The sequence below is a fragment of the Aquimarina rhabdastrellae genome (assembly GCA_947387485.1).
GTDB lineage: Bacteria > Bacteroidota > Bacteroidia > Flavobacteriales > Flavobacteriaceae > Aquimarina.
In genome coordinates this window covers 1-57,671 of record CANDNT010000015.1, presented here as the reverse complement: position 1 = coordinate 57,671, position 57,671 = coordinate 1, and the positions used below count along the sequence as shown (strand labels likewise).

Annotated in this window: 52 protein-coding genes (1 of these 52 running past the window's edge); 12 read left to right on the top strand and 40 right to left on the bottom strand. The window is 33.5% G+C overall.

Annotated elements, in window-relative coordinates:
• Both ACYEKI_RS17465 and ACYEKI_RS17460 read left to right on the top strand, forming a co-directional pair.
• A protein-coding gene (locus tag ACYEKI_RS17465; protein ID WP_459212497.1) for a hypothetical protein crosses the window boundary here: on the top strand, nucleotides 1–177 show its 3' portion. It extends 3 nt beyond the left edge of the window; only the last 177 of its 180 coding nucleotides appear in the window; the start codon falls outside the window, past its left edge; the stop codon is at nucleotides 175–177.
• Nucleotides 178–329: 152 nt separating this feature from the next.
• The gene (locus ACYEKI_RS17460) at nucleotides 330–1,811 is read left to right on the top strand and encodes a P-loop NTPase fold protein (RefSeq protein WP_459212496.1); all 1,482 of its coding nucleotides are present in this window, start codon (nucleotides 330–332) and stop codon (nucleotides 1,809–1,811) included.
• Between the two features lie 43 nt (nucleotides 1,812–1,854).
• On the opposite strand, the gene ACYEKI_RS17455 is transcribed toward ACYEKI_RS17460, so the two are convergent.
• Entirely contained in the window at nucleotides 1,855–3,207 is a 1,353-nt protein-coding gene (locus tag ACYEKI_RS17455) for a serine hydrolase domain-containing protein (protein WP_459212495.1), read from the bottom strand.
• Between the two features lie 190 nt (nucleotides 3,208–3,397).
• Here ACYEKI_RS17455 and ACYEKI_RS17450 point away from each other — a divergent pair, with 190 nt between their 5' ends.
• Entirely contained in the window at nucleotides 3,398–3,676 is a 279-nt protein-coding gene (locus tag ACYEKI_RS17450) for a hypothetical protein (protein WP_459212494.1), read from the top strand.
• A gap of 90 nt (nucleotides 3,677–3,766) precedes the next feature.
• Here ACYEKI_RS17450 and ACYEKI_RS17445 read toward each other — a convergent pair whose 3' ends face one another.
• From ACYEKI_RS17445 to ACYEKI_RS17360, 18 genes are all read right to left on the bottom strand, one after another.
• Nucleotides 3,767–5,830, bottom strand: a complete 2,064-nt coding sequence (locus ACYEKI_RS17445; protein ID WP_459212493.1) for an alpha-ketoacid dehydrogenase subunit alpha/beta — start codon at nucleotides 5,828–5,830, stop codon at nucleotides 3,767–3,769.
• 24 nt (nucleotides 5,831–5,854) lie between these two features.
• Nucleotides 5,855–6,913 carry a branched-chain amino acid aminotransferase gene (locus ACYEKI_RS17440; RefSeq protein WP_459212492.1) on the bottom strand — a complete coding sequence of 353 codons (1,059 nt, stop codon included), beginning with the start codon at nucleotides 6,911–6,913 and terminating at the stop codon, nucleotides 5,855–5,857.
• A 71-nt stretch (nucleotides 6,914–6,984) separates the two neighbouring features.
• A complete protein-coding gene (locus ACYEKI_RS17435) occupies nucleotides 6,985–8,277 on the bottom strand; it encodes a dihydrolipoamide acetyltransferase family protein (protein ID WP_459212491.1) in 1,293 nt (430 codons plus the stop codon).
• Between the two features lie 103 nt (nucleotides 8,278–8,380).
• A complete protein-coding gene (locus tag ACYEKI_RS17430; RefSeq protein WP_459212490.1) occupies nucleotides 8,381–8,977 on the bottom strand; it encodes an acyltransferase in 597 nt (198 codons plus the stop codon).
• 61 nt (nucleotides 8,978–9,038) lie between these two features.
• Nucleotides 9,039–9,791, bottom strand: a complete 753-nt coding sequence (locus ACYEKI_RS17425) for an enoyl-CoA hydratase/isomerase family protein (protein ID WP_459212489.1) — start codon at nucleotides 9,789–9,791, stop codon at nucleotides 9,039–9,041.
• Between the two features lie 14 nt (nucleotides 9,792–9,805).
• Entirely contained in the window at nucleotides 9,806–10,099 is a 294-nt protein-coding gene (locus ACYEKI_RS17420) for a GIY-YIG nuclease family protein (RefSeq protein ID WP_459212488.1), read from the bottom strand.
• A gap of 56 nt (nucleotides 10,100–10,155) precedes the next feature.
• Nucleotides 10,156–12,648: a phenylacetic acid degradation bifunctional protein PaaZ gene (gene paaZ / locus ACYEKI_RS17415; protein ID WP_459212487.1), complete on the bottom strand. Its 2,493-nt coding sequence runs from the start codon at nucleotides 12,646–12,648 to the stop codon at nucleotides 10,156–10,158.
• Nucleotides 12,649–12,686: 38 nt separating this feature from the next.
• Nucleotides 12,687–13,892, bottom strand: coding sequence for a 3-oxoadipyl-CoA thiolase (pcaF, locus tag ACYEKI_RS17410; protein ID WP_459212486.1), 1,206 nt, complete (start codon nucleotides 13,890–13,892; stop codon nucleotides 12,687–12,689).
• Between the two features lie 36 nt (nucleotides 13,893–13,928).
• Nucleotides 13,929–14,291, bottom strand: coding sequence for a four helix bundle protein (locus tag ACYEKI_RS17405; protein ID WP_459212485.1), 363 nt, complete (start codon nucleotides 14,289–14,291; stop codon nucleotides 13,929–13,931).
• Between the two features lie 24 nt (nucleotides 14,292–14,315).
• Complete coding sequence (locus tag ACYEKI_RS17400) at nucleotides 14,316–14,723, bottom strand: PaaI family thioesterase (RefSeq protein ID WP_459212484.1); 408 nt, start codon at nucleotides 14,721–14,723, stop codon at nucleotides 14,316–14,318.
• A gap of 66 nt (nucleotides 14,724–14,789) precedes the next feature.
• Complete coding sequence (locus ACYEKI_RS17395) at nucleotides 14,790–15,950, bottom strand: 3-hydroxyacyl-CoA dehydrogenase NAD-binding domain-containing protein (protein ID WP_459212483.1); 1,161 nt, start codon at nucleotides 15,948–15,950, stop codon at nucleotides 14,790–14,792.
• A gap of 80 nt (nucleotides 15,951–16,030) precedes the next feature.
• A complete protein-coding gene (locus tag ACYEKI_RS17390; RefSeq protein WP_459212482.1) occupies nucleotides 16,031–16,810 on the bottom strand; it encodes an enoyl-CoA hydratase-related protein in 780 nt (259 codons plus the stop codon).
• 90 nt (nucleotides 16,811–16,900) lie between these two features.
• Nucleotides 16,901–17,383 (bottom strand): 1,2-phenylacetyl-CoA epoxidase subunit PaaD, encoded by a 483-nt coding sequence (paaD, locus tag ACYEKI_RS17385; RefSeq protein ID WP_459212481.1) that lies wholly within the window; start codon nucleotides 17,381–17,383, stop codon nucleotides 16,901–16,903.
• Nucleotides 17,384–17,442: 59 nt separating this feature from the next.
• A complete protein-coding gene (paaC, locus tag ACYEKI_RS17380) occupies nucleotides 17,443–18,198 on the bottom strand; it encodes a 1,2-phenylacetyl-CoA epoxidase subunit PaaC (protein ID WP_459212480.1) in 756 nt (251 codons plus the stop codon).
• Between the two features lie 18 nt (nucleotides 18,199–18,216).
• Nucleotides 18,217–18,501: a 1,2-phenylacetyl-CoA epoxidase subunit PaaB gene (paaB, locus tag ACYEKI_RS17375; protein WP_459212479.1), complete on the bottom strand. Its 285-nt coding sequence runs from the start codon at nucleotides 18,499–18,501 to the stop codon at nucleotides 18,217–18,219.
• A gap of 39 nt (nucleotides 18,502–18,540) precedes the next feature.
• A complete protein-coding gene (gene paaA, locus ACYEKI_RS17370; RefSeq protein WP_459212478.1) occupies nucleotides 18,541–19,497 on the bottom strand; it encodes a 1,2-phenylacetyl-CoA epoxidase subunit PaaA in 957 nt (318 codons plus the stop codon).
• A 132-nt stretch (nucleotides 19,498–19,629) separates the two neighbouring features.
• Nucleotides 19,630–20,703, bottom strand: coding sequence for a 1,2-phenylacetyl-CoA epoxidase subunit PaaE (gene paaE, locus ACYEKI_RS17365; RefSeq protein ID WP_459212477.1), 1,074 nt, complete (start codon nucleotides 20,701–20,703; stop codon nucleotides 19,630–19,632).
• A 153-nt stretch (nucleotides 20,704–20,856) separates the two neighbouring features.
• Entirely contained in the window at nucleotides 20,857–21,426 is a 570-nt protein-coding gene (locus tag ACYEKI_RS17360; RefSeq protein WP_459212476.1) for a TetR/AcrR family transcriptional regulator, read from the bottom strand.
• Nucleotides 21,427–21,511: 85 nt separating this feature from the next.
• Between ACYEKI_RS17360 and ACYEKI_RS17355 the strand changes: the two genes are divergently transcribed.
• Entirely contained in the window at nucleotides 21,512–21,919 is a 408-nt protein-coding gene (locus tag ACYEKI_RS17355; protein ID WP_459212475.1) for an META domain-containing protein, read from the top strand.
• A gap of 57 nt (nucleotides 21,920–21,976) precedes the next feature.
• Here ACYEKI_RS17355 and ACYEKI_RS17350 read toward each other — a convergent pair whose 3' ends face one another.
• Both ACYEKI_RS17350 and ACYEKI_RS17345 read right to left on the bottom strand, forming a co-directional pair.
• A complete protein-coding gene (locus ACYEKI_RS17350) occupies nucleotides 21,977–23,602 on the bottom strand; it encodes a T9SS type A sorting domain-containing protein (RefSeq protein ID WP_459212474.1) in 1,626 nt (541 codons plus the stop codon).
• A gap of 153 nt (nucleotides 23,603–23,755) precedes the next feature.
• Nucleotides 23,756–23,959, bottom strand: a complete 204-nt coding sequence (locus tag ACYEKI_RS17345) for a hypothetical protein (RefSeq protein ID WP_459212473.1) — start codon at nucleotides 23,957–23,959, stop codon at nucleotides 23,756–23,758.
• 211 nt (nucleotides 23,960–24,170) lie between these two features.
• On the opposite strand from ACYEKI_RS17345, the gene ACYEKI_RS17340 reads away from it, so the two are divergent.
• A complete protein-coding gene (locus tag ACYEKI_RS17340; protein WP_459212472.1) occupies nucleotides 24,171–25,934 on the top strand; it encodes an aromatic amino acid hydroxylase in 1,764 nt (587 codons plus the stop codon).
• Between the two features lie 64 nt (nucleotides 25,935–25,998).
• On the opposite strand, the gene ACYEKI_RS17335 is transcribed toward ACYEKI_RS17340, so the two are convergent.
• Both ACYEKI_RS17335 and lhpI read right to left on the bottom strand, forming a co-directional pair.
• Nucleotides 25,999–27,078, bottom strand: a complete 1,080-nt coding sequence (locus tag ACYEKI_RS17335) for a proline racemase family protein (protein ID WP_459212471.1) — start codon at nucleotides 27,076–27,078, stop codon at nucleotides 25,999–26,001.
• A 26-nt stretch (nucleotides 27,079–27,104) separates the two neighbouring features.
• Nucleotides 27,105–28,073, bottom strand: coding sequence for a bifunctional Delta(1)-pyrroline-2-carboxylate/Delta(1)-piperideine-2-carboxylate reductase (lhpI, locus tag ACYEKI_RS17330; protein ID WP_459212470.1), 969 nt, complete (start codon nucleotides 28,071–28,073; stop codon nucleotides 27,105–27,107).
• Nucleotides 28,074–28,293: 220 nt separating this feature from the next.
• On the opposite strand from lhpI, the gene ACYEKI_RS17325 reads away from it, so the two are divergent.
• The 3 genes from ACYEKI_RS17325 (at nucleotide 28,294) to ade (ending at nucleotide 31,928) form a co-directional block, all read left to right on the top strand.
• Entirely contained in the window at nucleotides 28,294–29,583 is a 1,290-nt protein-coding gene (locus ACYEKI_RS17325) for a S28 family serine protease (protein ID WP_459212469.1), read from the top strand.
• Between the two features lie 445 nt (nucleotides 29,584–30,028).
• Nucleotides 30,029–30,226: a hypothetical protein gene (locus ACYEKI_RS17320; RefSeq protein WP_459212468.1), complete on the top strand. Its 198-nt coding sequence runs from the start codon at nucleotides 30,029–30,031 to the stop codon at nucleotides 30,224–30,226.
• Nucleotides 30,227–30,305: 79 nt separating this feature from the next.
• The gene (ade, locus tag ACYEKI_RS17315) at nucleotides 30,306–31,928 is read left to right on the top strand and encodes an adenine deaminase (RefSeq protein WP_459212467.1); all 1,623 of its coding nucleotides are present in this window, start codon (nucleotides 30,306–30,308) and stop codon (nucleotides 31,926–31,928) included.
• Nucleotides 31,929–32,007: 79 nt separating this feature from the next.
• Here ade and ACYEKI_RS17310 read toward each other — a convergent pair whose 3' ends face one another.
• From ACYEKI_RS17310 to ACYEKI_RS17295, 4 genes are all read right to left on the bottom strand, one after another.
• The gene (locus ACYEKI_RS17310; RefSeq protein WP_459212466.1) at nucleotides 32,008–33,108 is read right to left on the bottom strand and encodes a DUF4407 domain-containing protein; all 1,101 of its coding nucleotides are present in this window, start codon (nucleotides 33,106–33,108) and stop codon (nucleotides 32,008–32,010) included.
• 182 nt (nucleotides 33,109–33,290) lie between these two features.
• A complete protein-coding gene (locus ACYEKI_RS17305; protein WP_459212465.1) occupies nucleotides 33,291–35,330 on the bottom strand; it encodes a M56 family metallopeptidase in 2,040 nt (679 codons plus the stop codon).
• The gene (locus ACYEKI_RS17300) at nucleotides 35,327–35,698 is read right to left on the bottom strand and encodes a BlaI/MecI/CopY family transcriptional regulator (RefSeq protein ID WP_459212464.1); all 372 of its coding nucleotides are present in this window, start codon (nucleotides 35,696–35,698) and stop codon (nucleotides 35,327–35,329) included. The genes ACYEKI_RS17305 and ACYEKI_RS17300 overlap by 4 nt, the downstream gene beginning before the upstream one ends.
• Nucleotides 35,699–35,842: 144 nt before the next feature.
• The gene (locus ACYEKI_RS17295; protein ID WP_459212463.1) at nucleotides 35,843–37,153 is read right to left on the bottom strand and encodes a DEAD/DEAH box helicase; all 1,311 of its coding nucleotides are present in this window, start codon (nucleotides 37,151–37,153) and stop codon (nucleotides 35,843–35,845) included.
• A gap of 90 nt (nucleotides 37,154–37,243) precedes the next feature.
• Here ACYEKI_RS17295 and rlmF point away from each other — a divergent pair, with 90 nt between their 5' ends.
• On the top strand, nucleotides 37,244–38,140 hold the full coding sequence (gene rlmF, locus ACYEKI_RS17290; protein ID WP_459212462.1) for a 23S rRNA (adenine(1618)-N(6))-methyltransferase RlmF: 897 nt from the start codon (nucleotides 37,244–37,246) through the stop codon (nucleotides 38,138–38,140).
• A gap of 8 nt (nucleotides 38,141–38,148) precedes the next feature.
• Here rlmF and ACYEKI_RS17285 read toward each other — a convergent pair whose 3' ends face one another.
• The 5 genes from ACYEKI_RS17285 to ACYEKI_RS17265 form a co-directional block, all read right to left on the bottom strand.
• Entirely contained in the window at nucleotides 38,149–38,583 is a 435-nt protein-coding gene (locus ACYEKI_RS17285) for a c-type cytochrome (protein WP_459212461.1), read from the bottom strand.
• Nucleotides 38,584–38,589: 6 nt separating this feature from the next.
• Nucleotides 38,590–39,153, bottom strand: coding sequence for a Crp/Fnr family transcriptional regulator (locus ACYEKI_RS17280; protein WP_459212460.1), 564 nt, complete (start codon nucleotides 39,151–39,153; stop codon nucleotides 38,590–38,592).
• Between the two features lie 100 nt (nucleotides 39,154–39,253).
• Nucleotides 39,254–39,457, bottom strand: coding sequence for a hypothetical protein (locus tag ACYEKI_RS17275; protein ID WP_459212459.1), 204 nt, complete (start codon nucleotides 39,455–39,457; stop codon nucleotides 39,254–39,256).
• 24 nt (nucleotides 39,458–39,481) lie between these two features.
• Nucleotides 39,482–39,730 carry a hypothetical protein gene (locus ACYEKI_RS17270; protein ID WP_459212458.1) on the bottom strand — a complete coding sequence of 83 codons (249 nt, stop codon included), beginning with the start codon at nucleotides 39,728–39,730 and terminating at the stop codon, nucleotides 39,482–39,484.
• Nucleotides 39,731–39,773: 43 nt separating this feature from the next.
• Entirely contained in the window at nucleotides 39,774–39,998 is a 225-nt protein-coding gene (locus ACYEKI_RS17265; RefSeq protein WP_459212457.1) for a hypothetical protein, read from the bottom strand.
• Between the two features lie 84 nt (nucleotides 39,999–40,082).
• Between ACYEKI_RS17265 and ACYEKI_RS17260 the strand changes: the two genes are divergently transcribed.
• Together ACYEKI_RS17260 and ACYEKI_RS17255 are read left to right on the top strand one after the other, a co-directional pair.
• The gene (locus ACYEKI_RS17260; protein ID WP_459212456.1) at nucleotides 40,083–40,508 is read left to right on the top strand and encodes a hypothetical protein; all 426 of its coding nucleotides are present in this window, start codon (nucleotides 40,083–40,085) and stop codon (nucleotides 40,506–40,508) included.
• A 147-nt stretch (nucleotides 40,509–40,655) separates the two neighbouring features.
• Nucleotides 40,656–41,090, top strand: a complete 435-nt coding sequence (locus ACYEKI_RS17255) for a helix-turn-helix domain-containing protein (RefSeq protein WP_459212455.1) — start codon at nucleotides 40,656–40,658, stop codon at nucleotides 41,088–41,090.
• Nucleotides 41,091–41,144: 54 nt separating this feature from the next.
• Here the strand turns inward: ACYEKI_RS17255 and ACYEKI_RS17250 are convergent, their stop codons facing one another.
• Nucleotides 41,145–41,306 carry a hypothetical protein gene (locus tag ACYEKI_RS17250; protein WP_459212454.1) on the bottom strand — a complete coding sequence of 54 codons (162 nt, stop codon included), beginning with the start codon at nucleotides 41,304–41,306 and terminating at the stop codon, nucleotides 41,145–41,147.
• A gap of 328 nt (nucleotides 41,307–41,634) precedes the next feature.
• On the opposite strand from ACYEKI_RS17250, the gene ACYEKI_RS17245 reads away from it, so the two are divergent.
• Nucleotides 41,635–42,093: a DinB family protein gene (locus tag ACYEKI_RS17245; protein WP_459212453.1), complete on the top strand. Its 459-nt coding sequence runs from the start codon at nucleotides 41,635–41,637 to the stop codon at nucleotides 42,091–42,093.
• Nucleotides 42,094–42,105: 12 nt separating this feature from the next.
• Here the strand turns inward: ACYEKI_RS17245 and ACYEKI_RS17240 are convergent, their stop codons facing one another.
• From ACYEKI_RS17240 to ACYEKI_RS17210, 7 genes are all read right to left on the bottom strand, one after another.
• A complete protein-coding gene (locus ACYEKI_RS17240; RefSeq protein ID WP_459212452.1) occupies nucleotides 42,106–42,570 on the bottom strand; it encodes an RNA methyltransferase in 465 nt (154 codons plus the stop codon).
• An 80-nt stretch (nucleotides 42,571–42,650) separates the two neighbouring features.
• Nucleotides 42,651–43,988: a hypothetical protein gene (locus ACYEKI_RS17235; protein WP_459212451.1), complete on the bottom strand. Its 1,338-nt coding sequence runs from the start codon at nucleotides 43,986–43,988 to the stop codon at nucleotides 42,651–42,653.
• Nucleotides 43,989–44,296: 308 nt separating this feature from the next.
• Nucleotides 44,297–47,689 carry a M36 family metallopeptidase gene (locus ACYEKI_RS17230; protein WP_459212450.1) on the bottom strand — a complete coding sequence of 1,131 codons (3,393 nt, stop codon included), beginning with the start codon at nucleotides 47,687–47,689 and terminating at the stop codon, nucleotides 44,297–44,299.
• A 454-nt stretch (nucleotides 47,690–48,143) separates the two neighbouring features.
• A complete protein-coding gene (locus ACYEKI_RS17225) occupies nucleotides 48,144–49,247 on the bottom strand; it encodes an OmpA family protein (protein WP_459212449.1) in 1,104 nt (367 codons plus the stop codon).
• A gap of 36 nt (nucleotides 49,248–49,283) precedes the next feature.
• Entirely contained in the window at nucleotides 49,284–51,233 is a 1,950-nt protein-coding gene (locus ACYEKI_RS17220) for an OmpA family protein (protein WP_459212448.1), read from the bottom strand.
• An 18-nt stretch (nucleotides 51,234–51,251) separates the two neighbouring features.
• A complete protein-coding gene (locus ACYEKI_RS17215; protein ID WP_459212447.1) occupies nucleotides 51,252–52,211 on the bottom strand; it encodes a PorP/SprF family type IX secretion system membrane protein in 960 nt (319 codons plus the stop codon).
• Between the two features lie 60 nt (nucleotides 52,212–52,271).
• Nucleotides 52,272–57,671, bottom strand: a 5,400-nt coding sequence (locus ACYEKI_RS17210; protein ID WP_459212446.1) for a DUF7507 domain-containing protein, incomplete at its 5' end; no start/stop codon positions are given.

Here is a 57,671-nt window from a genome sequence, read left to right as displayed (position 1 = left end):
AAAAACATCAAATCATTAAAAGGAATTCAAATCTTATCAAAAAACGATCAAAAAAGTCTTAACGGAGCTGCAGGTCGCGAAGGTTGTATTCAACGCGGGCCTATGTGTTGTACTTCTCCAGATCCTAGAGACTGTGACTACGGAAGATGTAACGGAAGATTTTGCTTATGGTTTTAATTAAAATCGAAGTCTTAGTACTTCTTTTTTAGTTTATACATAAATTTATCATGCCTTTCTTATTGAGTTAAGAAAGGCATTTGTTTTACGACTATCCGTAAAATCATTCTAGTATTTATCGTTAATTTTAGCAAAACTTTGAATACTACATTATGCAATTAGATATTACTGTTGAAGCAGAGCGTTTTAATGAACATCTCCTTATTGAGGGTAACGACCATATTATTTTCTCTGGAATTTTTGGAATTGGCAAAACTTATTTTCTTAAAGATTTTTTTAAAGACCGTGATGAGTACGAAGTCTTTACAATCTCACCTGTTAATTACTCTATATCTTCTAATGATGATGTTATTAACTATATCAAATATGACCTTGCCTTTCAACTCTTAGGAAAAGATATCGACTTTGAAAAATTAGATATTTCCAAAATTGTTGCCACTGAATATTATATAAAAAATAATGCTCTTGAAGCTATATCTATCTTAGCTAAAGGTTTAGGTAAAATAGGAAAATCAATTGCAACGATAGCCGAATCTACCAAAGAGTTTAAAGAAAAGGTAGAGGCTTATCAAAACGAGCAGTCAATAAACGACGAAAAGAAAATTATTGAATTTCTAGAACAAATTAAAGATCAAAACGGTTCTATTTATGAAGAAGATATGATAACTCAATTAGTTGGTCAATTAATAAATGCTTCTAAAAACATTGATAATGAAGAAAAAATAACTAAACAAACGGTATTGATAATCGATGATCTAGATCGTTTGGATCCTGATCATATTTTTAGGATTCTTAATATTTTTGCTTGCCATTTTGATTTAGATACTAACGATGATAATAAATTTAACTTAGATAAAATCATTTTGGTCTGTGATATGGATAATATTCGCAAAATCTTTCACCATCGCTATGGAGTTGGTGTAGATTTTAATGGATATCTGGATAAATTTTATAATCATGAAATCTTTTATTACAACAATAAAGCTATTATTAAACGGAATGTTGAAGAGATATTAAAAAAAATTAAGCTTTCTCATGATTTTAATAATTTAGATAAGATTCTTAATCTTAAACAGAAAAATCCTTTATCAAAAATAATCACTAATCTTTTAGTAATTTTCATACAAAAGGATTTATTGAATCTTCGTTCCTTATTAAAATTTAATACCAATAATCATTATCCTATTGACAACTATTTTTTTGTTATTGATACTAAGGATATACCTCATTATGCTTTTCCAATAGTACTCATTTTTGATTTTTTATCTATTCTTTTAGGTTCTTCTATAAACTTAAAAATACTCTTAAATAAATTACCCGAAAACGACATATCTATTCAACAATTAGATTTCTTTATAATATCCTTTCTAAATCATCATAAACATTTATCTCACTCTAACTTAAATCAACCTAGTTATATTCATACATTTTCAATTCATCTTAATAAGCAAACCTTTAATGTTGAATATCGTATTGATAGCAAAGGATCAACAAATGAACAGTTTTTCGGTACTATTTTACGTGTTAATGGCAACAGTTATGATTCAGTTATAAAACAACTCCCAACTCATCTTTTTATACAAAAAGCTTTTGATCAATATCTAAATCTAGAAAAAGAGAGAGTTTATAATTAAATCTAAAATCCCTCAATAAATCAATTATTGAGGGATTCATCTTTTACTGTTTTATATGCTTAAAAATCTGTGTATATAATTCATCAAAGTCAAAATCATCGGCTTTTCCGCTCATTACAGTAATCACTAAATCTTTAGACGGAATAATTAAAATGCGTTGTCCTCCAAATCCATTTTCAAAAAAAGCATCCTTAGGTGCCGATGGAATTCTTTTTTGAGTAGCATTTAACCATATTTGTGCTCCATACAATCCATCCGAGTCTGCTACTGGAGTGGTACTATAATCTACCCATTCTTCAGTAAAAATCTGTTTCCCAAACCAGTTTCCTTTATACAAATACAACAATCCAAAACGCGTCCAATCTCTTGCAGTAGCCCAACAATAAGATGACAATACATAATTAGACACATTATCCGTTTCGATTACTGCACTTTTCATTCCTATAGGATCAAACAATCGTTGTTTCGGAAATGCATTATAGTTTTCAAATCCTGTCACACTATTTCTCATTACTTTTGATAACAAATTTGAGGTTCCTGAGGAGTATAACCATTTCGTTCCCGGAGCTTCCGCTAAAGGTGATTGCTTTGCAAAAGCAGGAAAATCTTTTTCTAAATATAACATACGAGTCACATCGGATAAACTTCCGTAATTCTCGCTCCATTTTAATCCGCTATTCATACGTAAAAGATCACTCACTGTAATGGTTTTTCGATCATCATTTGCCCATGTAGAAAACCTTGTAACATCTTTAATATTTACTTTTTGGTCTTTTTCCATAATACCAAAAAATGCATTCCCTACACTTTTGGTCATAGACCATCCTAAGATTCTAGAATCTTGTTGTACTCCTTCTTGGTATTCTTCGGCTACCAACCAGTTTTTATAAGCTACTAAAATTGCATAAGCCCCTTTATTGGCTTCTAATGTGCTTTTTAAAACCTCATCAATTGCAATTGCATTGATATACTCAGGTATTGAATCTCTTAAAACATCTCCTTCTGGCCAAATTTGGGTTGTATTAGGTGCTGGAACTTTTTGAAAGCTTGTTCGCTTGTCTAATTTATCTCCTTTATAATCGCCTAAAACACATCCACAAGAATCTCCATTGCGATAAAAATTAGCAGTCTGTTTTGCTAAAAATCCAAAAAATGAAACTTCCACTTTTTTATTCGCTTCATCTATTTTTCTTGTCGCCAAGTTCGTTGGAAAAAAATCCAAAGAGGCGTCTACATTGGCTTTGGATATATTACTCAAAAATTGATGCGAACATGCATATTTTGCAGCATATCCAGTAGCTACTTTGAGCGTAGGTAATAAATAGGTCTGCCATGCAATGACAATTCCCAGCACGATAAGCAACGTTATGATTCGTTTGCGAGTTAAGATTTTCATAGGTACTATTTTGATTTATTTTTTACGAAAATAGAAGTATCCCAATAGCTTTACTATACGTAAAATCACTTGTTTGTTTTCTATAAAAAGGTACGGAAAATTACCAAAAGAAACTTCTCATTATGGTTTCCCGTAAAAAAAAATCATTAAGAACGTCTATTTTTAAACCCTAATTTCTAAAAACTTTTTTATGTTACAGATTTCAATTGACAATTTAACTCTAGATTATTCTTGGTCTGCCTATGGAGGTGATGATCCAAAAGTTACAGGAAAAATTGATAGTACTCTATTAAATCGAAATGAAGGATACGAAATACTTTATTTCATCAACTCCTTTTTAAAAAAACATACTTTTTTATCATCTTTAACTGATGTTAAAAAATTAGAAGATTTAATTCAAAAAGCTCCTACTAATATAAGAAGTCAAGAAAATATACGGAATTGGATCGAACAAGAATGGCCTCTTTAAAACAAAATCCAACTACAGTATTTGTAGTTGGACTTTATGTTTGTTCATCAAAAGCTATTTTAAATCTTCATCGATCTACTTCATTTTTTATTAATACGCCAAAAGCGCTTCTATTTTTGCTTTTACTTTTTCTGCCGAAGGAATCATTGTTTGTTCTAATGTACTGTTTAATGGTATTGCAGGTACATTTTCTGATCCTATAGTCATTACAGGAGCATCTAAATACCTGAAGCATTCTTCCTGAATTCTTCCGCTTAAACTTCTTGCAAATGAGTTATTCGTAGGTTCTTCAGTTACTACTAAACATTTTTTATGCTTCTTCACCGATTCCATAATGGTTGCTTCATCTAGAGGATATAAGGTACGTAGATCAATAATTTCTACCGTATCCTTCATGTCTTTGGTAGCATTTAATGCCCAATGAACTCCCATTCCGTAAGTAACAATAGTTAAGGTTTCTTTATCGTCTTGCTGCCAGATTTTTTGAACTACATTCGCTTTCCCGAAAGGCAATGCATAATCCTCTGACGGTTCTATAGTACGAGCAGTTTCTGTCCCTTTTACTTTTGACCAATACAATCCTTTATGCTCAAAAATTACTACTGGATTAGGATCGTGATATGCTGCTTTCATCAATCCCTTTAAATCTGCTCCATTACTTGGATATGCAATTTTAACCCCTCGTATATTTGTCACCACAGATTCTACCGAAGACGAATGATATGGACCTCCGCTTCCGTAAGCACCTATAGGTACACGTAAAATCATCGAAACTGGCCATTTACCATTTGATAAATAACAAGATCTACTTACTTCTGTAAATAATTGATTCAGTCCTGGCCAGATATAATCTGCAAATTGAACTTCGACTATTGGTTTTAATCCCACTGCCGACATTCCCACTGTAGATCCTATAATAAAAGCTTCTTGAATCGGTGTATTGAATACACGTTCGTCTCCAAATTTCTGCGCTAAGGTTGCTGCTTCTCTAAATACACCTCCTAATCGTCCACCAACATCTTGCCCATATAACAAACATTCCTTATTGGTTCTCATTAACTCTTCTACTGCAAATAAGGCACAGTCTACCATCACCACCTCATCTTTATCAGCTGGAGCTCGCTCTCCTACTTCTGTTGTAATGGGTGTAGGTGCAAAATCGTGTGTATATAAATCTTCTGGTGAAGGATCTTCTTGTTGTAAAGCTTCTTCTAAATCTGCAGCAACTTGTTTTCTTGCTGCTGCTTCTATAGTTTCAATTTCTTCTGTCGTGAATCCATTATCTAATAATTGCTGACGCAATACTGGATATGGATCTCTAGTACGTGCTTCTTCTAGATCATCTCGATACCATTCCATACGCACACCAGAAGTATGGTGATTCAATAATGGAACTTTAGCATGTACTAATACCGGTCTACGCTCTTCTCGTATGATTCGGATTGCTTTTTGTACTGCTAAATAACTTTCTATAAAATTAGCGCCATCAATGCTTATCGCTTCTAATCCATTAAATCCTCGTGCATATTCTGCTGCATTTTGTGCTCTGGTTTCTGCTGCATTTGCCGATATATCCCATCCGTTATCCTGAATTAAATACAAAACTGGTAATTGCTTTAAGGCTGCCATCTGGAACGCTTCTGCGACTTCTCCTTCTGTTACAGAGGCATCTCCTAACGAACAAACCACTAGTGGTTTCTCTTGTAACGAAGCATCATCTAAGCCTACCAATTCTTTGTATTGTAATCCCATGGCAACTCCTGTAGACGGAATGGCTTGCATTCCTGTTGCAGATGATTGATGTGGAATTTTAGGTTTATCATCATCTTTTAAACTCGGATGAGAATAATAAGTTCTTCCTCCAGAGAATGGATCATTCTTTTTGGCCAACAATTGCAACATTAGATCATAAGGTCGCATTCCGATTCCGAGTAACATGGCGTCATCTCGATAGTACGGAAAAGCAAAATCCTGTGGCAATAATTGCATTGCGGTTGCGATCTGAATTGCTTCATGACCTCTTGATGTTGCATGTACGTATTTGGATACTACTTTAAAATTTTCTTCATACAACTCTGCCATAGATTTTGCAGTACAAAGTGTTGTAAAAGCTTGTTGTAGTAGTTCTTTTGTTATCGTTTTTTCTTCAATCATCTTCTTATTCTTTATCTATAAGAATTATCCTTTTACAGGAACTATCCATCCGAATGGGTCTTCTTGTTTTTGTGTTTTGATCTCGTTGATCGTTTGCATCACATCTTGACTTACTGGATTTGCCTCTGGCAATTCTATAGTGATGTCTTTATATCCAATAGATTCTATCATAGCTATGGCTACCGCTGTTCCTGTACCAAAAGCTTCTTCAAGTTTTCCTTCTTTCGAAAATTGAATAATTTCATCTATAGTAATCGGTCTTTCTTCTACTTCAAAACCTTTACTTTTTAATAAAGTTATCACACTATCTCTAGTGATTCCTTTTAAGATAGCTCCATCTGTTTTTGGTGTAATGAATTTCCCATCAATTTTGAAGAAAATATTCATCGTTCCTACTTCCTGGATATATTTAAATTCATTGGCATCTAGCCATAATACTTGATCAAATCCTTTTGCTTTTGCTTTTTCAGTTGGTAAGATCGCTGCGGCATAATTCCCTGCTGCTTTTGCTTCTCCTGTTCCTCCATGTGCGGCTCTAATATATTCTGTCTCTGCATATAGACGTATCTTTTTTGTAAAGAAGGGCCCTGCAGGTGAGCAAATCACAATAAATTTATAATGTGTCGCAGCACGCATTCCTATAAAAGGCTCATCTGCATACATAAATGGACGCAAGTATAATGCGCTTCCTTCTTGTGGCGGAATCCATCCTTTTTCTGTTGCTACAATTTTATCCAAAGCTTCTAAGAACAATTCTTCTGGCACTGTAGGCATTCCCATACGTACTGCACTTTCATTTAATCTTCTTGCATTTTGTTCTGGCCTGAATAATAATGGTGATCCATCTTTGCCTACAGTAGCTTTCATTCCTTCAAAAATAGCTTGTCCGTAATGCAACGCCATTGCTGCTGGATGCGTAGGAATTAATTCTAAAGGTTCGATTCTTGGGTTCGTCCATTCTCCATTTTCGTAGTCACATACAAACATGTGATCTGTAAAGGTTTTTCCTAACGGTATGTTGTTAAAATCTAAACTGTCTACTTTAGATTTTTCTGTTGTATTTATAGTGATTGCGTATGCCATGTTGTTTAGTTTATTTGCCTTCTCTTTCTTTTTTATAATTCGAAAACTCGAACTAAATTCACTAGATAGACTTATATTTTTCTATTAGGATCAAAAGCTTCTAACTCGTCTCCTATTTTTCTTAAAAATGATCCTCCTAAAAATCCATCTACTACTCTATGATCAAAGGATAATGATAGATACATCATACTACGAATGGCTATTTCATCTCCTTGATCTGTTGTGATGACTTCTGGGCGTTTCTTGATAATTCCTAAGGCTAGAATTGCAACTTCTGGTTGATTAATGATTGGGGTTCCCATCAAACTCCCAAAAGTTCCTACATTAGAAATGGTAAATGTACTCCCTTGAATTTCGTCTGGCTTTAATTTGTTATCTCTAGCATGTTGTGCTAAGTGATTTACATTTTTTGCCAAGCCTAATAAATTCTTTTCATCTGCATTCTTTACCACGGGTACAATTAAGTTTCCACTTGGTAAAGCTGTTGCCATTCCTATATTAATGTCTTTATGTACCACAATTTTACTATCATCTACAGAAACATTAATCATTGGATATTCTTGAATTGCCTTGGCTACTGCTTCTACAAAAATTGGCGTAAAGGTTAATTTCTCTCCGTATTTTTCTAGAAAATCTGCTTTAACACTATTCCTCCAGTTCACCATATTCGTTACATCTACTTCGATATAACTAGTTACGTGAGGCGAAGTATGTTTTGAATACACCATATGATCTGCAATCATCTTGCGCATTCTATCCATTTCTACTATGCGATCTTTTCCTTCTACAAAAGCAATTGGAGGTGCATTATAGGTGAACTTTGATGTATTCGCTACTGTATTAGGTTTGCTTTGTAATGGATATTTTCTATGTTTTAAATAGTGCATTACATCACTTTTGCGTATGCGCCCGTCTGTTCCTGAACCTGGTATACTCTGTACTTCTTCTATAGAAAGGTTTTCTTTTTTTGCTATACTAATAACTAATGGTGATAAAAAAGCATCTGGATTTGGTGAATTCTGTAATTTGAATTCCTTTACTACCGTTTCTTCTTTTACCGCTACTGTATTGCTTTCTTCTTTGACAACTGCTTCATTTTTTACTATCGAGACTGTAGTCCCTTCTGAAGCTTCTATCAATGCCATTACAGTTCCTACAGCAACCACCTCATTGGGTTGACATAGTATTTTTGTTATTACTCCATCACATGGGGCTGGCACTTCACTATCTACTTTATCTGTGGCTACTTCTAAAATAGTTTCGTCTAGTGATACTACATCTCCTTCTTGCTTTAACCAATTGATGATGGTAGCCTCTGAAATACTTTCTCCCATTTTGGGCATTTTCAATTCTATTGCTGCCATTGATTCTTAATCTATTCTATTTATTTTCAAAAACTTATACCAAGTTAACAAATGTTTGTTAGTTTTAAAACCATAAAACATTGATTACTAGATTTTATCTTTGTTATTTCTTTCTAAATTCTTCTAAAGTCTTGTAAAACGCTTCTTGAGTAGGTCTATCTTTTGGGATTGTTCTCAAAGGTTCTACAGCTCTCATCGTTTCGTGACAATCTGCTGGTAACTGTTGGTACAATTGTGTTCCTTTGGTTTTCCAAGCGATCATTTCGTCTGTTACTTCTTTTACTATTTTGGCTGGGTTTCCCACTACCAAACTTCGGTTAGGAATTATTGTATTTGCTTTGACAAATGCCATAGCACCAACGATACTTTCATCTCCGATCACAGCATCATCCATAATGACACTATTCATTCCTATCAAGCAATTTCTACCCAAATTAGCTCCATGAATCACTGCTCCATGCCCTACATGTGCACTTTCTTTAAGTACTATAGATTTCCCTGGAAACATATGTACTGTACAGTTTTCTTGTACGTTAACACCATCTTCAAGTATGATTTCTCCCCAATCACCTCTAATAGCCGCTCCAGGTCCTATATAACAGTTTTTACCTATGATTACATTTCCTGTAACCGCTGCTAAGGGATGTACATAGCTGCTTTCATGCACTACGGGAATAAAACCTTTAAAACTGTATATCATGTGTTATTATATTTACAATCATAAAAATGTAGCCTTCGATATACTCAGGCTACACTATATTTTATTTAAATCGTTTTAGCGTTTCTTTTGTGAATTCTGATAAGACTAACCTTCCACTAATTTCTGCTCTTTCTGTTAGCAATGTATCCCAGTGGTCTGTTCCTTCCCAAAAGATCTTTTTCATTTCTGCCATAGCTTCTGGATTATAGGTACATAGGTTTTCTGCAAATGCCTGAACAGCCTCATCTAATGCTTCTGTACTTTCGTATACTTGTGTATATAGTCCTTTGGCTTGCGCCCATTCTGCACTATAAAATGTATTCGCATCAATTGCGATCTGAGACATTCCTGTTAATCCTAATTTACGTTGTACTGCTGGCCCCACAACAAAAGGTCCTATTCCTACATTTAATTCACTCAATTTGATAGCCGCAAATTTTGTTGCCATACAATAATCTGTAGCAGATGCAAGACCAACTCCACCTCCTACTGTTTTACCTTGTACGCGTCCAATGATAAACTTTGGACATTTACGCATAGCGTTGATTACATTAGCAAATCCAGAAAAGAATACTTTTCCTGTTGCTGCATCATTGATATTTATAAGCTCCTTAAAACTTGCTCCTGCACAAAAAGTTCGATCTCCTCCACTCTTTAATACAATCACTTTAATATCCTCATTTATTCCTGCTGCAGTAATTGTATCTGCTAACTGTGCCAAGATATCTCCTGGTAATGAGTTATGTGCTGGATGAAAAAACTCTATGGTTCCTACTCCATTTTCTATATGTTGTTTTACGTATGGTGCTGTCATTTTCTTTTATTGATTTAAGAATCCTTGTCTAAATTAATTTCTTCCCAAGACGGATTCTCTTTTTCTATTAACTCTATTTTCCAACTTCTCTTCCATTTTTTCATTTGCCTTTCTCTCAAATACGCTTCTTCCTTTGTTGAATATCTTTCAAAATATATCAACTTGTTTAAGTTATACCTTGCTGAAAAAGTTGTTGGATGCACTTTTCTTTTATGTTGTTGTATTCTTCTTTTTAAATCTTTTGTTACACCTATATACAAGACTCCTTGCTTTTTATTTGTTATCATATAAACTGACCAATATATCATTGTAGCGTCTTGTTATAGACTCCTACTTTCGTAGGAGTTTCAAACAGTTTATTCTATTACAATAGATTAAACTGTTTGAAGTGATGATTCAGATGTTTAACACTTAATAAATCCCATTCGAATTTGCTTAACATTCCGAATACTGTATTTTTAGTTGCTGTATCTGGGTTTTCTTTAAAGTAAGCTTCATATGCATCATAAGCTTCTAATAATTTTGCTTTAGCTTCTTCAAGATTTGTATGTACTAGTTCTTCTACCTCATCTGTTTTTAATAACGGATGCTTGTGTTCTTTTGGCATTGGTTTATGGTTGTATAATATTTCAACCACTTTCTCGATATACTCTTCTGGCGTTGTGATTTCGAAATCATTGATTTCTCCAGTTGCCATTCTAAATTGCATTTCGATATGTTCTACCATATGTTGTGCCGTCATGATTCCCCAGCTTGGCTTAGTATCTTCCTTTAGCTTATATAAGTAGTTTTGGATATTATTTCGATTGATCTGAACGAATGGATTCTTTTTTTGAACCATCGTTAAAATTGTTGCTACTGCCACTAATTCATCTTCTTGATCGAAAACTTCTACAAACCACTTTACGATTCCGCTTGGTAACTCTCGACCTCTTGAATCACGCTCTACTTTTTCTTTGCATGTTAATCGTACATAAATAGTATCATTATGATATATCGGTCTTAGGAACCTGCATTCTTCTAGTCCATAATTTGCTGCTACTGGTCCTTTGTTTGGATATACAAATAACCCTGCTGCTGCCGAAATGATAAAGTACCCATGTGCTGTTCTCTTTTCAAAAATACTTCCGTCTAAAGAAGTGATATCTGTATGCGCATAGAAATGATCCCAAGTTAAATTTCCGAAATTGATAATATCGGTATCTGTTATGGTACGCTTATGGGTTTTGATTGACATTCCTGCTTCTATATCTTCCCAATGATATGCAAATGGATGTTTTTCTGCTTCTTTATATTTTGCATTAGGCTGATAAATCCCCGTAACTTCTGTAATTGTTGTTGGAGTTCCTTGAATCGCACATCGTTGCATATAGTGCTTGATACCACGCATTCCTCCCATTTCTTCTCCTCCACCAGCTCTACCCGGTCCTCCATGTACTAATAATGGTAATGGAGATCCATGTCCTGTACTTTGTCTTGCATTTTCACGGTTTCCTACCAAGATTCTTCCATGATGTGATGCTGCTCCTACGATATATTCTTTCGCTATAGCATCATCATACGTGAAGATCGAAGATACTAACGACCCTTTACCCATTTGAGATAATTGAATAGCTTCATTCATATCTTTGTATGGTAAAATTGTACTTACTGGTCCAAAAGCTTCTATCTCATGTACTGCTGTATTTGTAAAAGGATTATCTTCTCTCAACAAGATAGGACTCATAAAAGCTCCTTTTTCTGCATCTGCACCTATAGTTTCTATGGTGTCTAAACTTCCGTAAACAATTTGCGCCGTTTGCGCTAACTTGCTTACTTGGTTTTTCACCGTTTCAACTTGTGTTTTATTGATCAAAGCTCCCATTCTCACCTCTTTTAATCGAGGGTCTCCAACAGTTACTTTTGCCAATTGTTTTCCTAAAGCAATTTGTACATCTTCTACTAAGTTTTCTGGTACAATAATTCTACGTATAGCCGTACATTTCTGCCCCGTCTTCACCGTCATTTCTTTTCTTACCTCTTTGATAAACAAATCAAATTCTGGTGTTCCTGGTACTGCATCTTTTCCTAAAACCGAACAGTTCAAAGAATCTGCCTCCATCGTAAATGGTACTGCTTCTTGTGTCAATCTAGGATGTGCTTTTAACAATCTCCCTGTATGTGCTGATCCTGTAAATGTCACCACATCTTGTGATGTTACCGTATCCAAGATAGTCTTTGTCATACCACTTAGCAGTTGTATAGCTCCTTCTGGAAGAATCCCTGAGTTTACAATCTCACGTACAACCGCTTCTGTTAAATATGCTGTTTGTGGTGCAGGTAAAACAACTGCTGACATTCCTGCCATCCAGTTTACTGCACATTTTTCTAGCATTCCCCATACTGGGAAATTAAAAGCATTAATATGTACTGCAACTCCTTGCTTTGGCACTAAAATATGGTGTGCCATAAAACGTCCTCCTCTTGATAAATCAATTGGATCTCCTTCTACATGGTACGGTTGATTAGGAAATAATTTTCTTAAGGATGCATTGGCAAATAAATTCCCGAAACCTCCTTCTATATCAATCCAACTATCGATACGTGTTGCTCCTGTGCGGTAGCTTATTTCATAAAATTGCTCTTTTCTTTTGTTAAGGTACAAGGCTAATTTTTTGATCATATTACCTCGTTCCTGAAATGTCATTTTACGTAACTTCTCGCCACCTTTGGTTCTTCCGTAAGCTAATGCAGCAGGAATATCTAATCCTTCGGTAGTTGCATATCCGATAGTTTCTCCGGTTACAGCATCAAACATTGGAGTTCCTTCTCCTGTTCCTGCTACCCATTTACCGTTGATATAGCTTTCTAATTTCATTTCGGTTTTTATTTTTTTCTATTCTATATTTATTTTCTTTAAACTCGCTCTATTACAGCCGCATATCCTTGTCCTACTCCTATACACATTGTTACTAATGCATATCGTTTTCCTGTTTCTTGTAATTCTAAAGCTGCTGAATAGGCTATACGAGTTCCTGTCATTCCTAGTGGATGTCCTATAGCTATCGCTCCTCCATTAGGATTAATTCTTGGGTCATCATCTGCTAATCCCCATTCTCTTATACATGCTAGACTTTGCGCTGCAAAAGCTTCGTTGAGTTCGATCACATCTATATCATTCATTGTTAATCCTGCTTTTTCTAAAGCTTTATTAGATGCCTTAACAGGTCCAATTCCCATGATACGCGGTTCTACTCCTACTACTGCCGAGCTAACAATTCTAGCCATTGGTTTTAGGTTGTATTTTTTTACTGCATCTTCTGAGGCTATAATTGTTGCAGCCGCTCCATCATTTAATCCTGAAGCATTTCCAGCAGTTACACTTCCGTCTGCTTTGAATGCTGCTCTTAATTTTCCTAAGATTTCTGGAGTAGTTGTTGGTTTTATAAACTCATCTTGATTGAATTGTATTGGATCTTTTTTGCGTTGTGGAATTTCGACTGTCACCAATTCTTTTGCTAATCGTCCTGATTCTTGTGCCTTGGTTGCTTTCATTTGACTACGGTATGCAAAAGCATCTTGATCTTCGCGAGAGATATTGTATTTTTCTACCAAATTCTCTGCAGTCATTCCCATTCCGTCTGTTCCATACATTTCATGCATTTTTGGATTCACAAAACGCCATCCAAAACTTGTATCATACATTTTTGCATCCGTTCCAAAAGCACTTGACGGTTTTGCTATAGCATATGGTCCACGAGTCATATTTTCTACTCCTCCAGCAATAAATACATCTCCGTCTCCTGCTTTGATCGCACGATTGGCATGAATAATAGCCGATAACCCAGAGCTACACAATCTATTGACTGTTTCTCCTGGTACACTGTATGGTAATCCGGCTAATAAGGATGACATACGTGCTACATTGCGGTTGTCTTCTCCAGCTTGATTAGCACAACCTATAATCACATCGTCATAAGCTTCTTGAGGAATATTTGCATTACGTTCTGCTATTTCTTTTATCACTAATGCTCCTAAATCATCTGTACGCACTACAGATAAGGTCCCTTTATATTTTCCTACAGGAGTTCTTACTCCGTCTATTATGTATGACTCTTTCACAATCTAAAATTTTAAATGTAAAATGTAAATATATAATCAGCTCATTTTCTTTACACTTGCTGTAAATATTGCGATCAACTCTTTACATTCTCTTTTTATTTCTTCAAATATTCTATCTTCTTTGACTAACTCTGCCTCTTCTAAAATACTTAGATTCACTTGAGTTTCTCTAAGCTCTTTAAGGCAAAGTCTCATTTTATGCATAAAGTCTTTTTTTGATTCTGCGCCTTGTGCTTCTCCATAATTTAATGCTGAAGAAGTACTCGATCTTATCAATTGTTTTTGTAAATGTTCTGAAGCATATCCTTTTTTTAAGGAAGGAATACTTTTGATAATCCTAGCCGAAAACTTTACTAATCGTTCTTGTAAATCATATTTTTTCGACTTTTCATTTATCATTTTACATTTTGACTTTTATATTTTTTATTCTTCCCAGTCTTTTTTTGTTCTATATACTACTCCTTTAAAAAGAGCTACCAATTCGTCTCCTCTTTTTACTTCGATCACATTGAATCCTACTTTTGTTTTTACTTTTTCGATTACTGATTCTGCTGTGATATAATCTCCTTCTTCTAGAGCTTCTATATGATTAATAGAAGTTTCTATAGATACTGCATATTTGCCATGTGTATTTGCAGCAAATCCAAAGGCTGTATCTGCCAAAGAATAACTAATTCCTCCATGTGCTTTACCCATGCTATTCAACATTTCTTTGCGAATAGTCATTCCTACTTTACATCTTCCTAACTCACATTCTAAAATTTCAATTCCCAACCATGTACTGTATGGATCTAGGCTTAGCATTTTATGTGGAATTTGTTCTGGGGTCATATTTCGTTTATTAGTGTTTTAGTTAATTAGTTTTTGAGTTTTTCAATTTATATGCTCTCAATTTTTCTAAAAAAAGGTCTTATTTTCTTTATTCATTTTACGCAATAACGGACTGCATCTGTATCTATCTTCGTGATATTCATCATACAACGTATCTAACTTTTCTACACACCAGGCAATTCCTTTTTCGTCTGCCCAGCTTAAAAGTCCTTTAGGATAATTTACTCCTTTGGTCATTGCATTGTCAATATCTGCTGCTGAGGCAATGTTTAAGAATAGTGCGTCTGCAGCTTCATTGATCAACATCACCAAGACTCTATCAAATATTTGTTGCGCTAGTACTTTATCTTCTGTTGGAGTTGGCTTTTCTGCGTCTTCTGTATAACTATAATATCCTTTACCAGTTTTCCTCCCTAAGTATCCTGCTTCTGATAATCTCTTTTGTGTAAATGACGGTCTGTATCTTGGATCGTAATAGAATGCCTTGAATACTGTTTCTGTCACTGTATAGTTTACATCATTTCCTATAAAATCCATTAACTCAAATGGTCCCATACGGAAACCTCCTATTGTTTTTAAACTCCAATCTATTGTTGCAAAATCAGCGACTCCTTCTTCATAGATACGTAAAGATTCTCCGTAAAACGGTCTAGCTACTCTATTGACAATAAATCCTGGTGTGTCTTTGGCTACAGCGACTACTTTTTTCCAATCTGCAATTGTTTGTACGGCTGTTTCTAAAACTTCGTTTGATGTTTGCACTGCTGGAATTACCTCAACCAACTTCATGAGTGGCGCTGGATTGAAAAAATGAATTCCGATACATCTTTCTGGTTTTTGTAAAGCGGAAGCTATAGAGGCTATGGATAATGATGATGTGTTCGAAGCTATAATCGCGTTTTCTGAAATATAGGTTTCTAACTCTTTGAAAACTTTTTGTTTTATTTCTAAGTTTTCTACTATGGCTTCTATGGTTAAGTCAGCATCGGCTAAATCTGCTAATACTTGAACGTGTGTAATATTTTCTTGAATTCTCGATTTTTCTGCTGCATCTATTCTTCCTTTTTCTATTAATCGAGTTAATATTTTTTCTAAGCTAGCTTTACTTTTTTCTAAAGCGGCTTGATTGGTGTCATATACTTTTACGGTACATCCTGCAGTTGCTGCTACTTGAGCTATTCCGCTTCCCATGGTACCTGATCCTATGATGCCTACAGTTTTTATCATATCAATTTTAAATCTAAAATGTAAAACTCAAAAGGCAAATCTTTCAATGTTTCACACTTTTATCGTCTAATCCTTATTTCCTATTTTCCTTTAAATTCTGGTTTGCGCTTTTCGATAAACGCATTTACGCCTTCTTGGTAATCTTCTGTTTCTGAAGATGCTATTTGTAATTCTGATTCTAAAGCTAATTGTTGTTCTAGATCATTGGTCAATGCTTTATTAAGAAGTCTTTTGGTATAACCTAATGCTTGCGTTGGCATTGCTCCCATTTTTGAAGCCAACTTTGTTACTTCTTCTTCAAAGTTTTCTAAAGGAATTACTTTATAGATCATACCTAAGCGTTCTGCTTCTACTGCATCTACTTTGTCTCCTAACATCATTAATGCCGATGCTTTTTGGAATCCTATTAATCTTGGCAAGAAAAAGGTTCCTGCGCTATCTGGTATCAATCCTATTTTGCTGAAAGCTTGTATAAAACTTACTTTTTCGTGTGCTACTACTATATCACAAGCCAATGCAATGTTTGCTCCTGCTCCAGCAGCTACTCCATTTACTGCTGCTATGATAGGTTTTTCGATAGCTCTAATTCGTCTTACGATTGGGTTGTAGTGTTCTTCTAAAATCTTCTTGAACCCTGGATTGTGTTCTGGAGAAGTTACTTCTTTCAGGTCTTGCCCTGCACAAAAGGCTTTTCCTGCTCCTGAAAGTACAATGGCTCTAATGTTTTCATCTGCTTCGCAAGCATCTAATCGATCTTGTAAGCTCAGCGCCATTTCTCTGGTAAAACTATTGAATGCTTCTGGTCTGTTTAAGGTTATGTATGCTACATTTCCTTCTATTCTTTCTAGTATTACACTCATTTTTATATGTGATTAGGAACTTTTTTTGACAATTAACACTTCGACAAGCTCAGTGTACATCATTAATGTATTCCTTATTATTTTTCTATTCTATTTTAAACACTTAAAATAATCAAATGGTTCTTGACATGTTTCGCATTGAAATAAGGCTTTACATGCTGTGGATCCAAACTGACTTATCATTTTTGTTTCTGTAGATCCGCATTGAGGACATTTGATTATTTTCTTATTTCCGAGTAACGCTTCTTTGTCTGCTTCTGCGTCTAAAGGTGCTGCGATTCCGTAATCTTCTAAGGCTTTGCGTCCTCTTGCTGTGATCCAATCTGTAGTCCAAGCTGGGGCTAAGACTAATTTTACTTCGGATATTATACCTTTTTCATTAAAGGCTGCTTTGATATCTTCTGCTAGTACATCCATTGCTGGGCATCCACTATAGGTAGGTGTTATAGAAACTTCTACTTTATTCTCTTTCCATTGTGCACTGCGTACTACTCCCATATCCATAATAGATAAGACGGGTATCTCTGGATCTGACACCTTTTCTAATATTGTTATGAGGGTATGGTCTATCATTTTCTATGTTATATAAAATACTCTAGCTCCTACATGAAAACTAGAGTATCGTTTATCATTTACCATTTCATATTAGGATATGTTCTCTGCATATATTGTAAATCTGCTAATAAAAATCCCATATGTTCTGAATGTATTCCTTGTTTGCCTCCTCGTTGAAACCATTGTAATTCTGGTACACTTAAAGTTGCTTCGTCTAATACATTTTTGATTTGTTCTTGGTATTTCTCTTTTAAAGTAGTCACATCTACTCCAATTCCTGCCTCTACTGCTTCTTGATCTTCTGGTAGCATATCGAATAATTCTCCTGTATATGCCCATAAATCTGTAATAGCTTCTTGGATTTTTTGATGGCTCTCTGCGGTTCCATCACCTAATCTTTTGATCCAATCTGATGAGAATCTTTTGTGATAACTCACTTCTTTGATTCCCTTTTTAGCAATAGCTGCTAATGTTTCATCTGTACTGAATTGCAATTTTTCTAAGAGCAATAAATGAAAGGTATCATAGAAAAATTGTCTCGCTATTACATATCCAAAATGTGTATTGGGTTGTTCTACTAATAAGACATTTTTGTATTCTCTCTCGGTACGTAAATAAGCGACATCATCCTCAGTTTTTCCTTCTCCTAATAATGTTGCTACATACTGATAATAGCTTCTTGTTTGTCCTAAAAGGTCCAAAGCCATATTGGTACATGCGATATCTGTTTCTAGACTTGGTCCATGCCCGCATAACTCCGACATACGTTGTCCTAGAATCAAGCTATTATCGGCAATACTGTATATGTATTGTATTAAGTTTTCTTTGTTCATTACTTCTATTTTTATCCTTTACATATGCTTTACTTCGTCTGGTAAATCATAGAAAGTAGGATGACGATACACTTTGTCTTGTGCTGGCTCAAATAATTCGCCATTATCTTTTGGGTTAGAAGCTGTGATATGTTTTGATTCTACTACCCATATACTTACACCTTCATTACGTCTCGTGTAAACGTCTCTTGCATTTTCTAATGCCATTTCTGCATCTGCTGCGTGTAGGCTTCCAAAATGACGGTGTTCTAGTCCATTCTTGCTTCTCACAAAAACTTCCCATAAAGGCCAATTTTTTTCCATATCTATATTTTTATAAAAGTTTCTTTCTTAAAAAGAATCTTATACTGCTTTTTTAGTTTTTTTATCTTGTTGTTTTTCTGCGTAGGCCATTGCTGCATCTCTTACCCATTCTCCATTATTCCACGCATTGACTCTAGCGCTTAGACGTTGTTTGTTGCATGGTCCGTGACCTTTGACTACTCTCCAGAATTCATCCCAATCTATAGGTCCAAAATCATACGATTTACGTTCTTCATTCCATTTTAAATCTGGATCAGGAACTGTTAGTCCTATTAATTCTGCTTGTGGTATTGTTTGATCTATAAATTGTTGACGTAATTCATCATTTGTTTTACGTTTTAATTTCCATTTCATGGATTGTGCAGTGTGCACAGACTCTGCATCTGTAGGTCCAAACATCATTAAGGATGGCCACCACCAACGGTTTAAGGCATCTTGTGCCATGGCTTTTTGTTCTGGTGTTCCCTTGGCTAGTTTAAGCATGATTTCGTATCCTTGTCTCTGGTGGAAACTTTCTTCTTTACACACTCTAACCATGGCTCTTGCATAAGGTCCATAAGAAGTATTACACAGCGGCACTTGGTTAATAATAGCTGCTCCATCTACTAACCAACCTATAGCTCCTATATCTGCCCATGTTAAGGTTGGGTAATTGAATATACTTGAATATTTTGCTTTCCCAGTATGTAATTGTTCATACAATTCGTCTCTAGAAATCCCTAAAGTCTCGCAAGCACTGTATAGGTATAACCCATGTCCTGCTTCGTCTTGTACTTTGGCTAACAACGCAACTTTACGCCTTAATGAAGGAGCTCTAGTTATCCAATTTCCTTCTGGTAGCATTCCTACAATTTCGGAATGGGCATGCTGTGATATTTGCCTGATATGCGTTTTGCGATACTTTTCTGGCATCCAGTCTTTGGGCTCGATTTTCTCATCGCGTGCGATTCGCTGCTCAAAGATTTCCTCTAAACTTTTGATTTCTTTCTCGCTCATCGTTTTCTATTTTGTTATGCTTTGCAGCATAGGTTTTATTCTTATTGAATTGTTTTGCGTTAAGGATTGAGGCTTTGTTGAAGCTCCTCGTTAGAGAGCGACTGCCGAAAGCCTGACCCGAAGGGAAACGTCCTAAATATCAAAATCTACCACCACTTTTTCTGTCGTTGGTACGGCTTGACACGAGAGTACAATTCCTTTTGTAAGTTCGTCTTCTTCTAACGCATAATTAATTTTCATCTCTACTTTTCCTTCGACCACCTTGCACTTACAGGTACTACACACACCACCTTTGCAAGCATACGGTAAATCTGCTCCTGCTGCTAAGGCCCCATCAAGAATATTATCATAATCATCTTCCATTCCGAAATGAAACTCCTTTCCTCCATCGATAATAGTTACTTCTGTTCCATCAAACTTATGTTCTATGGCCAAAGCAGCTCGTTTTTTATCTTCTTCGGATTGTCCTGAGAAGAAGAGTTCATAATGAATTTTCTCTTTGGATAATCCAGCAGTTTCTAGTTCGTCTCTGATTAAAAAGATCATTTCTTCTGGACCGCAAATGAAACATTCGCTCACAGAAGGAATGTGAATTATTTTTTGGGTTAGTTCTTGTATTTTTTCTGCAGTAAATCGTCCGTTTAATAACGGAATATCTCTTTGTTCTTTGGTTAAGAAATAAAATATCTCGAATCTACCAAAATAGGTATTACGCAGTGCTTCTATTTCTTCTTTAAAGATAATGGATTTTGCGTTGCGATTCAAGTAAAACAGCTTGAATCTACTGTTAGGCTCTAGCGCTAGATGCGTTTTTATAATAGAAAGAATCGGTGTAATTCCGCTTCCTGCTGCAAATACTATATATTCTTTGGCTTGTGTAGTTTCTACTTCTGTATAGAAATTTCCGCTTGGAGGCATTATATCTAATACATCTCCTACTTTGAGTTCTGTATTGGCATAGGTAGAAAATTTTCCGCCTTCGATTTGCTTAATTGCAACTTGCCATTTGTTTTCTACAGGACTAGAGCACAGCGAATAGGATCTTCTTACATCTTCTCCGTCAATTGCTGTTTTAAGCGTGAGATATTGTCCTTGTTTATATGAAAATGTTTCTTGTAATTCTTGTGGAATATCAAAAGTTACCGAGGAGCATGTCTTTGTCTCCTTTTGGATTTGGCTAACTTTTATAGGATAAAAATCGTTCATTTATGCAAAACTATAACGTTATAGTTTTGCTAAACTAACGATTGTTAGTTTTATTTGCAAATAAAGATTTGTTAAAGTACTTATGAAGAACTTTGGATTATTTTAAAAAGACCGTTTCTATTTATCTTTTCTCCTTATATGTATTATGTGGCTTTAAATAATTCCTTTTAACAGGACAGAAATCATATCTTTCTTTAGGATTTCGGCATCTATTTTTTCTTTTTTAGGATACCATAAATACAAGGTTCTTAAGGTAGATAATGTAGAAAACACCATGATCTCAATATTGTAGGGTTTGATTTCTTTTAATTCTACTCCTTGACGAACAATCTTTTTAAAGTTTTCTTCGTAATCGATTCGCATTCTTTCAAAATACTGTAGATTTTTTTCTTCCAGATGCATCCAATCATTATTCAACGCCGCCAAACCGTCTGCATTACGTAATGTTACATCTATGTGTAAATCGATAATACGTTCTAGTTTCTGGATGGTATCTAGTCGTGTTTTTACGATTTCATTCATTCCGTTTGTAAACTCTTCGGCTAGACTGATAATGATCGTTGATAGAATCTCTTGTTTGGATTGTATATGATTGTATAGACTTGCTGCTTTGATCCCCATAGCTTTGGCTAAATCTCTCATGGTTACAGCACTATATCCTCTTTCTTTAAAAAGAATTGCCGCTTCTTTTATGATTTCTTCTCTTCTGTTTTCTACTCTCATTAATTGTTTTCTATAAGCTTTCAAAAATAGCTTTAAATTCTATTATACTGTCTTATCTTTGATTTAAATTTTAATTTTCAAAATCATGAAGTTTTATTATTCTCTGCTTTTATGCTGCATTTTAAGTTGTACAAGTACACAAAAATCAACAATTACATCTGAAAACAGTTTAAACGGTTCTTATCAGGTTATTTCTTTATTAAATGAAGATGTAACTAGCAAAAAAATCACTATTTCTTTTAATGATATAGAACATATCGCAAGTGGTAATGCCTCATGCAATTCTTATTCTTCAAAATATTCTTCGGATAAAAAAAATATTTCTTTTTCTCAGCAAACCACTACTAAAAAGTTTTGTCCTAGTGATATGAAATATGAACAACTATTTTTGAATACTTTAAATACTATTACTACCAAAGAAATACAATCTGGCAAATTATTATTATATAAAAATGATGGCGTTTTAGCTATAATTGGAAAAAAAATAAACTAATAAAAAAGAGCCTTCTAAAAATTAGAAGGCTCTTTTTTATTGCTGTTTTGAGTATTATTATTTATTCAATAATATTTTTTCTGTAATCTTTCCTCCTGTAGTTGTATCTTCTAATGATACAAAATACATTCCGTTTCTATGTGAAGACAGATCAATTTCTTCATTACCGAAAGCTAATTCTCCTTTATTAATTTCTTGTCCTAAAATACTATACACTGTATAAATTATTTTATTACCAGAAGTATTATTAATATTTAACCTTCCATTAGATGGATTTGGATACAACTGTATATTATCTGCTAAAACTCTATCTTCTACACTTAATGTTTGTGTTAACATATCTAAAGTTGTTTGCCCTGTTCCTGCTGGATCTAACCATGTTGCAAAATTATTTTCGTTCCATGAAAGTGCAAATCTTCCGTAAAAATCTCTAGCATCATTATCTACTGTTCCAGCACAAGCTGCTGCTCCTCCATATAATTGCCCAATTACATGCCCATTTTCATTAAATAATGCTGAACCAGAAGATCCTCCTTCAGTTACACCTAATTCCCATCCATCTCCAGTACTTGTGATCTCCCACGTCTCTGCTGAAGACCCACTTATTGTATTTGTTCTTTTTATTACAGCTGAATCGTCTCTACATACTTTCATGATGTCTGCAGATGGGTGATGTATACCTACTACGTATGATGGAAAATCATCTGTTCTATCCCATCCAGCCCATTCTAAATCCCAAGAATCATCTATGCTGTTTAATTGTAATAATCTAACATCAGTATTAGAATTAGTTGCTAATCTAGTTGCTCCACTTGTTGTTTGATTAACGGTTGCATCTGTACTATTAGCTGTAGTAGCACAAGATGGATTCGGACTAATCCAATTAAATCTAAATGACCATGTTGACTCAGCTCCAGCATTACAATGGTTAGCTGTTAAAAAATAAGGTGTTTTATCATTATTTGTATTGTTAACTAAAGTTCCTGTACATACAAATCCTTGCATAATAATAAAAGCAACTGAATGCTTTAATCGTTCTTTTAATGGATCAAAATCACTTCCTATTGAACAATCTACATCTAAATTACAACTCCCAGAACTATTCAAAGCTTTTTGTTGTACTTCAGCATCTGTTATTGATCTATATCCGTGCACCACTCTAGTTAAATTTAATTTCCCTTGTCCTTTTACTTTAGCTGGTTCATGATACTCTATCCATACATTTTCACCTTCAACCATCCATGTTCCTAGCATTTCATCTTCATTATTCATTACATTAGTATATGCTCCTAACAAATCACTTCTGTCATTATTATATAAGTATACTGTAGCCCCAGTTGGAACTTGATATTTATCAAAAACAAAATTCATTGTTTTTGCTCCCTTAGAGATAATATTTATTCTCCATATTCTATCTCCATTAGATAACTCATCCCATACTCCTGAATTGTTTAAACCTAGATCTACTTTATATTCATATCCAAATCTCCATGGTTTAGATTCGTCTAAATCATTAATTTCATCTTCTTTTTGTACTTCTTCTAGATTAAATTCTGGCATCATTATCGGCTGTGTATTTTTTTTCGCTGCTAATGACCAACTTTTTGGTTCTCCCTCATTCGTTATTTGGGCTTGAATACCAAAAGTAACTAGTAGTAATAATAGTAATAGTTTTATTTTCATAATTATTAAGATTTTAATGAACTAATCTACAAAACTAATAAATAACATGATTTATAGATAATTTTTTAACACATATCTAGTTAAAAAATCAAAAGACCATGATTAAACATCATAGTCTTTTGATTTTATTCTTAATAAAAGATTATTATCGAATTAAGATTCTTGTGGATTATTTGGATCGTTAGGATTTGCTACACATCTCCATCGACCATCTACACATTTAAGGATATCAAATCCTATACAAGCTAGATCTTCTGGCCCACATACTTCTTCAAAAACGAATCCTCCTTTAATTTCTTTTTGTGTTGTTTTTGCTAATGTTTTAACTCCTTCTAGTTTTGAAATTTTTGTAATCATAATTGATTTGATTTTATATTGTTTTTTTATCTCTTACAATGTACAAGGAAATACTGATAATAAATGTTAGCGTTTTACTAAAAAAGCTCTTTTCTTACATTTTATCAATTTCTTTATATCACTTTTTTAACAGTTTTGTAGTACATTCTTTAGGTTATAATTTAAATAAAACTCTTATTTTTCGCCTTTTATATTTTATCCTATTTAACTCATGTCTGATACGATCGTTACTAATCCTTTAATAGATAAATTACCTGATCATTTAAAGCAATATATCAAACCTCAAAACTATGAGGATTACACTCCTATTAATCAAGCTGTATGGCGTTATGTCATGCGTAAAAACATTGTTTGGTTGAGTAAAGTTGCCCATGAGTCTTATCTTAATGGATTGGAACAAACAGGGATTTCTATAGATCACATCCCTAGTATGTATGGTATGAATCGTATTTTACAAAAAATAGGATGGGCTGCCGTAGCAGTGGATGGGTTTATCCCACCTAATGCTTTTATGGAATTTCAAGCTTATAATATTTTAGTTATCGCATCGGATATTAGGCAGCTCGAAAATATAGAATATACTCCTGCTCCTGATATCATTCATGAAGGTGCTGGTCATGCTCCTATTATTGCTAATCCTGATTATGCTGAATACTTAAGACGTTTTGGTAAAATAGGTAGTAAAGCTATTTCGTCTAAAAAAGATTATGAAATGTATGAAGCGGTACGCCTTCTCTCTATCTTAAAAGAAGCACCTACCTCTACTCCTGAAGAAATAGCTGAGGCTGAAGCTGAGGTTGAACGTTTACAAAATGAACCTCAAGAATTTTCTGAGATGTCATTAATACGTAACCTTCATTGGTGGACTGTAGAATATGGTCTTATAGGTAGTGTCGAAGATCCAAAAATCTATGGTGCAGGTTTACTTTCTTCTATAGGCGAAAGCGAGTGGTGTATGACAGATAATGTAAAGAAATTACCGTATTCTCCAGAGGCTGCGTATCAAGATTTTGATATTACCAAACCTCAACCTCAACTTTATGTAACACCAGATTTTGCATATCTTTCTCAAGTACTTGAAGAGTTTGCAAATACTATGGCTCTGCGTACTGGAGGTCATAAAGGGTTAGCAAAACTTGTCGAATCAGAAAATCTAGGTACTATTGAATTGAGTACCGGATTACAGATTTCTGGAGTTTTTACTCGTATGATCAAGAATGAAGATAACGAGGTTATTTATTTTCAAACGACAGGTCCTACTGCTTTATCTTATAGAGAAAAAGAAATTACTGGTCACGGTATAGCTACTCATCCAGATGGTTTTGGTTCTCCTCTTGGTAAATTAAAAGGTATCAATCTCGCGATTGAAAATATGTCTCCTAGAGATCTTAAAGCATATAACTTTTATGATGGTAAACGTATTGCTTTCGAATTTGAAAGTGGTATTACTGTAGAAGGATTAAATGTTACTGGAATGCGTAATATTAAAGGTGAATTAATTATTATTCGCTTTGAAGATTGTACTATCAAATATAAAGACGAATATCTTTTCAAACCAGAATGGGGTACTTTTGATCTAGCTGTAGGTAAGCATATAGTTTCTGCTTTCTCTGGTCCAGCTGATGATACTTCTTTTGATTTGGTTAACCATATTCCTTCTTCTACTACTATCAAAGTAACACTTACTCCTGAACAACAGGAGTTAAATGATCTTTATGCTGCAGTACGAAATATTAGAGAAGGTAAAAACAGTACTTTTTCTCTCGAAGGCGTATTTGATATTTTAAAAGGCACTCATCAAGAAGATTGGCTATTAGCTCTAGAAATTTATGAATTAGTTTATGATCTTGATCTCGCTTTTACTCAACAAGTATTAAATCATCTTGAAGCCTTAAAAGTTGCTAAACCAAACATACGACACTTAATTATAAGTGGTCTTAATATTATTCAAGAAGCCCAAACGCAAGCTTCTTAAGGATATACGAGTTTTATAAAACCAAAGAGCAACTAAAAAAGTCTTAGTTGCTCTTTTCTTTTTTCTATCTTAAAATAAATCCATCTTTCATTGGATCATCCGGATCAATTACAAAGGTTTGCATTCCTGTTATATGTGCTGTTCCTTCAACTTGAGGGATTACTGCTTTAAATGGTCCAAAATCTTCTTCGGTTACTAATGAACCTTTAAAAACTGATCCTGTAATACTTTCTACTGTAAATGTTTCTCCAAAATCAACTTCTTTTCTAGCACGATGAATTGCTACTCTCCCTGATACTCCCGATCCTGTAGGGCAACGGTCTACTTCCCCTTCGGCAAAAACACAAACATTACGGCTATCTACTGGATTAGTCACTGCATCACCTATAAAAATTGTCCCGTATAAAAAACTTAGATCTTCTTCATAAGGATGTAATATTTCTTTATCTGCCTGCATTACGGCATGCTTTATATCCATTCCTTTTGCTATTATCGAACGATATGAATTTGGTGTAAGATCAAAATCAAAATTATTTTTATCCATATTTACGTATGCATAAAAAGCACCTCCATAAGCCAAATCATAGGTTACTGTTCCTAAGCCTTCTACTTCTACATTTCGATCTAATCCTACTACAAAACTTGGTACACAATGAAAACGAACTCCAGTTACTTTCCCATTTTTCACATTAGTATATGAAGTTATTCTTCCACAAGGAGCGTCTATCTTTAAAATATTATCACCTTCTTGTACTGTAATCCAATTCATTTCTACAGCTAAAGTCGAAATTGCAATTATAGCATGCCCGCACATAGTACTATATCCTTCATTATGTAAAAAAATGATTCCAAAATCTCCTTCTTCATCATTAGGTGGTAACAAAATACAACCATACATATCTGCATGTCCTCTGGGTTCAAACATCAATGCTGTACGTAAATAATCATAATTTTCTTTACAATATCTACGATACTCTAGTACAGAATTCCCTTTTAACTCTGGAAAACCATCTACGATTACTCTTAATGGTTCCCCTCCTGTATGCATATCAATAGTTTTGATTTGCAACCAATCTTTTGGTATATTAAAATCTGTGTTTTCTAATATTCGTTGATATGTATTTAATTGTGTTGTCGTCGTCATAGTTTTACTTTTATTCTTAGTAATCTTTATGCTGTTACTAAAGTTTCATGTTTTTTATAATAATACGTTGCCGCAGCCAGATCTTCAAGAGCGTGCCCTACTGATTTAAACATTGTAATTTGATCGTCGTCTATTCTTCCTTCTTTTTTTCCTTCACACAATTCAAATAGATCAGCTTTAATGTCTTCTTCTTTTAATACTCCTTCTTGAATTGGTATTACTATATCGCCACTTTCTTTTAATCCTCCTTGATATGTATCTAGATACACATTTGCTTTTTGCACTGTACCGTTATCTGCTTCTCTCATATCTTTCTTGTATGCTCCTACTAAATCTATATGTTGTCCTTTTGTAAGATATTCACCTAATATCAATGGTGTTTTAGATAATGTTGCACATGAGATAATATCTACTTTACTTATCACTTTTTCTATTGCTGTTACAGCTTTTATAGTAAATTTCTCTTTAGATAATTGGTCACAAATCACTTGTGCTTTCTCTATATTACGTCCCCAAACATACACTTCTGTAATCGGTCTTACTGCCGTATGTGCTAAAATAAGATTAATAGATAATGCTCCTGTACCTATCATTAATAAGGATGATGCATCTGTTCTTGATAAATAACTCGAAGCCAATGCTGATGTTGCTGCAGTTCGTTTTGCAGTTAACGCTTTTGCTTCTAGTATAGCTTTTATAGATCCTTTGGTAGCGTCTAAATAGATATACGTTCCTTGTATCGATGGTAAATCAAACCTTCCATTTTCTGGACTCACAGTTACTATTTTTACTCCTGCATCTTTACTAGGATTCCATGCTGGCATTAACAATAAAGTAGAATCTGCATCAACTTCTGGATTTGCAAAGTCATGATGATGTCTCATGGGTATTTGTAATTCTTTAGAAAGAAACCCTTCTTTAATTACTGTTACCAATTCATTAAAATCTGTATGTTCATTTATAAAGGTATCACTTATCTGTATAATCGGTTCCATAATTATATTATCTCTTTTTAATGGTAATAATGTTTATCGCTAATACGAGAAAATATTATCGCCTTTTCTTTATAAAAATATAAGTTTTGCTTTTTTTAAACCGATTTTAATCTCATTTAAATAAAATCATATTACATATGGATAATTTTATATCACATTAAGCTTTCCCTATTTCTCAATTTTTCAGATATTCCCTTATTAATTTTATGCTTGCGATTTTATGAAATCTATATCCTCATTATCACTCTTATTTATTTTTTTAGTTTTCTCTTCTTGTGCTTCAAAAAGAATTCAGTTTGAAGGTTTATCTTTTAAACAACAATTATCAACTTTATTTCCTAATGCTAAAATTAGTGAGATAACAATCAAAGATCACTTTACTGATTCTTACCAAGTAATACTTTCACAACCTTTAGATCATCATAATCCAAAAGCTGGTCATTTTGATCATTATATCTATATTTCTCATAGTGGTTATCAAAAACCTACTGTTTTTATTACCGAAGGTTATAGCGCTCGACCTCAAACGTATGAATTAAGCTCTAGATTATCGGCTAATCAAGTACAGGTTGAATATCGTTTTTATGGAAAATCACGTCCGACTCCTATTCCTTGGAACTATTTAACTAATGATCAAGCTATCGAAGATTATCATCAAATCATCAAAAAATTAAAGTTACTTTATTCTGGAAAGTTTATTTCTACAGGTATTAGTAAGGGTGGTGAAACTGTCCTTATTTATAAATCAAAATATCCAAAAGATATTGATATCGCTGTGCCTTATGTAGCCCCATTAATTAATACTCAAGAAGATCCGAGAACAACCACCCATATCAATACTGTAGGAACTCAAGAATGTCGTGATAAGATAAAGGCTTTTCAACGTGCTTTATTAGAGAACAGAATTGCACTATTATCTGAGATCAAAAAACATGTTACCGAAAAACAATTGTCTTTTACAGAAGTTTCTATGGAAGAAGCACTAGAATATGCTGCTTTAGAATTCTCTTTTTCATTCTGGCAATGGGGTGAAAAATGTGAAGAAATACCAGAAGCTTCTGCTACTCCAAAAGTTTTATTTGATTATATAAATAAGGTAGTAGGTATTAGTTTTTATAGTGATGCATCATATCATCGCTATCTTCCTTCTTTTTATCAACATGCTCGAGAATTAGGTTATTATGGATTTGATTTTACTCCTGTAAAAGATTTACTAAAAGCTGTAAAAAGTAGTTCTAATTTACGTTTTGCGCCAAAAGGTGTTGACCTTACTTATAATCCTAACTATATCAAAAAGGTTCGTAATTATGCTGAGCAAAAAGGTAATCAAATTCTATATATTTATGGTGAATACGACACTTGGGCTTCATGTAGACCTTCTCCTCAACCTCATCTTGATGCTTTAATGATGGTCTTACCTAAAGGTTCTCATAGTACACGAATTAAAGATTTTCCTGAAGCTGATCAACAAAAAATCATGAATACTCTAGAAAATTGGCTAAAAAATTAATATCCTATTTTAATCATTAAATAATGACTGCTTCTTCAAATATAAAGAAGTAGTCATTATTTTTTCATCATCAATTAGATTATATGTTTTTGCCCGGTCCAAGTTCTTTTCCTGCAATTTTACTTTTGTTCTTTCTTTTTATCATTTTACCTATTGGACTTCTTTCTATATTAATACATTTAATATTTAGATCTTTTTTATTTTATAAAATACACATTCTTCAAAAGAATTTATTTATCAAAATCATTTATTATACAACTCTTTTTTTTCTCTTCCTCTATTATTTTTTACTTCACTTTTCAATAGAATTCTTCCAGCTTCAATAAACAACGTATTTACAATAAAAAATGTATGTTTTTACCATATACGGTTTAATACTACTTTCACTATCTTGAAACCTCATAAACAATTAATTAACAATCATACAAATCTAAAATTTTCAATTATGTTAAAAAACATTCTAAATGTATCTGGTGTTCAAGAATTATCAAAAAATGATCAAAAAGAATTTATGGGAGGTGTACCTGTATTAATACCACGTTCTTGTGATGTTGTATGTCGTACTGCCCCTAGAGGCACTGATTGTGGGCCTTCTCATTGTCCTGGTGTTTGTGATGGTCATGGAGGTTATTACAATATTTAAAAAATATTCTTTCTTATTTTTTGAGGTTATTGTTAACAATAACCTCTTTTTTTATCCTATTTCTCCTTAATTTTACCTTATGAAAATACAAGGTCAAATTGTCGATATTCAAAATAAGAATATCTATAGTGGAGAAGTGACTGTTATTAACGGAATCATCACTTCTATTATTCCGAAAGAACATGACATACAACAATATATTTTACCCGGTTTTGTCGATGCTCATATTCATATAGAAAGTTCAATGCTTGTACCTTCTGAATTTGCGAAACTCGCAGTTTTACACGGTACAGTTGCTACTGTTTCTGATCCTCATGAAATAGCTAATGTCTTAGGGGTTCCTGGTGTCGAATTTATGATTGATAATGGTAAGAAAGTTCCTTTTAAGTTTAATTTTGGAGCTCCTTCTTGTGTTCCTGCTACATCATTTGAAAGTGCTGGGGCTATCATTAATTCTAATGATATTAAAGCTTTATTAGCTAATCCTGATATTAAATATCTTGCCGAAATGATGAATTATCCTGGAGTTCTCTTTAAGGATGAAGAAGTCATGAAAAAAATTGAATGGGCAAAACATTATAATAAACCTATAGATGGGCATGCACCTGGATTACGTGGTGATGATATCACTACCTATATTGCTGCTGGTATGTCTACAGATCATGAATGTTTTACATATGATGAAGCTTTAGAAAAGTTACAAAAAGGAATGAAAGTTATCATAAGAGAAGGTAGTGCTGCCAAAAATTTTGAAGCTCTTATCGATCTTTTACCAGATCATTATGAAAACATGATGTTTTGTTCTGATGATAAACATCCTGATGATTTATTGATCGATCATATTAATAAGTTATGTGCAAGAGCTGTTGCTAAAGGTATTGACATCTTTAAGGTACTTCTAGCAGCTTGTATAAACCCTGTACAACATTATAATCTTGATGTGGGTTTATTACAAAATGGTGATCCTGCAGATTTTATCATTTTAGAAGATTTAGTGAATTTTAAATGTTTAGCTACATACATCAATGGGGAATTAGTTGCAGAAAAAGGTATATCAAAAATTGATTCGGTTCCTTTTGAGTGCTTAAATAATTTTAATACGGATAAAAAGGTAGTCTCTGATTTTGAATTTCATTCTGCCGCAGAGCGCATTCGTGTAATTGAAGCTCTAGATGGAGAATTAGTTACTAACGAAATTGAAACTGATAGTTTGATTATTGATGGTAACCTGGTTTCTAACGTTGATAATGATGTTCTTAAAATGACTGTTGTTAATCGTTATGAAAATCAGGATCCTTCTATTGCTTTCATTAAAAATTTCGGTCTTAAAGAAGGTGCTATTGCATCGTCTGTAGGGCATGATTCTCACAATATCATTGCTGTAGGAACAACTGATGAAACTATTTGTCGCGCTGTTAATTTGTTAATAGAAAATAAAGGCGGGATCTGTGCTGTCAATGCTCATGAAGAAAAAGTTGTTGCATTACCTGTAGCAGGTATAATGAGCGATCAACCTGGGGCTATTATTGGTGAAGCGTATGCGCAATTAGATACTATGGCTAAAACAATGGGAAGCAAACTACGTGCTCCTTATATGACTTTATCTTTTATGGCGCTTCTGGTCATTCCTGCTTTAAAGTTAAGTGACAAAGGGTTATTTGATGGAGGTACATTTAAATTTACTTCTGTCGAAGTAAAATAGCGTATTTTTAATCTTATATTATAAACCATAACAGTAAAGCTGCACTTATATTCGTGCAGCTTTATTGTTTCTTCTATTTTTATAAAATATCTGTTTGCCTTTTATAAAATGCGTCTTGTTGCTTTTGCATTAATTCTCTAGCGACTTTCTTTTTATAAGCATACAATTCTTCCTCTTCGGCCATATCTTGATATACTTTATCATTTATGATATGATCGGTTTCTACAACTATATCTCTTTGTGTTTTTTGTTGCTTTGTCCAACTTTTTATTTCCTCCTCTTGAGTTTCTAATCGATAATCATATTCTCCTTTAGGAGACATTAGTTTTGATAAAATTGGAGCTGTTTCTATGGCTAAGAATAATAAGAAAATAAAAAAGGATGGCAACCACGGTAATTTGTCTAATGCATTAATCCTTGCCATTAAACCATCAAAGTTATCTATGATAGGTTGAGAGGTACTAAGCTGTTCTTCAAATCGCTCAGTTAATGCCAATTTCTCTTTTTCTAATAATGCTATTTTTTCTGTATTTATTTTTTTTAAAGCCATTAATTCTGCTTGTGCAGCATCGTGTTTTTCTCTTTTTTCTTTATATACTGGTCCTTTTCCTAACTTTTTTGTTCCAGATGTTCCTTCAGCTTCTGCGATATAAGTTAGGTATAGTGCATTAACTTCGGTTTCTTTTTCCTGAATTTCTTTTTTAAGATTTGAAATCCCACTATCTATGGTAGTAAGTTCTGGTGAATATTGCGTTGCTATTTGTTCTTTATTCGCTAATGTATAATCGTTCTTCTCTTCTAATAAGACTCTATCGATCTCTTTTTCAAATATTTTTAACTCAAGTGGTTTAGAAATTACAATTGCTATAATTACTGCTAAAACCAATCTTGGTAATGCTTGCAATACCTCTTTATATCGCTGATCTTTTTTCTTTATCGTTGCTACTATAAAACGATCTAAGTTAAAAATCAATAATCCCCAAATAAGTCCGAAAAAAATTGCCGTATAATAATTATCAAATACTGTATATAGCGCATATGATGCTGCTATAGTTGCCATCATAGCAGTAAAGAATATAGTTCCTCCTATTCCTGCATATTTATTTTGTTCTCCATTTGAGCTTTGAGCAATAAGTTCTTTATCTGCTCCAGAGCATAATATAAAAAATCGTTTAAGCATGTTCTCCCTTGTTTTTATTCCCTTTAGTATTTATAAAACGTAAGCTTTTCTTTTTTGTTACATTATTTTTTTCTCTTTAAGAAACACTATTACTTTTTATTCTCTACATGAAATTCAAAAACCTATAACAAACATTTGTCTATTATAGGTTTTCTTTTTGTACTATATTTTATCGTTGCTAATTAATGCTTATTTTTCATTTGTTCTTCTATCTCTTTCATCATTTTTTCGGCTTCCTTTTCTGCTTTTCTTTCTACTCTACGTGCCTTCTTTTCCATTTTCTTCATAGTTCTTTTCATTTCTTTCATTCGTTCTTTTTGCAACGCTTCTCTTTCTTTTTCATATTTTCTATGTATACGCTCTCGATCTTCTCGCATTTCTTCTCTCACTTTTCTCATCACCTCACGTTGTTTTTCCATTTCTTCTCTAGCAATCATTCTGGCTCTTTCTGCTTGTTCGTGAGCTTTTACTCGATGTGCCCTAGTTCTTTCTGCTTGCTCATGTGCTCTTATTTGGTGTTCTCTCGCTCTTTCAACAGCTATTTCTCTCCTTTCTTCTGCTCTTACTCTTGCAACTTCTGCTCTCTCTAGTGCTCTCCTAGCACTTTCTTCAGCCTTAACTTGAGCTCTTTCTGCTATAATTCTCGCTTGTTCTTCAGTGATATGAAGTCTTTCTTTTACCAGCATAGCTTCTTCTACTGCTCTATGAGCTGCTGCTTCTGCATCTGCAATAGCTTCTTCAATTAGTTCTTCTTCGATTTCTACTATCTCATAATGTTCTTCGATAGGTGCTATATCTTCTACAATTTCTACTTCTTCTACAGTTTCTATAGCAGCTTCTTCTGGTGCTTCATGACGATGTTCTTTGTGTAATCGAGTTTCTTTTACATGAATTTCTTCTCCATCTCTTACTACTCTTACCTTTCCTGTAAGTACATCTCTTAAAGTAGGCGCTGGAGGTGGTGGCGGTGCAAGATCTCCTTTAAGATCTTGAGCTGGAACTGGTGGCGGCGGTGGTGGTGTATCTGGTAAACTTGCAACTTGTGCAGTACTTAAATCATTATATTGTAATAATTCTACATTAGCTTTTTTAAGGTATGTCGCTACTGTTTTTTCTGCTTTTTTATGATCTATACCATTTTCGCCATAGACTATAGCTTTTACATTTTTTATTCCTTTTTTTCTATATACTTCAGCTTCTTTTTTAAGCAGCTTTGTAATATTTCCTTTGGCTAATTTTCCATTAATAAAGATTTCTTTTTCTCCTTTAACATAGATCATAATTTGATGTGCTCTTTTTTCTTGATCTAGTTCTTCTATTGCTATATTTTCTTTTAAGAAAACGAATTCTTCTTTGGCTTCTATACCATGATTAAACGCTAATGCGCTAAAGCCAATCACTGGTATTAACATTGCTAATTTTATAGCAGTGCGTTTTTTTGAAAAGTGTGTTGTCATCATATATAAACGTTTTTTTGTTAATGAATAATTAACTGCACTCGATAATGCTGTATAATTAAAATCTTGTGGATATTCTATAAGTAATTTTTGATATTTCTTTACTTCTATTTTTTGTGCTAAAACTTCTTGATCTGCGAGAAATTCATGATTGAGTTTTACCGCTTTTTTCATCAAGTACCAAAGAGGATTAAACCAGAATATAATTTGTAATAATTCAAGTAATACGATATCTAATGTATGTTTTTGTTTTACATGTGCTTGCTCATGCAATAGGACTTCTTCTGGTATTTGTTGGGTTTTATATGCCTTTTTGGGTATAAAAATGTAATTCCAAAATGAGTGCGGTACTATTGGTTTTGATAACAATACTCTTGTATGTGAAGGTTTAATTTCCTTCTCATTAGCATCAACTTCATTTTTTATTCGCCTTAAATTCAACAGAAAACGAAATAAAAACACGACCACTCCTATTCCATAAATACCCCATAATATATAGTGCCAATATGGTGTTTCATTTATTACTGTTTGTGTTATTAAAGGGTTATCTTGTGTTATTTGCTGACTTACCTCTTGTGCTGTTACTGGAATCTCTACTATTTTTGTATATGTTAAAGTTATAAGAGGTATTATTCCTGCAAAAATCAAACTTCCTAGTAAGTAAAACCTTTTGATTTTATGCATGTTTTCTTTTTCTAGAAATAGCTTATAGAATCCTAAAAATACAGCTATGCATATTGTTGATTTTATGAGATATGGTATCATTTCTTTTTCTTTTGAAGTTCTTGATCTACAATAGCTCTTAATTCTTCTAACTCTATCTCTGTTAAATTTGTTTCTGATGTAAAAAATGAAGCAAATTGTGACGCAGAATTATTAAAGAAGTTCTTAATCAATCCGTTTACATGTTTTGAAAAATAATCTGTCTTTTTAACTAACGGATAGTATTCTCTCGATTTACCATAAACATTGTATGCGATAAATCCTTTATCTGCCATTCTTTTTAACAATGTGGCTATGGTAGTCGTTGCGGGTTTAGGCTCTGGATAAGCTTCTAATAGATCTTTCATAAAGGCTTTCTCTTGTCTCCAGAGGTATTTCATCAACTGTTCTTCGGCTTTTGATAATTGCATAGTATTCTACATTTGTAAATCTTACTCTACAAATATAGAACAAAACTTTTTAATTCTACAAATGTAGAGTTGTTTTTTTTCTATAAAAAAAGTGCCACTCTTACGGAATAGCGCTAAATATCAACATCTTGAGATCTTATTTCTCTAGATCTCTCTAACTCTTACTTTTTTCTTTTTAAGTCTATTATTATCAACTTTTTGTAATAATTGAGATATTTCTGTCGTTTTCACAGCTACAAAAGCGCAGTCTTTTTTAAGTTCTATAATGCCTAAACTCTCATTATCTAATCCTCCTTGTTTACAAAATAATCCAGCTATATCTCCTTTTGATATTTTGTCTTTTCTACCTCCTGATATAAAAAGAGTTTTCCATGGTGATGGGTTTAATGGTTTATTTTCTTGTGGTTCTATAATTTCTGCTGATGTAATAAACTCTGGTGCATTTTCATTTTCCCACTGTAATACATAAGCTGTTCCTGATTTATGCATTCTAGCTGTGCGTCCATTACGATGAGTAAATTCTTCTTTATGTATGGGTAATTGATAATGGATAATAAATTGCAATTCTGGTATGTCTATTCCTCTTGCCGCAAGATCTGTTGCTAAAAGAATTTGATATGTTCCGTTTCTAAATTTAATCAGTGCTCGTTCTCTATCTTTTTGTTCTATACCTCCATAAAAACATCCATGATCAATCCCTATTGATTTTAAATACGTACTTACATATTGAATCGTATTCTTAAAATTGCAAAAAATTATTCCGGGCTTATTTCCTATATGATACAGTGTGTTCTTTAAGGCTTCTAATTTATCTTTCTCTGAAGCTATAACTGTTTTTATGGTTAAATTTTCATTTTTATCTCCTAAATAATTTACTTCTTGAGTCTCAGTTATTCCTAAAAAACTTGGAATTTCAACTCCCTGAGTTGCCGAAGTCAAGACTTTTTTATTTATAGCAGGTAATGCTTGAACAATTTCTTTCATTTCTTTTTCAAAACCTACCTCTAAGGATTTATCAAATTCGTCAAGTACCAAAATCTTTACTGCACTCATATCCATTGTCTCTCTACGCATGTGGTCTGCTATACGTCCTGGTGTTCCTATCAAAAGCGCTGGAGGATGTTTTATATCTTCTTTATCTTTCGCAAAAGCTCGCCCACCATATACTGTATTAATCTTAAAACCTGTCCCCATCTCTCTTGCGACTTGTTCTATTTGTATCGCCAATTCTCTTGACGGAACAATAATCATAGCTTGCACTTGTATAAGGTCTTGTTCTAATTGCGCTAATATAGGTAACAAAAAGGCTAACGTTTTTCCTGTTCCTGTAGGTGATAATACTACAGTTTCTGGATACGCATGAATGGCATGTTGCACTTCTTCTTGCATAGGATTAAGACGTTCTATCTTTAATTTTTCTAGTATAGCTTTCTGATTCTTGATATTCTTTGTCATGAGGCAAAGATAATTCTTATTATAATGCGTTAATGTTATTTAAAAGATTTAGCTTTTTGATATTTTTGCACCTCTATACTGCTATTATTTATGTCAAAATCTTCTTTTCATCATAAGAATCTACATCAATCTGGATATGATCTAGAATTATTATGCACCCAATATCCTCCTTTGCATAAGTTTGTTTTTGTTAACCAATATGGGACAACTACAATTGATTTTGCAAACCCAAAAGCAGTTAAAAAGCTTAATAGGGCACTTTTATTTACCTATTATAATCTCAATTTTTGGGATTTTCCAGATGTTCACCTCTGCCCCCCTATCCCTAGTAGAGTTGATTATATTCATCATCTTGCGGATTTAATTAAAAAAACTCAGTCTTCGCAAACACCTCATCTTTTGGATATAGGTACTGGAGCTAGTTGTATTTATCCTCTATTAGGTAATGCTTCTTATCAATGGAATTTTACCGCTACAGATGTTGATAAAGCTTCTTTGACTCATGCAAAAAAGATTATAAAAAAGAATTCACTTCAATCCAATATTTCTTTACGACACCAAAACAATATATCACAGATTTTTAACGGCATCATTACTCCTTCTGATCGTTTTATGGCTACCTTATGTAATCCCCCTTTTTACGGTTCTGCCAAAGAAGCACAACAGGCCAATGACAGAAAACAACAAGGTTTAAAAAAAGTTACTGGGAATCGCAATTTTTCTGGTACGTCTAATGAATTATGGTATAAAGGTGGTGAAAAAGCTTTTTTACATACTTATTTATATGAGAGTTCTCTATATAAGACCAATTGTTTCTGGTTTACTATTCTTGTTTCTAAAAAAGAAAACTTAAAAAGTATGTATACTTCACTTAAAAAACTAGGTGCTACTCAAGTTCATACTATAACTATGCATCAAGGTAATAAGGTTACTCGTTTTGTGGCGTGGACATTCTTAACTCCTGCGCAACAAAAACAATGGAAATAATTTGGTTTTCAATATACTTTTCTGATATAATCAAGCATATTCCTTATCTCATCTGCAGACAATTCTTTATATTGATGTTCGGCTAAGTTCCGATTATATTCCTCATTAATTGTTACAGTAACTGGATCCTTAATTTGTAATAGAGAATCTTCTTGTCTAGTAAACGTTATAATAAAATCTACTGGATATCTTTCTAATATATCTTCAAAATGGCCATCCTTTTTAAACATTTTATGGCACATCGAGCAGTTTTCTTCATAAACTTCTTTTCCCTCTTGTTCTTCTTTTGTTAAGATTATAGGTTTCTTTACTACTATAGGAACTACATATTCTTCTGTTTTTTTTACGTTTTGCTTATTTTTATTAAGCATATATAACGTAATCCCTAATACACTTATAAGGAATAATAGAACACTATTGATGACTGTGGTAATTCCTTTCATCCTATTTTACTTCCCTCGTATTCTACTTAGTGTTTCTTGAGACATTCCTAACATAGAAGCTATATGTCCTAAATTGGCTCTTAATGTGACATCTGGAAAAAACTCTAATAATAGATCATATTTTTCTTTGGCTGTCATAAAATAATAGCCTTTATAATAATCATCAATAAGCGCCATTTGTTCTTCTAGAATAATCCTTCCAAAACGTTCTAATTCTGGATATTCTTGATACAATTCTTGCCATTGATCATAGGTTAATGACAAGACATTAGTTTGATCTTCTATAACTTCAAGATATTCTGATGAAGGTTTACGTAAAATATAACTATGCCATGAAGTTACCATTGTATGTTCTGGATAAATCCAATTGGTTATATCTTTTCCATTTTTATAATAAAAGGTACGCATGGTTCCTGAAGTGATATAATATAGTCGCTTACAGGTTTTCCCTATTTCTAGAATTTGATCACCCTTATCAAATTGCTCTTCTTTTATTAATGCAATCAAAGCTTGTTCTGCTTCTTGAGAAAGTGCTATATAGTGTTTTACGTAATTTATAAATGAATTCAAATGATGTTAGTTTCTTGTTAAGTTCTATCTATATTTTAAAGATATAAAAATCTCTTTGACGTCTATACCTCATCTTAACAAAATTCTTTTTATTTCTTTATTAAGAATTCATTCTATCTATCATAAGGTATAGTGCATCGATACGTTGATCATTAATTCTTCTATTATATTTTAAAAACTTTTGGATACTACCTTCTGCCACGCCTATTTCTCTATCAATAGCGTGAGTATTAATAATATCTCTATGCCTATGCAGCCAATTTTCTACTTTTTCTCTTCTTTCATTTGTTGTTTTAAATTTCATTTACTCTTCGTACTCTTTTAATAATTAGACATCTGTACTCATGTTACTTGATTGGATATAGTAAAAGCGTCTTGCTTTGTTGATAAGAATAAGTGCTTCTTTTTTTGGAAACTTTTTTTGATATAATTTTTGAATCCAATTATTCAACATTGTTTCATATCGCATATTATTAGCAACTCCTTTTGTAAAGCTATGCCAATCAATGTTTAATCCATTAATAACTTCTCTAGTAAATTTTTCCTTGTTTGTGCTATTTTCCTCATTCGTAGCCATAAGATTATGTTCAGCTTATTAGAGAAGATCCTCTTAGTTATCTTTAATGATTTTTAATATGATCTTCCATTAATTTATTTGCCAATTCTATAATCTCCCTTGTATTCTTTGTTTTCCTTTCTGGGTATTTGTTTCTCAATACATCTCTTACGTATGTTTTTGACAGGTTTAACTTTTGAGCAATCAATGACCCTATTCCATAGAAATAATCTTCCTTTATTTGTTTCGTTTCAGCTGGTAGCTCCTTGCTTTTTATTTGTTTACTCATAAAAAAAGCATTTACTTTGTTTGTGTACTCAAAAACAAATATAAACATTTTTATTTATTATAAACAAATCTATTTATAAAAATAATGACAGGTGAGTTTCTTAAAGAAAAAATTAAAAGCACAGGTTTTCAACAAGTAGAAGTCGCTTCTAGGTTAGGAATCACTCCTCAAAGCCTTGAAAGTAAACTTAAATCCAAGGATATTAAAGTTAGCTTTCTACTTGAGGTCGCTCGTGCTTTAAACAAAAACATTTATTTTTTTCTTGATGAACTTCAACAACAATACTATATAAAAGACTATAATAACTCTTCTGATAATAGTATGACATCTGATCCTGTTATCCCTGATACTCCTGTGAGTGAAATGGTATCTGAGGAACTTGTTAAAAAGTTAGATCTTGCAGAAAATCACATACAAGTAGTCACTCAAGCCCAAACTCGTACGCTACTTAATCAAGATGAGATATTAGAAAAGCTTGACCAAATTCTACTAGCAACTCAAAAAAAATAGCTTTAATTTTTGTCAATTTTTCCCTACTTCTTCCTCTTTATCAATTCATTTTATTTGCTTACTGCTTAAAAATGTTTTTTCTTTGTTTGCGTACTCAAAAACAAATAGCACCACAAATCTCATTATTATTCATAAAATATCAATCCCATGACCGGCGAGTTCCTTAAAGAAAAAATCAAAAGTTCGGGCTTTCAACAAGTAGAGGTAGCTGCCAAACTTGGTATTTCTCCTCAAAGCTTAGAGAGTAAACTTAAATCTAAAGACATCAAGGTTAGTTTTCTCTTAAAGGTAGCCAAAGCTATCAATCAAAGTATTTATTATTTCCTAGATGAACTTGATAATGATTTTTTTATCAAAAATTATTTAAATCCTGATGAGGATACTTCTAAAGCTTCAAAAGCTGTTACTTCTGATATTTTAGGTATGGTTTCTGAAGAAATCTTTAAAAAATTAAATTCTACAGAAGACTATATTCAAGTAATTACTGAAGCTCAAACTAGATCTCTTGTTAATCAGGATACTATTCTAGATTTATTACAACAACTTATTACCTCTCAAAAAAAATCTTCTGAAGAAAATTAATATACTGCATTTACTATATAGAAATTAAATTTCTTTAGTAAATGCTCTTGTTTTTCATTCTTCTTCTTGAGCTATTTTTACATCATTTAATATTGTTTCAATTATTACTTTGGACTCTTTTAATATTTCTTCTCTTATAATTTTTCGTTCTTCTGGGGTTAATTCTTTTCTAAAATCATTTAATAAAATGGCTTCTTTTAAACTCTTTATTCCCATAACTTTATCCGTTTTTTTATTGCTATCTTGTCTTCTCCCTACACTTACAAAACAAACAATTTCAATTATAAAATAAACTGTTTTGTTTACAACTAGCAATATCTAAAGTTTTATTTGATTTTCTTTATGGTTTTACCGTAATATTATTACGGTTGTGTGTTAAAATATTTAATCCCTTATCTTGACTATCTGGCATAGTTAACTCATTTGTCAAAAAAGTATTAACTTAAGGGGAAAGATTGCGAATTATAAAATGAGGTCAATCTTAATTATTACAGTTTATTTTAATTTCCTCATTTTATTATTAAACCTTAAAAAACTCAAATAGATGAAAAACACAATGATTATCCTTTATGATCGGGCGCTACAAAATTTAAGTAATGAAATAACTCTTTTTCCTAATGATGAATCTCTATGGGTTATAAAAGCAGATGTTACTAATTCTGCAGGAACATTATGTCTCCATCTTGTAGGTAATCTAAATCATTTTATTGGAGCTGTATTAGGTAAGACTGGATATATTAGACAGCGAGACCTTGAATTTTCTACTCGCAATCTTTCTAAAGAAGAACTTTTACGTCTGGTAAATGAGACACATTCTATAGTACATACTACCCTTAATAATCTTATCGAGAGTGAATTTTTATCTGATTATCCTCTTGAATCACCTTCGGCGTCTAATCCTGGTATTGTGTCTAATGCCTTTATGTTATCTCATTTATTGGCTCATCTCAATTATCACTTAGGGCAAATAAATTATTACCGTAGACTATCAAGTTTAATGTAGTAACTAGATTAATTATGATCTAGGTTTTGCTATACCTCTATCATACATTACTATACTTCCTGCTACAGCTACATTGAGACTTAATGTAGATTGAAATTTAATAAGATGATGTGATTTTTCTATTGCTTTTTTAGAAAGTCCGTGATCTTCTGCGCCTAATAAATAAACACATCTTCGTGGATGATGAAATGTTTCTAACGGTACTGCATCCTCTGTTAATTCTACTCCTACTAACATAGCTCCTTTGGGTAGGTGTTCATAGAAGTCTTCAAAAGTGGCATAATGAAAATACGGCATTGCTCCTACAGCTTTATGTGTATCACATGCTTGTTTTGCATATCTATTTCCTATCGTAAAAATAAAGCTAGCTCCCATATTTTGAGCTGATCTCCACAATACTCCCAAGTTTTCTGGGGTTTTACCATTTTGTATTCCTATACCAAAAAAACCTTGTTCTAGCGTATCTACTAATGACATTATCTTTTCTTTATGATCCACCTCACAAACATATTAATTTATTTAGTATGGATCATACTAGTTGTTGTAAACTTTTTAATCTAAAAACTTTCTGGATTAGATTTAACTTCTAGATGTTTTTTAAGTTTTCTTTCTCCTCTTATAGGCATAAAATCCGTACGTAATGGCGCTATTTGTTTAAAGATATAAATATCATCTCCTCCTTTACCTCCTTTACGGTTACTAGAAAAATATCCCATTTTATCTTCTTCGTTTATGATAAATGTAAAGTCATCTTCTGAGCTATTAATAGGTTTACCTAAATTATATGGCATTAAATCTCCTTTTTGATTTGGTGCGATCATAAATACATCTAATCCTCCTAATCCTTCATGTCCATCACTTGCAAAAAACAATCTCCCTTTATCACTTATAAACGGAAATGTTTCTCTTCCTTTAGAGTTTACTTTATCTCCTAAGTTCATTGGTTCTCCATAACTTCCGTCTTCATATATCGCTACTCTATAAAGATCTGATTGGCCAAATCCTCCAGGCATATCGCTAGCAAAATAAAGGTATTTTCCATCTTTTGATAAGGATGGATGTGATATAGAATATTCGTCACTATTGAATGGCAATTCTTCTATATTCTTCCATCGTTTCCCATCAAAAGTTGCTTTGTATATTTTTAATAAGATCGTTCCTTTTTTATTTTCTTGTACTCTTCTTTTGGTATAATTATTTCTTGTAAAATATACTGTGTTTCCATCTTTTGAAAAGGTAGTCGAAGATTCATGTAGTTTTGTATTTATTCTTCCTTTAAGAGGTACAATTTTTCCTGTTGTATCTGCTTTATACAAATCTAAAAATGGTTCTTCATTCCATTGATGGATATAATTAAACCCTCCTCCTTTTTTTCTTGAAGAGGCAAATACTATTTCTCCTTTGTAAAAACTAGGTGCATATTCTGAGTAAATCGAATTAATAGACAATGTATCTATTGTAAATTTTCCTGATCGTGCATTTATATTATTTAAATATGTTTCGGTTTTTTGTAATTGAGATATAGCATCTTTCTTTTGTTGTATATCTTCTACAATTTCATCTGCTTCTTGATATTCCCCTAATCCTTTTAAACTCAATACATATTTAAACAGGTATTCTGAAGTAACTTTTGTTTTATATGTATCTATCATTTTTTTATACCAATATGCGGCTTCTTTAAATGCTGCATTTTGATAGTATGTATCCCCTATTCGCTGATAAATTTCTATAGAATGAACCCCATCTTTGATCAATTTTTTATAGATCTTTCTTGCTTTTATATATGCTAAAGATTCAAATGCTTCGTTTGCTTTCTTTAATTGTTGTTGCTGAGCATATCCTATACTCACCAGCAAAACTAGTATTATTGTATACACATACCGTTTAAAATTCATTGTTTACGTCTTTGTCAATGAATATAACCTCTATGCTTTCCTGCTCTTAATCTTGGGGAATCAAAAGCAATACTTTATCCTAATAAAGATCCCCTAAATCTTTATTACTATATAGCATTAAATTTTATACTCTTTATTTAATCTCCAAATTATAACTTACTGAATTCTAAGTCGATCATTTTTTAAATTACTTGCAAAAAGTATATGTTAAAACGTTTTTTTTATGCTAACACTCACTTTTATATAAACTTAAGAGCGGCTATTGTTTACACAATAGCCGCTCTTTTATTCATTTTATTTACTTAAAATTATTCCATTACAAATCGCTTAATCACACTTTGTTCTTGGTTTTGTATTTTAAGTATATACATTCCTGATTGTAGTTCGTTTACTTGAATAAGGTTATTCTCTACCTTACCTTTTTGCACAGTTTGTCCTACAAGGTTTACTACTTCATAAGAAGTATTTGCAGCTCCATTTAAGATACTAATATGAAGTGTTTCTCCTTTTTTAACAGGGTTAGGATATAATCTTATTTGAAGATCTTCTCCTAAACTTGCTACTTCTTCTACACCTCCAAATGAGCTTGCCAATGCAGAAGTACCACATTGTCCTAATATAGTCCATCCAGTATTTGTTCTTTCATATAGCGTACCATTATATGTTACACGATCTCCTGGTAAGTAGCTTGTTGATCCACTATAAGGATCTACTCCATCACATATATCTGTAGATTCTACAACATTACTATCTGCTATTCTTAAATCATCAATAGTAATATCTCCTTGCCAACTTGATCCTGTTACTACATTTAAGCGCAGTTGTACAGAATTTCCTACATAAGCTGCCAAATCAATATCTGCTGTGTTCCAGTTTGATCCTTGAGATCCCGAAAGACTAAAGATTGATGTCCAAGATGATCCATTATTAGTACTTGCTTCGACATTTAATGTCCCTACTGCATTACCTAACATATGATATTGGAAACTTAAACTAGCAGCACTCATCGCTGTAAGATCAAAACATGGCGAGTTTAAAATCGCTTGTTTATTAGGATATCCTGTTCCGTTTCCTGATGCTTCTACATAGATATATGAATTACCTTCTGCAGCACTGCTTGGTCCTGTTCCACTAGAAGGTGTTCCATTTGCGTCTATTGTCCAATCTAAATCATCTCCTGATCCTTGAGTCCATAATCCTAGTGTATTTTCAAATCCTTGAGCATAAGGATAACTTGATACTCCTCCAGAACAACCAGACGGTGCTCCTCCTTCTGTTATACTTAAATCATCTATAGTGATGTCTCCTTGCCAGCTTGATCCTGTCAATACATTTAATCTCAATTGTACACTTGCGTTACCTACATAAGCTCCTAAGCTAACATTGGCAGTATTCCAATCTGCACCTTGATCTCCAGAAATATTAAAGATTGATGTCCATGCTCCATCATTATCTGTTCTTGCTTCTACAGCTAATGTTCCTACAGCATTACCTTGCATATGATATTGGAAACCAAGACTTGCTGAAGATACATTACTTAAATCTAGACATGGTGAGTTTAAAATTGCACGTTTATTAGGGTATCCTGTTCCATTTCCTGATGCTTCTACATAGATATATGAATTACCTTCTGCAGCACTGCTTGGTCCTGTTCCACTAGAAGGCGTACCATTTGAATCTACTGTCCAATCTAAATCATCTCCTGCTTCTTGTGTCCAATCTCCTGTAGATCCTTCAAATCCTTCATTATATGGGAAGCTTGCTACCGTATTAGTACAACCTCCATTATTGTTACATCCATTCACAAATGAAACTGTTTGATCACTATTTGTATTTGATCCTCCGTTGTTATTTTCGTTTGCACCTAAACCTACTCCTCTTGCAGAGAATACACTCCAGATTAAACAGTTGTATTGTCCATTATATAAGTCTTGATCTGCTTGAAGAATACCATCTCTTCCTGAAACGAATCCTGGATTATTTACCGTATTCTTTAATCCTTCAATAACTAAAGCCATTGCTATGTTATTTCCTCCTGTTCCATTATAGAAATCAGAATCAAATCCTTCTTGATCTACTAATGCCCATGTTAAATCCCATAATATTGTAGCAAAAGCATATCCTACTCCATGTGGTACAGCTAATGAATTGATGTCGCTATAATCTGTTCCGTTTACCGAAGTATCTGTAGAATATGGTGTAGGACGAATTCCTCCTCCATTTGCTCCTTGTCCTAAAGCATAGCTACCAACTCCTCTAGAAGCTGTTCCTGTGTCACCAGCTTTCATCGTTAACATTAATCCAAACCAATCTGACCATCCTTCTCCCATTTGCTCTGATCCTCCTAAACCATTTGTAGAAGGTCCACCTACTAATCTAATCGAGATACCGTGACCATATTCATGTGCTATAATTACGTTATCTAAATCTCCATCTAATCTTGGATTTGCTGTTGTCCATAAGAACATTTGCATTCTTGGATTTCCTCCATCTGCTGGTGTAGAGAAATTTGCATTGTTTGTTCCTGCTCCATCTTGTGCATCTGCATTTACAGAATCACTTCCTATTCCACCATTTCCATAGTTATTTTCTTGGAAGTTTCCACTAGCTTCATTAAATCCATATTGATACCATACATCATGCATAATATTATTCCAATAGAATAAGTTTGTAGTTGCTGCATCTAAGTACGTTCCTGGTTGCTGACTAAAATCAATCGGGAAATCGAAATCTAAAGAAGTTCCTCCATCTGGAGATGATCCTGTTCCGTTATTTCCATTGATATCATCTTGCGCCCATACATTATTACCTCTTGTAATTGTGTATTCTGCTCCTGCTACACCATTTGTATCATGCCATCCATATGGAGAAGCTGTAGCATTTGCTGGATCTGTAACAATCGTTCTACTACCATGAGCAGGGCTCTCAATAGGTACTGGATATACATTATAGCTTCCTCCTCCTACTAATGCTGCTGCTGTAGGAATTGCTGGCACTTCTATAGGTTGGTTCTTAAATAGGTTAACGTTTTCTTCTTTGGCTATAGTCTCATGCTTATGATTTGCATGATCTCCACCTCCAAAATTACAGTGTAATACCCAATCTTCTGTTTCTAAAACTTTTCCTGTAGCTGCATCTACGTTTACATTCCACCAGTGTTCTCCACTTTTTTCATACAAGCTTACATTCCAAGCTAATTTTAATTCATCTCCTACTTTTTGATAAACTTTTTTTACTTCGATAGGTTCTAATGTAATTCCCGAATTTTCATAAATAAGCTTATCTCCATTCTTAGCTTTTGTTGCTACCAATCTAGGAGAGGCTAATTGATGATCTGCTACTACTTTTTGAATGGCTGCTTCTGGAGTTAACGAGGCTTTTGTTTGCGTAATTTTTGATGAAATATCATCAATAAACTTATTAATCTCCCACGTTACTTCATTATTCTTTACGGTAAGTTTATAAACCGCATCTTGTATTTCAATTCCTTGATGATATTGACTTACATATATGTGTTGAATTTCTGGATTAAGCGATGGTACTACATCTTTAATTTTCCATTCTGAGACATCTCCAGAGGTAAGTCTCGAACTTTTTTGTGTTTTGTCCAAATGATTTTGAACTACACTTCTCATGTTTTGAGCAAACATTGTCGTTCCTAAAAACATGGCTAGGAAGACCATTGTATACATTCTTTTCATATGTAAAAGTTTTGAGTTTTATGTTGTATTCAATATACAAAAAATACTGATTACCAATAAATTACACACCAAACAATATCATATTATGTTCAAAACTCATTCTTTTTACTAGAAAACCATTATTTTTTACTTTTATAAAACTTTAATTTTTTTTCTGTCATGATTTATTATTTCTATATTTCATTTTTTGCAGTATTGTTATACCATACTTATACTATTATAAAACACTACATTTTAACGATTTATTTTTTACTATTATTTTCTTCTATATCTCATTTTTTTACTACAAAACCTCTAAAAAAATGATACTATATTGTATTTCATTAACCATTTTATCACATTTTTTAACAAACTTTAACATTTTTAAATTAAAAAAGAGCAGATAAACTGCTCTTTCCTAAAGAATCCTTGCAGATTCTTTCCTCTGTTCATAATTAATCTAAAACTCTATCTTTTAATTATTTATTAATCTAAACTCTGTTCTACGGTTTACTGCATGTTCTCTTTCTGTACATGATACACCATCTGCACATCTGTTTTTTAATTGCTTTTCTCCATATCCATTAGCTACTAATCGACTATTATTGACTCCTTTTGTAATTAAATAATTAACTACAGCTTGTGCTCTTCTTTCTGAAAGTTCTTGGTTACTTGTTTTTGATCCTCTAGAATCTGTATGAGATGCAATTTCCATTTTAGTTCCTGGATTATTGGCCAATACAGGCATTAATCGAGTATCAATTAATTTTCTTGCTTGCGCTGTTAATGTTGCACTTCCTAAATTCCAATTGATCGGTAATGCCGAGTATTCTACTAGAGCACATTCTACTGCTTTCCACTCTGTCAATCCTCCTTTTTTAACTAATACCTCTTTTGATACTGTTTTATATGTTGCTGGTACAGATATTTCTTCTGTATAAGCATCTTTTACTAATACCGTTTTCTTTACAGTTGCATATTCTGCTGGAATTTCTTCTTCTACTACTCGTGCAGGTTCTTTTACTACTAGTTTTTTATAGGTAGCTTTTTTTTCGTTTATCGGATTACGTTCTGTATTTGCATCTTGTTTTAATACTCGAGTAGGAATAGAAACATATTCTGCTGGATATCCTTTATAACACCAATATCTACAATCATCTGGATTACTAGACTCACAATCTGGTGCTGGTGATCCTAATTCCCACTGTGCATATGCTGGTTTAGTCTCAACTACTTCTGATCCATTTCCTAATACTGCTGGTATTACCTTTAATGTCGATGCACTTTGCTTTTTAATATAGGTAACCGTAGTAGTTTCGTATACTGCAGGTATTACTCTTAATTTTTTTGAAGCTTCTTTTACTAATACCCTTTCTGTTACTGTTTCATATGTAGCTGGATATGTTTTTATTTTTTTATAGGCAGGTGTAACCTCTACTTGTTCTTCTTTGTTTTCGTATACATCTGGTGTTGTACAACGAATGTAACATTCTCCTGGCTTAGGATTTTGAGGTAAGTCTTGTCCTTGCATATAACTACTCATTCCTAATACAGTAGCTATTATTAATAATCTTTTCATAGTTAATGGTTTTAATGGTTAGTTAGTTTTAGTTAATTATTTCATTATGATAAATTCACTTCTACGATTTAATTGATGCTCTGCTTCACTACATTTTACTCCATCTTTACATTTATTAAGTAGTTCGTATTCTCCGTATCCTCGCCCAGTTATTCGATCTTTGGCAATACCTCCTTTTTTTATTATATATTTAATGGTACTCTGTGCTCTTCGTTCGCTTAATCTTTTATTATACCAGCGACTTGATCGGCTATCTGTATGTGATCTTACATCTATCTTAAGTTCTGGATATTGTCTTAATGCAGCTATAATTTTCTGTAGTTCTACTTCTGCATCTGCTCTGATATAATATTTATCTAAATCAAAATATATAGGTTCCAATTTCAATACCTTAAATAGGTCATCTCCTGGCCCTACTTCTTTATTAACTAAATCATCTCGTTCTAGTGCTAAAGGAACATCAAAATCATATTCAAGTATCTCGCTTGATGTCACTTGTGCTTCTGTAAAACCATAATTAATCTTACTTGCACGTACGATATATTCTTTACTACAATCTATATTGAATCTATACCTTCCTGTAGCTGTTGTTTCTATTTTTTCTAATTCTTGATTATTTTCATCTACTAAGGTGACTATAGTATTGGCTAATATTTCTCCTGAGTTTTTATCTGTGACTACCCCACTTATATATTGCTGACATTTAGTTATTAATGGTTCTGTTTGTACAAACTTATAGATATCATCACTTCCTTCTCCTCCTTTTCTATTACTTGCAAAATATCCTGTTTTTGAATCTTCATCTATAATAAATGTAAAGTCATCTTCTGGGCTATTTATTGGACGCCCTACATTAAACGGAGTTAAAAAGGTATCTTCTTCTCTTTCTGCTACAAAAACATCTAGTCCTCCTAGACCTGTATGCCCATCACTTGCAAAAAATAATTTTCCTGAAGACGTAATAAATGGAAATGTTTCTCTTCCTTCTGTATTAATTGTTTCTCCTAAGTTTTTTGGTGTTCCAAAATTTCCGTTAGGTAAAACTTCTACTACAAAAATATCTGATTGCCCTCTTGTTCCTGGCATATCACTCGCAAAGTATAACCATCTTCCATCTCTAGATAAACTAGGATGAGATACTGAATATTCATCACTATTAAATGGTAATTCTTCTATTTTTTTCCATTTGTCTCCTGAAGCTACCGCCCTATATAGTTTTAATAAAGCTGTTCCTGCTTTGTTTTCTTTTAAGACACTTTTTGTATAATTATTTCTAGTAAAATACATAGTATCTCCTGTAGCATTAAACGCAGCAGAGGATTCATGAAATTTAGTATTAATATTTCCTCTTAATCCTTCTGGTTCTTTATCTTCTCCATCAGGAGTTATCGTATATAAGTCTAAAAACGGCATTTCGTTCCATTCATGTACAATCCTCTTTGCTGTACCTCCATCTCTAGAGGATGCAAAAACAATAGCATCTTTATGAAAGCTTGGTGCATAATCTGATTGTTTTGAGTTTATATTCATTGAAGAAATATCAAATTTACCCGACTGCACATCGATAAAATGCATATAATCTCTGGTTTTCATAAAGACTTTTCCTCTATCATCAGAGTTTACAACTGCATTAAATTGCTCCATCACTTTATCTGCTTCGTTATATCTCTCTATACTCTTTAAGCATTGCGCATATCTAAAAAGGTATTCTGCTCCTACTTCATTTTCATAATCATTTATCAATTCATGATACCATTTCCCTGCTTCTTCAAAATCACTATTGAAATAATACGAGTCTCCCAGTTTTTCGTATAGAGATTGTGATTTATATCCTTTTTCGGCTACTTCTAGATATACCTTCCTAGCATCTATATATGCGTATTTTTCAAAGTTTTTATCTGCCTTGGCTAATCTTTTTTCTTGTGCTATTACTAAACAAGTAACTAAGATCATCAAGACCGTACTTATTAATCTTTTTGTTTTCATAAATCAATTTGTTTAGTATTAAAAGAATCTAGGTGTAATAATTCTATTATATGTTTTGAATAATTCGAATCGTACTAGTACTTCATAACTTCCATCATTAAAACTAGTATTACCAAGCTCTGTAGTTTCTCTATCATATGCCAAACCTATCAACATAGAATTAGATACTTGAAACCCTAACAAGCCACTAAATGCTGCATCCCATCGATATGCTCCTCCTACAATAAATCTATTATAGAACATAAAACTTGCCGATAGATCTACTTGTAATGGTGCTCCTGATACTGCTTTAACTAATACTGCTGGTTTTAGTTTTATCTCTGTACTCAAATCAAATGCATATCCTGTAATGAAATAATAATTGATTCGTTCTCTAGCAATAAAGCTCGAAGCGTTGTTTTGCCCTACAGTTGCGCTTTCGTCAAAGTGATCTGTTTCTAATAAATTAGGAGCACTTATACCTGCATAGAACTTATCTGTATGATAGTAAAATCCTATTCCTACATTAGGACTAAATTTATTTTCTATAGAGTTCTGAAAATTAGGATCATTGATATCAAACTTGGTTAATTTATCAAAGTCTACATCTAATAAATGTCCACCTGCTTTTAATCCTAAACTTAGTTTTCCTTTTCTTGATGTTCTAATCGTATATGAAAAATCAATATCAAAATAAGTTTCTTCTGTAGGTCCTATTTCATCCCTTACTATAGATACTCCTAATCCTACTTGATTTCGTTTTCCTAATGGTGTATTTCCTGATAAGGTTATTGATCGCGGTGCTCCATCTAGACCTACCCACTGACTTCTATGCAATCCTGTTATACTCATCACTCCTCTACTTCCGGCATAGGCTGGATTAATTGCTATAGTATTATACATGTACTGTGTATATTGTGCATCTTGTTGTCCATATGCCATTACCGAAAATAGACAACTCAACACGGCAACTATTTTAATTGTTTTTAATGTTTTCATAATTGGCTTTTTTTAAGTCTCACAGATGAAAAATCATCTGTGAGATTTTGTTGATGTTGTTTATCTGTTTATGTATAAGTATCCTGATCTACTTTTTCCTACTCCAGATTCGGTTTCATATTCTAAGATGTAGTAATATGTTCCTACTGGTAACATTTCGCTTTCTCGAATAGTTGTTCGTCCTTCTGAAATTCCTTCAAAATACCTAGTTCCTGCTTGTTCGTACCCTTGAGCATCAAACACTAGAACTCCCCATCTGTTATAGATTCTTAATGTATTATTAGGGAATTCTTCTAGACCTACTATTCTAAAGTTATCATTAGTTCCATCTCCATTTGGTGTTATACCATTGTAGATAACAATACCATCTTCTTCATTATTAATAATATCTGTTACTGTTTCATCTTCTCCATCTCCATCATTATCGGTATCTACATCTGTAGGATCTGTAGGATCATCTGAAACATCTGAAACATCATTTCCTCCTGGATCTTGTCCTGTTGCTGTTGCAGAGTTGCTAACACTTCCGTTAAACACATCTGTTGTTGTTAATGTGTAAATAGCTGTAAATGTTGTTTCGTCTCTCTCTCCTGGTAACAAGTCTATTGGTCCTCCGTTCATTTCTATACCTGGTAATGGATCGGTAATTATTATATTAGTAATTGCCACATTCCCTGTATTTTCTATAGTGAATGTATATTCAATAATATCTCCTGCATTAGGCAATCCATCATTATTGATATCTACATACATTCCCATTTTGGTCAACTCAAGGTTAGGTGATGCTAAGCTTGTTACTGTTGGATCATTTGTAGGATCACTGTCTGGATCTTCATCACTATCTGTAAGTTCATCTCCATCATCTGATACATCTATCACATCAACTCCATCTGGATCTTGACCTGTTACAGTAGCACTGTTTATAAATCGTTCGTTATCGATATCATCTTGTGTAATAACATAATCAACTGTAGCCGTTCCTATTTCATTAGGAGCAAGTATTGCGGGTGTTACAGCTATTCCTGTTATTCCTATTATCGGATCATCTATAGTAAGGTTATTTACAGTAAGTTCTCCTGTATTTTCTACAGTAAATGTGAATCTGATAATATCTCCTGGATTAGTACTTCCATCTCCATCTTGATCTATATATGCGCCTGTTTTGGTTAATGTTAATTCTGGAGTTGCTATAATTATAGTATCAGTAGTATCGTCTTCGGTATTACCATCACTATCATCACCATCATCACTGGTATCTGTAACTTCTGTTCCATCTGGACTATCTCCACTACTTAGCACACTATTTTGTACTCCTCCTGCATCTACATCACTCTGAGTTAACACATATGTTGCTATATATGTAGCTGTTGTTCCAACTTCTATCGTTCCTTCTACAGCTCCTGTTCCTGGATCTTGATAGGTAGGTCCTGATGTTAAAGTCAATACAGTTCCGTCATTATCTGTGAGTGTATCTGTTACATCTACATTGGTCAAGGTTACATTTCCTGTATTAGTTACTATAATTTCATAGTTAACAGTATCTCCTACTCCTAATGTCCCATCTCCATTGTCTGTGATACTACTCACTACTTTTTGACTCTCGATTCCTGGTACTCTTGTTATTTCGGTATCAGTAGTATCGTCTTCGGTATTACCATCACTATCATCACCATCATCACTGGTATCTGTAACTTCTGTTCCATCTGGACTATCTCCACTACTTAACACACTATTTTGCACTCCTCCTGCATCTACATCACTCTGAGTTAACACATACGTTGCTACATATGTAGCTGTTGTTCCAACTTCTATCGTTCCTTCTATAGCTCCTGTTCCTGGATCTTGATAGGTAAGTCCTGATGTTAAGGTTAATACATTTCCATTATTATCTAGAAGTGTATCTGTTACATCTACATTAGTCAAGGTTACATTTCCTGTATTGGTTACTGTAATTTCATAGTTAATAGTATCTCCCACTCCTAATGTTCCATCTCCATTGTCTGTGATACTACTTACTACTTTTTGACTCTCGATTCCTGGTACTCTTGTTATCTCTGTATCAGTAGTGTCATCTTCGCTATTACCATCGCTATCATCACCATCATCACTGGTATCTGTAACTGTCGTAGTTCCATCTGGTGCTGTACCTGTAACTATTACACTATTTTGAACTCCTCCTGCATCTACATCACTCTGAGTTAATACATAAGTAGCTATATACGTAGCTATTGTTCCTACTTCTACCATTCCTTCTATAGCTCCTGTTCCTGGATCTTGATAAATAGGTCCTGATGTTAAGGTTAATACATTTCCATTTGCATCTGTTAAGACATCATTCAAGTTTACATTATCTATAGTCACGTTTCCTGTATTGGTAACTGTGATTTCATAGTTAATTGTATCTCCTACTCCTAATTCTCCATCTCCTTCATCTGTAATACTACTTACTGTTTTCACTACATCTAATTCTGGATCTGGTGTTATTAAAGTATCGGTAGTATCGTCTTCGGTATTACCATCACTATCATCTCCATCGTCACTGGTATCTGTTACTGTTGTAGTACCATCTGGTGCTGTTCCGTTAGTTATCACACTATTTTGAACTCCTCTTGCATCTACATCACTCTGAGTTAACACATAAGTAGCTATATACGTAGCTATTGTTCCTACTTCTACCGTTCCTTCTACAGCTCCTGTTCCTGGATCTTGATAAGTAGGTCCTGACGTTAAGGTTAATACATTTCCATTTGCATCTATTAAGACATCATTCAAGCTTACATTATCTATAGTTACATTTCCTGTATTAGTTACTGTGATTTCATAATTGATTGTATCTCCTACTCCTAATTCTCCATCTCCTTCATCTGTAATACTACTTACTGTTTTCACTACATCTAATTCTGGATCTGGTGTTATTAAAGTATCGGTAGTATCGTCTTCGGTATTACCATCACTATCATCTCCATCGTCACTGGTATCTGTTACTGTTGTAGTACCATCTGGTGCTGTTCCGTTAGTTATCACACTATTTTGAACTCCTCTTGCATCTACATCACTCTGAGTTAACACATAAGTAGCTATATACGTAGCTATTGTTCCTACTTCTACCGTTCCTTCTACAGCTCCTGTTCCTGGATCTTGATAAGTAGGTCCTGACGTTAAGGTTAATACATTTCCATTTGCATCTATTAAGACATCATTCAAGCTTACATTATCTATAGTTACATTTCCTGTATTAGTTACTGTGATTTCATAATTGATTGTATCTCCTACTCCTAATTCTCCATCTCCTTCATCTGTAATACTACTTACTGTTTTCACTACATCTAATTCTGGATCTGGTGTTATTATAAGCTCTGTAGGATCATCTTCATTATTTCCATCAGTGTCATCGCCATCATCACTCATATCTGTTACCGCTCCTCCTGCTGGGGTTGAACCTGTTACTACTACAGTGTTATTAACACCTCCTGCATCTACATCACTTTGTGTAATAATATAGGTAGCATCATATAAAGCTGTGTCTAAAACTTCAATAGTACCTTCTATAGCACCTGTTCCTGGATCTTGATAGGTAGGTCCTGATGTTAAGGTTAATACATTTCCATTGGCATCTGTTAAAATATCATTTAAGGTTATATTATTTATTGTAACATTTCCTGTATTCGTAATTTTAATCGAATAATTAATGATATCTCCTACTCCTACTTCTCCGTCTCCATCATCTGTAATACTTGCTATTGTTTTAACAGCTTTTAATTCTGGATCTGGTACTATTACAGTCTCTGTAACATCATCTTCGGTATTACCATCACTATCATCACCATCATCACTGGTATCTGTAACTGTCGTAGTACCATCTGGTGCAGTTCCTGTTGCTATCACACTATTCTCTACTCCTCCTGCATCTACATCACTTTGAGTTAATGTATAAGTAGCTATATAAGTCGCTGTTGTCCCAACTTCTATCGTTCCCTCTACAGTACCTGTTCCTGGATCTTGATAAATAGGTCCTGACGTTAATGTTAATGGATTTCCGTTTGCATCTGTTAAGACATCATTCAAGCTTACACTACTAATTGTCACATTTCCTGTATTGGTTACTGTGATTTCATAATTGATAACATCTCCAACTCCAACAACAGCATCTCCATTATCTGTAATACTACTTACTGTTTTCACTACATCTAATTCTGGTGTTGCAGGTATTACAGTTACTGTAGGGTCATTTGTAGGATCACCATCTGTAGTTCCATCTCCATTTGCAGTCTCTACTGCTTCATCTCCTGCATCAGATACATCTGTTACAGTATCTACTCCTATAGATGAATCTCCTGTAGCTGTAGCACTATTCTCTATATATCCAGCATCTACATCTGCCTGTGTTATAGTTTGTGATACTGTCACTATTGTTGTTCCTCCTACTGCTAAATTCGCTATAGGACTACCTGTTACAATACCTCCATCTGCATTAGGATCAGTCACTTCTATATTAGTCAAAGCAACATTTCCTGTATTACGTACTTCTATATCATAGGTAATAACCTGTCCTACTTCTGTTTGAGAAGTCGTTATTGTTTTTGTAAGTTGTAATGCTACTCTATCTTCTCTCCAGTTAGGTTCTCCTCCTACTATATCTGTATCTGGGAATGGATTACCTGCTGTTTGTCCTCCATTTGTAACATCTGGATTCGCATCATCTGTATCATAATTATCATCTAATCCATCTCCATCTGCATCACTTCCTGAAGGAACCGTATCTGCAACTCCATCGTCATCGGTATCATATGCTTCAATAGCATCATCTTCTCCATCTCCATCAGAATCAGTATCTATATAATCCGGAGCTGTATCGCTATTTAAATTCGTTGCATCTGTATTCACTGGTGTTATAGGTTGCCCTGTAATCGCTCCACAAGGTATACAGTCTACATCATAGCTATCGTCCAAACCGTCTCCATCTGTATCATTTCCGCTCGGTGCTATATAACCAGTTGTACTTTGTCCTTCAATATTATCTACAATTCCGTCATCGTCTGCATCTATGTCTAAGTAGTCTACTCCTCCTGTCCCATCTGTGTTTGGTACTGCTAATGGGCTTCCGCTGGTTACTTCGCCTACGCCGCTTCCGCTATCGATATTATCTACATCATCTGATAACCCATCGCCATCTGCATCCGTAATCGCTCCTGTACCTATTACTCCGTCTCCATCTGGATCTGTCCCGCCTGCTTCGATTACATCCACGATTCCGTCATTATCACTATCTATGTCTAAGTGATTCGCTACGCCGTCTCCATCGTAATCATAGATTGATTCCACTGCATTGTTATCGTCTCCAACTCCTGCATCTCCATCGTCATCATCCAGGTATAATGGTACTCCGTCTCCGTCTGCATCTGTCGTTGGGTCTACTCCACCTGTCTCTACTGTATCTGGTATCCCGTCATTGTCATCGTC

Bases quoted from the DNA above. Each gene is read 5' to 3' on its own strand.
- ACYEKI_RS17460 (WP_459212496.1), top strand. From the start codon at position 330: ATGCAATTAGATATTACTGTTGAAGCAGAGCGTTTTAATGAACATCTC.
- ACYEKI_RS17455 (WP_459212495.1), bottom strand. From the start codon at position 3,207: ATGAAAATCTTAACTCGCAAACGAATCATAACGTTGCTTATCGTGCTG.
- ACYEKI_RS17450 (WP_459212494.1), top strand. From the start codon at position 3,398: ATGTTACAGATTTCAATTGACAATTTAACTCTAGATTATTCTTGGTCT.
- ACYEKI_RS17445 (WP_459212493.1), bottom strand. From the start codon at position 5,830: ATGATTGAAGAAAAAACGATAACAAAAGAACTACTACAACAAGCTTTT.
- ACYEKI_RS17440 (WP_459212492.1), bottom strand. From the start codon at position 6,913: ATGGCATACGCAATCACTATAAATACAACAGAAAAATCTAAAGTAGAC.
- ACYEKI_RS17435 (WP_459212491.1), bottom strand. From the start codon at position 8,277: ATGGCAGCAATAGAATTGAAAATGCCCAAAATGGGAGAAAGTATTTCA.
- ACYEKI_RS17430 (WP_459212490.1), bottom strand. From the start codon at position 8,977: ATGATATACAGTTTTAAAGGTTTTATTCCCGTAGTGCATGAAAGCAGC.
- ACYEKI_RS17425 (WP_459212489.1), bottom strand. From the start codon at position 9,791: ATGACAGCACCATACGTAAAACAACATATAGAAAATGGAGTAGGAACC.
- ACYEKI_RS17420 (WP_459212488.1), bottom strand. From the start codon at position 10,099: ATGATATATTGGTCAGTTTATATGATAACAAATAAAAAGCAAGGAGTC.
- paaZ (WP_459212487.1), bottom strand. From the start codon at position 12,648: ATGAAATTAGAAAGCTATATCAACGGTAAATGGGTAGCAGGAACAGGA.
- ACYEKI_RS17405 (WP_459212485.1), bottom strand. From the start codon at position 14,291: ATGATAAATGAAAAGTCGAAAAAATATGATTTACAAGAACGATTAGTA.
- ACYEKI_RS17400 (WP_459212484.1), bottom strand. From the start codon at position 14,723: ATGACCCCAGAACAAATTCCACATAAAATGCTAAGCCTAGATCCATAC.
- ACYEKI_RS17395 (WP_459212483.1), bottom strand. From the start codon at position 15,950: ATGATAAAAACTGTAGGCATCATAGGATCAGGTACCATGGGAAGCGGA.
- ACYEKI_RS17390 (WP_459212482.1), bottom strand. From the start codon at position 16,810: ATGAGTGTAATACTAGAAAGAATAGAAGGAAATGTAGCATACATAACC.
- paaD (WP_459212481.1), bottom strand. From the start codon at position 17,383: ATGATAGACCATACCCTCATAACAATATTAGAAAAGGTGTCAGATCCA.
- paaC (WP_459212480.1), bottom strand. From the start codon at position 18,198: ATGAACAAAGAAAACTTAATACAATACATATACAGTATTGCCGATAAT.
- paaB (WP_459212479.1), bottom strand. From the start codon at position 18,501: ATGGAAAAAAATTGGCCTTTATGGGAAGTTTTTGTGAGAAGCAAGAAT.
- paaA (WP_459212478.1), bottom strand. From the start codon at position 19,497: ATGAGCGAGAAAGAAATCAAAAGTTTAGAGGAAATCTTTGAGCAGCGA.
- paaE (WP_459212477.1), bottom strand. From the start codon at position 20,703: ATGAACGATTTTTATCCTATAAAAGTTAGCCAAATCCAAAAGGAGACA.
- ACYEKI_RS17360 (WP_459212476.1), bottom strand. From the start codon at position 21,426: ATGAGAGTAGAAAACAGAAGAGAAGAAATCATAAAAGAAGCGGCAATT.
- ACYEKI_RS17355 (WP_459212475.1), top strand. From the start codon at position 21,512: ATGAAGTTTTATTATTCTCTGCTTTTATGCTGCATTTTAAGTTGTACA.
- ACYEKI_RS17350 (WP_459212474.1), bottom strand. From the start codon at position 23,602: ATGAAAATAAAACTATTACTATTATTACTACTAGTTACTTTTGGTATT.
- ACYEKI_RS17345 (WP_459212473.1), bottom strand. From the start codon at position 23,959: ATGATTACAAAAATTTCAAAACTAGAAGGAGTTAAAACATTAGCAAAA.
- ACYEKI_RS17340 (WP_459212472.1), top strand. From the start codon at position 24,171: ATGTCTGATACGATCGTTACTAATCCTTTAATAGATAAATTACCTGAT.
- ACYEKI_RS17335 (WP_459212471.1), bottom strand. From the start codon at position 27,078: ATGACGACGACAACACAATTAAATACATATCAACGAATATTAGAAAAC.
- lhpI (WP_459212470.1), bottom strand. From the start codon at position 28,073: ATGGAACCGATTATACAGATAAGTGATACCTTTATAAATGAACATACA.
- ACYEKI_RS17325 (WP_459212469.1), top strand. From the start codon at position 28,294: ATGAAATCTATATCCTCATTATCACTCTTATTTATTTTTTTAGTTTTC.
- ACYEKI_RS17320 (WP_459212468.1), top strand. From the start codon at position 30,029: ATGTTAAAAAACATTCTAAATGTATCTGGTGTTCAAGAATTATCAAAA.
- ade (WP_459212467.1), top strand. From the start codon at position 30,306: ATGAAAATACAAGGTCAAATTGTCGATATTCAAAATAAGAATATCTAT.
- ACYEKI_RS17310 (WP_459212466.1), bottom strand. From the start codon at position 33,108: ATGCTTAAACGATTTTTTATATTATGCTCTGGAGCAGATAAAGAACTT.
- ACYEKI_RS17305 (WP_459212465.1), bottom strand. From the start codon at position 35,330: ATGATACCATATCTCATAAAATCAACAATATGCATAGCTGTATTTTTA.
- ACYEKI_RS17300 (WP_459212464.1), bottom strand. From the start codon at position 35,698: ATGCAATTATCAAAAGCCGAAGAACAGTTGATGAAATACCTCTGGAGA.
- ACYEKI_RS17295 (WP_459212463.1), bottom strand. From the start codon at position 37,153: ATGACAAAGAATATCAAGAATCAGAAAGCTATACTAGAAAAATTAAAG.
- rlmF (WP_459212462.1), top strand. From the start codon at position 37,244: ATGTCAAAATCTTCTTTTCATCATAAGAATCTACATCAATCTGGATAT.
- ACYEKI_RS17285 (WP_459212461.1), bottom strand. From the start codon at position 38,583: ATGAAAGGAATTACCACAGTCATCAATAGTGTTCTATTATTCCTTATA.
- ACYEKI_RS17275 (WP_459212459.1), bottom strand. From the start codon at position 39,457: ATGAAATTTAAAACAACAAATGAAAGAAGAGAAAAAGTAGAAAATTGG.
- ACYEKI_RS17270 (WP_459212458.1), bottom strand. From the start codon at position 39,730: ATGGCTACGAATGAGGAAAATAGCACAAACAAGGAAAAATTTACTAGA.
- ACYEKI_RS17265 (WP_459212457.1), bottom strand. From the start codon at position 39,998: ATGAGTAAACAAATAAAAAGCAAGGAGCTACCAGCTGAAACGAAACAA.
- ACYEKI_RS17260 (WP_459212456.1), top strand. From the start codon at position 40,083: ATGACAGGTGAGTTTCTTAAAGAAAAAATTAAAAGCACAGGTTTTCAA.
- ACYEKI_RS17255 (WP_459212455.1), top strand. From the start codon at position 40,656: ATGACCGGCGAGTTCCTTAAAGAAAAAATCAAAAGTTCGGGCTTTCAA.
- ACYEKI_RS17250 (WP_459212454.1), bottom strand. From the start codon at position 41,306: ATGGGAATAAAGAGTTTAAAAGAAGCCATTTTATTAAATGATTTTAGA.
- ACYEKI_RS17245 (WP_459212453.1), top strand. From the start codon at position 41,635: ATGAAAAACACAATGATTATCCTTTATGATCGGGCGCTACAAAATTTA.
- ACYEKI_RS17240 (WP_459212452.1), bottom strand. From the start codon at position 42,570: ATGTCATTAGTAGATACGCTAGAACAAGGTTTTTTTGGTATAGGAATA.
- ACYEKI_RS17235 (WP_459212451.1), bottom strand. From the start codon at position 43,988: ATGAATTTTAAACGGTATGTGTATACAATAATACTAGTTTTGCTGGTG.
- ACYEKI_RS17230 (WP_459212450.1), bottom strand. From the start codon at position 47,689: ATGAAAAGAATGTATACAATGGTCTTCCTAGCCATGTTTTTAGGAACG.
- ACYEKI_RS17225 (WP_459212449.1), bottom strand. From the start codon at position 49,247: ATGAAAAGATTATTAATAATAGCTACTGTATTAGGAATGAGTAGTTAT.
- ACYEKI_RS17220 (WP_459212448.1), bottom strand. From the start codon at position 51,233: ATGAAAACAAAAAGATTAATAAGTACGGTCTTGATGATCTTAGTTACT.
- ACYEKI_RS17215 (WP_459212447.1), bottom strand. From the start codon at position 52,211: ATGAAAACATTAAAAACAATTAAAATAGTTGCCGTGTTGAGTTGTCTA.